The 57,671-nt window shown below is 50.6% G+C and carries 45 protein-coding genes and 1 tRNA gene (2 of these 46 cut by a window edge); 22 read left to right on the top strand and 24 right to left on the bottom strand.

The window, feature by feature from the left end; genetic code table 11:
- Both ACN0YN_RS16670 and ACN0YN_RS16665 read right to left on the bottom strand, forming a co-directional pair.
- Positions 1 to 1,131 carry the 5' portion of a FecR family protein gene (locus ACN0YN_RS16670; RefSeq protein WP_417386159.1) on the bottom strand. 171 nt of this gene lie to the left of the window's left edge, so the window shows 1,131 of its 1,302 coding nt (coding positions 1-1,131); its start codon is at positions 1,129 to 1,131; the stop codon falls past the left edge of the window.
- Positions 1,128 to 1,718: a sigma-70 family RNA polymerase sigma factor gene (locus ACN0YN_RS16665; protein ID WP_417386158.1), complete on the bottom strand. Its 591-nt coding sequence runs from the start codon at positions 1,716 to 1,718 to the stop codon at positions 1,128 to 1,130. The genes ACN0YN_RS16670 and ACN0YN_RS16665 overlap by 4 nt, the downstream gene beginning before the upstream one ends.
- 424 nt (positions 1,719 to 2,142) lie before the next feature.
- On the opposite strand from ACN0YN_RS16665, the gene ACN0YN_RS16660 reads away from it, so the two are divergent.
- The gene (locus tag ACN0YN_RS16660; RefSeq protein WP_417386157.1) at positions 2,143 to 3,081 is read left to right on the top strand and encodes a tetratricopeptide repeat protein; all 939 of its coding nucleotides are present in this window, start codon (positions 2,143 to 2,145) and stop codon (positions 3,079 to 3,081) included.
- Between the two features lie 78 nt (positions 3,082 to 3,159).
- Here ACN0YN_RS16660 and ACN0YN_RS16655 read toward each other — a convergent pair.
- Positions 3,160 to 3,244, bottom strand: a tRNA-Leu gene (locus tag ACN0YN_RS16655).
- Between the two features lie 310 nt (positions 3,245 to 3,554).
- Between ACN0YN_RS16655 and ACN0YN_RS16650 the strand changes: the two genes are divergently transcribed.
- Positions 3,555 to 6,740, top strand: a complete 3,186-nt coding sequence (locus tag ACN0YN_RS16650; RefSeq protein ID WP_417386156.1) for a YCF48-related protein — start codon at positions 3,555 to 3,557, stop codon at positions 6,738 to 6,740.
- A gap of 149 nt (positions 6,741 to 6,889) precedes the next feature.
- On the top strand, positions 6,890 to 7,852 hold the full coding sequence (locus ACN0YN_RS16645) for a hypothetical protein (protein ID WP_417386155.1): 963 nt from the start codon (positions 6,890 to 6,892) through the stop codon (positions 7,850 to 7,852).
- An 11-nt stretch (positions 7,853 to 7,863) separates the two neighbouring features.
- On the opposite strand, the gene ACN0YN_RS16640 is transcribed toward ACN0YN_RS16645, so the two are convergent.
- On the bottom strand, positions 7,864 to 9,339 hold the full coding sequence (locus ACN0YN_RS16640; RefSeq protein WP_417386154.1) for a sodium:solute symporter: 1,476 nt from the start codon (positions 9,337 to 9,339) through the stop codon (positions 7,864 to 7,866).
- Positions 9,340 to 9,583: 244 nt separating this feature from the next.
- On the opposite strand from ACN0YN_RS16640, the gene murQ reads away from it, so the two are divergent.
- Both murQ and ACN0YN_RS16630 read left to right on the top strand, forming a co-directional pair.
- Positions 9,584 to 10,480 carry an N-acetylmuramic acid 6-phosphate etherase gene (gene murQ / locus ACN0YN_RS16635; protein WP_417386153.1) on the top strand — a complete coding sequence of 299 codons (897 nt, stop codon included), beginning with the start codon at positions 9,584 to 9,586 and terminating at the stop codon, positions 10,478 to 10,480.
- A 1-nt stretch (position 10,481) separates the two neighbouring features.
- Entirely contained in the window at positions 10,482 to 11,435 is a 954-nt protein-coding gene (locus ACN0YN_RS16630; RefSeq protein WP_417386152.1) for a BadF/BadG/BcrA/BcrD ATPase family protein, read from the top strand.
- A gap of 11 nt (positions 11,436 to 11,446) precedes the next feature.
- On the opposite strand, the gene ACN0YN_RS16625 is transcribed toward ACN0YN_RS16630, so the two are convergent.
- Genes ACN0YN_RS16625 through ACN0YN_RS16615 form a run of 3 tightly spaced genes read right to left on the bottom strand, consistent with a single transcriptional unit; the run spans position 11,447 to position 14,243 of the window.
- Positions 11,447 to 12,265, bottom strand: a complete 819-nt coding sequence (locus tag ACN0YN_RS16625; RefSeq protein WP_417386151.1) for an SDR family NAD(P)-dependent oxidoreductase — start codon at positions 12,263 to 12,265, stop codon at positions 11,447 to 11,449.
- 52 nt (positions 12,266 to 12,317) lie between these two features.
- Positions 12,318 to 13,226, bottom strand: coding sequence for a succinylglutamate desuccinylase/aspartoacylase family protein (locus tag ACN0YN_RS16620; RefSeq protein WP_417386150.1), 909 nt, complete (start codon positions 13,224 to 13,226; stop codon positions 12,318 to 12,320).
- Positions 13,227 to 13,262: 36 nt separating this feature from the next.
- Positions 13,263 to 14,243, bottom strand: coding sequence for a peptidylprolyl isomerase (locus ACN0YN_RS16615; RefSeq protein ID WP_417386267.1), 981 nt, complete (start codon positions 14,241 to 14,243; stop codon positions 13,263 to 13,265).
- Between the two features lie 236 nt (positions 14,244 to 14,479).
- Here ACN0YN_RS16615 and ACN0YN_RS16610 point away from each other — a divergent pair, with 236 nt between their 5' ends.
- The 5 genes from ACN0YN_RS16610 to ACN0YN_RS16590 all read left to right on the top strand — a co-directional run bounded on the left by ACN0YN_RS16610 (position 14,480) and on the right by ACN0YN_RS16590 (position 21,466).
- Positions 14,480 to 15,376: a mechanosensitive ion channel family protein gene (locus tag ACN0YN_RS16610; protein WP_417386149.1), complete on the top strand. Its 897-nt coding sequence runs from the start codon at positions 14,480 to 14,482 to the stop codon at positions 15,374 to 15,376.
- Positions 15,377 to 16,169: 793 nt separating this feature from the next.
- Positions 16,170 to 17,333 (top strand): ROK family transcriptional regulator, encoded by a 1,164-nt coding sequence (locus tag ACN0YN_RS16605; RefSeq protein ID WP_417386148.1) that lies wholly within the window; start codon positions 16,170 to 16,172, stop codon positions 17,331 to 17,333.
- Between the two features lie 52 nt (positions 17,334 to 17,385).
- A complete protein-coding gene (locus tag ACN0YN_RS16600; protein WP_417386147.1) occupies positions 17,386 to 17,910 on the top strand; it encodes a DUF1572 family protein in 525 nt (174 codons plus the stop codon).
- Positions 17,911 to 18,094: 184 nt separating this feature from the next.
- A complete protein-coding gene (locus tag ACN0YN_RS16595) occupies positions 18,095 to 19,891 on the top strand; it encodes a hypothetical protein (protein ID WP_417386146.1) in 1,797 nt (598 codons plus the stop codon).
- Positions 19,892 to 20,074: 183 nt separating this feature from the next.
- Positions 20,075 to 21,466 carry an SGNH/GDSL hydrolase family protein gene (locus ACN0YN_RS16590; RefSeq protein WP_417386145.1) on the top strand — a complete coding sequence of 464 codons (1,392 nt, stop codon included), beginning with the start codon at positions 20,075 to 20,077 and terminating at the stop codon, positions 21,464 to 21,466.
- Between the two features lie 97 nt (positions 21,467 to 21,563).
- Here the strand turns inward: ACN0YN_RS16590 and ACN0YN_RS16585 are convergent, their stop codons facing one another.
- From ACN0YN_RS16585 to ACN0YN_RS16570, 4 genes are all read right to left on the bottom strand, one after another.
- Positions 21,564 to 23,003 carry a sodium:proton antiporter gene (locus ACN0YN_RS16585; protein ID WP_417386144.1) on the bottom strand — a complete coding sequence of 480 codons (1,440 nt, stop codon included), beginning with the start codon at positions 23,001 to 23,003 and terminating at the stop codon, positions 21,564 to 21,566.
- 181 nt (positions 23,004 to 23,184) lie between these two features.
- On the bottom strand, positions 23,185 to 25,158 hold the full coding sequence (locus tag ACN0YN_RS16580; protein ID WP_417386143.1) for an HDOD domain-containing protein: 1,974 nt from the start codon (positions 25,156 to 25,158) through the stop codon (positions 23,185 to 23,187).
- 139 nt (positions 25,159 to 25,297) lie between these two features.
- Positions 25,298 to 25,663: a response regulator gene (locus ACN0YN_RS16575; protein WP_417386142.1), complete on the bottom strand. Its 366-nt coding sequence runs from the start codon at positions 25,661 to 25,663 to the stop codon at positions 25,298 to 25,300.
- A gap of 65 nt (positions 25,664 to 25,728) precedes the next feature.
- Complete coding sequence (locus tag ACN0YN_RS16570; RefSeq protein ID WP_417386141.1) at positions 25,729 to 26,220, bottom strand: chemotaxis protein CheX; 492 nt, start codon at positions 26,218 to 26,220, stop codon at positions 25,729 to 25,731.
- A 1,098-nt stretch (positions 26,221 to 27,318) separates the two neighbouring features.
- Between ACN0YN_RS16570 and ACN0YN_RS16565 the strand changes: the two genes are divergently transcribed.
- Positions 27,319 to 27,984 carry a LuxR C-terminal-related transcriptional regulator gene (locus ACN0YN_RS16565; RefSeq protein WP_417386140.1) on the top strand — a complete coding sequence of 222 codons (666 nt, stop codon included), beginning with the start codon at positions 27,319 to 27,321 and terminating at the stop codon, positions 27,982 to 27,984.
- A gap of 17 nt (positions 27,985 to 28,001) precedes the next feature.
- Here the strand turns inward: ACN0YN_RS16565 and ACN0YN_RS16560 are convergent, their stop codons facing one another.
- Positions 28,002 to 28,955 (bottom strand): aldo/keto reductase, encoded by a 954-nt coding sequence (locus ACN0YN_RS16560; protein WP_417386139.1) that lies wholly within the window; start codon positions 28,953 to 28,955, stop codon positions 28,002 to 28,004.
- Positions 28,956 to 29,108: 153 nt separating this feature from the next.
- On the opposite strand from ACN0YN_RS16560, the gene ACN0YN_RS16555 reads away from it, so the two are divergent.
- Positions 29,109 to 29,795 carry an SOS response-associated peptidase gene (locus ACN0YN_RS16555; protein ID WP_417386138.1) on the top strand — a complete coding sequence of 229 codons (687 nt, stop codon included), beginning with the start codon at positions 29,109 to 29,111 and terminating at the stop codon, positions 29,793 to 29,795.
- A gap of 19 nt (positions 29,796 to 29,814) precedes the next feature.
- Here ACN0YN_RS16555 and ACN0YN_RS16550 read toward each other — a convergent pair whose 3' ends face one another.
- Together ACN0YN_RS16550 and ACN0YN_RS16545 are read right to left on the bottom strand one after the other, a co-directional pair.
- Entirely contained in the window at positions 29,815 to 30,510 is a 696-nt protein-coding gene (locus ACN0YN_RS16550; RefSeq protein ID WP_417386137.1) for an HAD family hydrolase, read from the bottom strand.
- Positions 30,511 to 30,560: 50 nt separating this feature from the next.
- Positions 30,561 to 31,397, bottom strand: a complete 837-nt coding sequence (locus ACN0YN_RS16545; RefSeq protein ID WP_417386136.1) for an ExeA family protein — start codon at positions 31,395 to 31,397, stop codon at positions 30,561 to 30,563.
- 375 nt (positions 31,398 to 31,772) lie between these two features.
- Between ACN0YN_RS16545 and ACN0YN_RS16540 the strand changes: the two genes are divergently transcribed.
- A complete protein-coding gene (locus ACN0YN_RS16540) occupies positions 31,773 to 32,516 on the top strand; it encodes an RsmE family RNA methyltransferase (protein WP_417386135.1) in 744 nt (247 codons plus the stop codon).
- 12 nt (positions 32,517 to 32,528) lie between these two features.
- Here the strand turns inward: ACN0YN_RS16540 and ACN0YN_RS16535 are convergent, their stop codons facing one another.
- Positions 32,529 to 32,909: a DUF5658 family protein gene (locus ACN0YN_RS16535; RefSeq protein ID WP_417386134.1), complete on the bottom strand. Its 381-nt coding sequence runs from the start codon at positions 32,907 to 32,909 to the stop codon at positions 32,529 to 32,531.
- Between the two features lie 46 nt (positions 32,910 to 32,955).
- On the bottom strand, positions 32,956 to 33,921 hold the full coding sequence (locus tag ACN0YN_RS16530; protein WP_417386133.1) for a TIM barrel protein: 966 nt from the start codon (positions 33,919 to 33,921) through the stop codon (positions 32,956 to 32,958).
- Positions 33,922 to 34,223: 302 nt separating this feature from the next.
- Between ACN0YN_RS16530 and leuS the strand changes: the two genes are divergently transcribed.
- On the top strand, positions 34,224 to 37,148 hold the full coding sequence (leuS, locus tag ACN0YN_RS16525) for a leucine--tRNA ligase (RefSeq protein ID WP_417386132.1): 2,925 nt from the start codon (positions 34,224 to 34,226) through the stop codon (positions 37,146 to 37,148).
- A gap of 60 nt (positions 37,149 to 37,208) precedes the next feature.
- On the opposite strand, the gene ACN0YN_RS16520 is transcribed toward leuS, so the two are convergent.
- Complete coding sequence (locus ACN0YN_RS16520; protein ID WP_417386131.1) at positions 37,209 to 39,662, bottom strand: ATP-binding protein; 2,454 nt, start codon at positions 39,660 to 39,662, stop codon at positions 37,209 to 37,211.
- A 163-nt stretch (positions 39,663 to 39,825) separates the two neighbouring features.
- Complete coding sequence (locus ACN0YN_RS16515; RefSeq protein ID WP_417386130.1) at positions 39,826 to 40,257, bottom strand: acyl-CoA thioesterase; 432 nt, start codon at positions 40,255 to 40,257, stop codon at positions 39,826 to 39,828.
- 133 nt (positions 40,258 to 40,390) lie between these two features.
- On the opposite strand from ACN0YN_RS16515, the gene ACN0YN_RS16510 reads away from it, so the two are divergent.
- Together ACN0YN_RS16510 and ACN0YN_RS16505 are read left to right on the top strand one after the other, a co-directional pair.
- Entirely contained in the window at positions 40,391 to 41,308 is a 918-nt protein-coding gene (locus ACN0YN_RS16510) for a carbohydrate kinase family protein (protein WP_417386129.1), read from the top strand.
- A gap of 55 nt (positions 41,309 to 41,363) precedes the next feature.
- Positions 41,364 to 42,149 carry a peptidylprolyl isomerase gene (locus ACN0YN_RS16505; RefSeq protein WP_417386128.1) on the top strand — a complete coding sequence of 262 codons (786 nt, stop codon included), beginning with the start codon at positions 41,364 to 41,366 and terminating at the stop codon, positions 42,147 to 42,149.
- A 9-nt stretch (positions 42,150 to 42,158) separates the two neighbouring features.
- On the opposite strand, the gene ACN0YN_RS16500 is transcribed toward ACN0YN_RS16505, so the two are convergent.
- The 3 genes from ACN0YN_RS16500 to serA all read right to left on the bottom strand — a co-directional run bounded on the left by ACN0YN_RS16500 (position 42,159) and on the right by serA (position 46,283).
- Positions 42,159 to 43,472, bottom strand: coding sequence for a homoserine dehydrogenase (locus tag ACN0YN_RS16500; RefSeq protein ID WP_417386127.1), 1,314 nt, complete (start codon positions 43,470 to 43,472; stop codon positions 42,159 to 42,161).
- A gap of 224 nt (positions 43,473 to 43,696) precedes the next feature.
- On the bottom strand, positions 43,697 to 44,347 hold the full coding sequence (locus tag ACN0YN_RS16495) for an HNH endonuclease (protein WP_417386126.1): 651 nt from the start codon (positions 44,345 to 44,347) through the stop codon (positions 43,697 to 43,699).
- Positions 44,348 to 44,657: 310 nt separating this feature from the next.
- Entirely contained in the window at positions 44,658 to 46,283 is a 1,626-nt protein-coding gene (serA, locus tag ACN0YN_RS16490) for a phosphoglycerate dehydrogenase (RefSeq protein WP_417386125.1), read from the bottom strand.
- A 308-nt stretch (positions 46,284 to 46,591) separates the two neighbouring features.
- Between serA and ACN0YN_RS16485 the strand changes: the two genes are divergently transcribed.
- The gene (locus tag ACN0YN_RS16485; RefSeq protein ID WP_417386124.1) at positions 46,592 to 47,995 is read left to right on the top strand and encodes a TAXI family TRAP transporter solute-binding subunit; all 1,404 of its coding nucleotides are present in this window, start codon (positions 46,592 to 46,594) and stop codon (positions 47,993 to 47,995) included.
- Between the two features lie 33 nt (positions 47,996 to 48,028).
- Complete coding sequence (locus ACN0YN_RS16480; protein ID WP_417386123.1) at positions 48,029 to 48,703, top strand: hypothetical protein; 675 nt, start codon at positions 48,029 to 48,031, stop codon at positions 48,701 to 48,703.
- Between the two features lie 3 nt (positions 48,704 to 48,706).
- Here ACN0YN_RS16480 and trmB read toward each other — a convergent pair whose 3' ends face one another.
- Positions 48,707 to 49,348 (bottom strand): tRNA (guanosine(46)-N7)-methyltransferase TrmB, encoded by a 642-nt coding sequence (gene trmB, locus ACN0YN_RS16475; RefSeq protein ID WP_417386122.1) that lies wholly within the window; start codon positions 49,346 to 49,348, stop codon positions 48,707 to 48,709.
- A gap of 123 nt (positions 49,349 to 49,471) precedes the next feature.
- Here trmB and ACN0YN_RS16470 point away from each other — a divergent pair, with 123 nt between their 5' ends.
- Both ACN0YN_RS16470 and ACN0YN_RS16465 read left to right on the top strand, forming a co-directional pair.
- Positions 49,472 to 50,032, top strand: coding sequence for a CinA family protein (locus ACN0YN_RS16470; RefSeq protein WP_417386121.1), 561 nt, complete (start codon positions 49,472 to 49,474; stop codon positions 50,030 to 50,032).
- Positions 50,033 to 50,442: 410 nt separating this feature from the next.
- Positions 50,443 to 52,749 carry a HEAT repeat domain-containing protein gene (locus tag ACN0YN_RS16465; protein WP_417386120.1) on the top strand — a complete coding sequence of 769 codons (2,307 nt, stop codon included), beginning with the start codon at positions 50,443 to 50,445 and terminating at the stop codon, positions 52,747 to 52,749.
- Positions 52,750 to 52,828: 79 nt separating this feature from the next.
- Here ACN0YN_RS16465 and ACN0YN_RS16460 read toward each other — a convergent pair whose 3' ends face one another.
- Positions 52,829 to 53,218 (bottom strand): hypothetical protein, encoded by a 390-nt coding sequence (locus ACN0YN_RS16460; protein WP_417386119.1) that lies wholly within the window; start codon positions 53,216 to 53,218, stop codon positions 52,829 to 52,831.
- A 269-nt stretch (positions 53,219 to 53,487) separates the two neighbouring features.
- On the opposite strand from ACN0YN_RS16460, the gene ACN0YN_RS16455 reads away from it, so the two are divergent.
- Positions 53,488 to 55,164, top strand: a complete 1,677-nt coding sequence (locus ACN0YN_RS16455) for an NAD+ synthase (RefSeq protein ID WP_417386118.1) — start codon at positions 53,488 to 53,490, stop codon at positions 55,162 to 55,164.
- Between the two features lie 45 nt (positions 55,165 to 55,209).
- Positions 55,210 to 57,555 (top strand): exo-beta-N-acetylmuramidase NamZ domain-containing protein, encoded by a 2,346-nt coding sequence (locus tag ACN0YN_RS16450; protein ID WP_417386117.1) that lies wholly within the window; start codon positions 55,210 to 55,212, stop codon positions 57,553 to 57,555.
- 34 nt (positions 57,556 to 57,589) lie between these two features.
- Here the strand turns inward: ACN0YN_RS16450 and ppk2 are convergent, their stop codons facing one another.
- Positions 57,590 to 57,671 carry the end of a polyphosphate kinase 2 gene (gene ppk2, locus ACN0YN_RS16445; RefSeq protein ID WP_417386116.1) on the bottom strand. The gene runs 833 nt beyond the window's last position, so only the last 82 of its 915 coding nucleotides appear in the window; the start codon falls outside the window, past its right edge; its stop codon occupies positions 57,590 to 57,592.

Raw genomic sequence — 57,671 nt, 5'->3', positions numbered from 1 at the left:
ATTTTTCTCATGCGCTTCCGCCTGGGCGATCAACACATCCGATTTCACAGGTGTGAAGTTGAAATATTGATTATTGAAGTGCAACTGCCATGCACTGCTGGATTGATTGAATTTCACTTCCACAAAATGTGCAGCCTGACTGTTCCAATGCTGCGGATCGGGAACGAGATCCCGGAAGCGGTCTGCAGCCGGTGTTTCTGAATACATGATGTAGGAGGGACTTTGAACGGGAGGATTCGGTAACTCACCGTCAGTCGCCTGATAAATAAACGTGACCTTCGTGCGACGGAGATAGGACATCCCCGGAAAAAACGTGTCGTTTAACTTCTGGACGGCAGTCAGAAACCGGGGGGAGACGTTCTCGGAAGGTTGCCACTGATTTTCAGAGGCTTCCGCAAACATGGTTTCACCCTCGGTCAGTGGAATTTTCTCGCCAGTGGGGCCTGCCAGTTCCACTTCTCCTTTGAAGACCTGGACGGCTGCAGTTTTCTTTTCATCCACTTCAACCCCGAATACGGTCCCCAGATCAACAATTGCGCCACGGGGAGTGTCTACGGTAAATCCTTTTCCCGCGGGAGTCGTCACTTTGGCAAACAGCATCCCCCGTGTCAGGTGAAGCCCGTTATTGCCAGTAACCTGAAACGCGGAATTCGGAGAGATCAGAACTTTAACGCCAGTCGGAAAACTCAGTTGCAGACTTCCATCGTCCAGCATTCGCTGCTCAACCTGGAGACGGGATTTGTCCTCAGCAGCAATTCGGTTCTGTTCTACTTCAGTCGATTTTGAAGTGACAAGGTAGCCGATATAAAACAGTGTACTGCACGTCAGTAGCAGAGAGGCTGTCACCAGCAACATCTTTTTTTTGTTGATCTCTTTTTTTGCCAGTTCCTTCCGTCGATTTTGGTTCGCGCGCGTCGACGATAAGGCATCTGAGGGGGTTGCAGGTATGGGAGAAGCGCTGAGGATCAGATTGGAATGGATATCGATCAACTGCAGATAAACAGTTTGTGCCTCCGGGTCTTTACGAATCAGGTCGGCCAGTTCCTGCTCCTGCGCAGCGGTTGCTGTTTCGTCTAATACCTGAAAGACCAGTTTCACAAGCCGGGCGTGTTTTTTGAGTAAGCGACTCATGCTTCACGATCCTCCGACATCTTGCGTTCAATGCACTGGAATAACAGTTTGCGAATCCTGCCTAACTGCTGATAGATATTCCTGCGCGAACAGCCTTTCTTCTCTGCGGCATCCTGGGCACTTTCAGGAGAGTTGTAATACAGGTCGAGCAGGTTCAGGTCCTGCTGATCCAGTTGCCCCTTGCATTCCTCCAGGAATTCCTGCCGTAACTCCAGAAGTTCATAGCGCTCTTCTCTGCGAATTGAGAGTTCTTTAATTAACTGTTCATCAAAGCCGACAATGAAACGCCGCTGCTTTCGCAGTACTTCCAGCACCACCAGGCGTGCAATACCACAGGCCCAGCGAGTGAAATCGCGATCGGGCTGAAATTCATCAAATTTCTGCCACAGAACGACGGATGTTTCCTGCATGACTTCATCCGCATCTGATTTTCTGGGAACCAGGGAATAGATATATCTGTATACATGCGGGTAGGCGGCTGAGTAATACCGCATGAACGGACGATGGTCGAGCGGAGGCATTAGCTCTTTATCATCGGGAAATTGAGTCGAAGCATATTTCTGACGAGTGATACTGCGTGTATACATAGTTGCGCACCTGAAGCCGTGGTCAAAAAAGACGGAGCTATCTGTATTGCTGTTTCAGAGGGGAAATGGAAATACAAATCGCCTGGATTTCGCAAATTAACGTAATCTGAACAGTTTTGAATTTCCCAATCAATAACAGTCTAAAAGATGCTGATGCTGTCACCCGCAGATTGTGCCGTCTTCAAAATGTTCGAGAGAACCTGCGAAGAGCGTATCTCACAAACTCCTTAAACTGAGGCTGTGAGTCGTATTGCAGAAAACATTTTTGAGGATTATTTCGATTTGAGTTGATATGCCGAGAACGTGACTACTTTTCTGATCATTTCCATCCTCATTTTTTTATCTGATTGACAGCTGTAACAGGGGGTTGGAGGATTAATTCTGTTACCTGTTTTCGACTCTTTCTGGCTGGGATAAAAAAGTGATGTCACAAGCACGATACTTCAGGAATTTTGGCCCTTCTCTCAGAGTGCTCACTTCTGTTGTCTGCTGTCTGATTCTGTCGAGTGGCTGTCAGGAGAATCCGAGCGCCGATCCATTCCAGGCTGCAGAACAGGGGGATGCCAGGGCCCAAAATAATCTGGGAATCAGGTATACAGCGGGAGATGGGGTCAAACAGGATCTGGCTCAGGCTGTGAAGTGGTTTAGAAAAGCAGCCGAACAGGGATTTTCCGAAGCACAAAATAATCTGGGAATTAGTTATCGTGATGGAAAGGGAGTTCAGCAGGATTATGCGCAGGCACTGGAGTGGCTTGAGAAAGCTGCAAAACAGAATCTGGCTATCGCACAATACAATTTAGGGCTCATGTATGCCAAAGGAAACGGCGTCGAACGTGATTATACTGCTGCAGTGCAGTGGTATCGCAAAGCTGCCGAACAGGGATGTGCGGAAGCAGAAACCAGCTTAGGGATCTGTTTCCGTGACGCGAAGGGAGTTCAGAAAGATGATGCCCAGGCTTCAGAGTGGATTCGCAAAGCTGCCAGGCAGAATCTGCCTATTGCGCAACACAATTTAGGATACATGTACGCGACCGGAAACGGTGTCGCGCAGGATGATGCAGAGGCGGTGGAGTGGTATCGCAAAGCCGCCGTGCAGGGATTTGCGGAAGCACAAAATAATTTAGGAATGAGCTACCGTAACGGAAAGGGTGTTCAGAAAGATGATGCTCAGGCGGCAGAGTGGTTTCGCAAAGCGGCAAAGCAGGGTCTGGCCATATCCCAATACAATCTGGCATTTATGTATGCAGAGGGCGCAGGGGTTAAGCAGGATCTCACCGAGGCTGCAGAGTGGTACCGTAAAGCAGCTGAACAGGGCCATAAAGCTTCCATTCAAGCTTTAGAGCAGCTGGAAAAACTTCCATAGGCTATCTGAATCTGAATTCCTGGACGGCGCACAAAAAAAGGACTCAGAGCTGAATGCCCTAAGTCCTTTAATATTTAGTGCCCAAGAGAGGACTCGAACCTCCACGGGGATTACCCCCACTAGCCCCTCAAGCTAGCGCGTCTGCCAATTCCGCCACTTGGGCTCATTTGTGACTCAAATCAGACTACCTGTACGGATGACTGAAAATGGTCTCCATGAAGAGGATTTCCCAGTATAACAATCCGGGTAGGGCCATCAAGGGAAGCGGATGGCAATCTGGGAATGAAATGACCGGGATTTCAGGAAAATGCTCCTGTAATGCGTTTAAACTTCCTCTCCCTTAAAATCTGCATTTTTTGTAAACTGTACAGTCCTGAATTCAAGAGCAACGGAGGCCCGGCAGTGGAACTGCTCTGGTCTGCAGCTTTGGCCCGCTGCTCTGTGACGTGTTTTTATTCGAACAAGGATGTCCGATGCTGTTTCAAACCCGAAAGAATGAAAAACTCCTCGTGCACTGTCTGCTGTGGGGATTGCTCTTCCTGTCCGGTTTCTTGCTGAATCAGTCGTCTCTGTCTGCTGACACACGCTCCCCGTCTGCAGGTTCGCCTCTGCTGGACGATGCGAATCTGCATGCCGTCCAGTTTCTGGGGAAAAATACTGGCTGGGCTGTGGGGGATCGGGGCGTGATTCGCAAAACCGAGGATGGGGGCCGCACCTGGCAGTTTGTAGCCAGTCCCGTGGATTGTCCGTTGAGGCACATCTGCTTTCTGACGAACCAGATTGGCTGGATCGCAGGTGGGGGGACCGCTGCATACGGACATCTGAATCAGGGCGTGCTGCTGTACACAAAAGATGGCGGCCAGACGTGGCAGGAACTCGTTCAGCAACGGTTGCCTCGGCTGCATTACGTGCGTTTTTTCGGGATGAATGAAGGCGTGGTGATCGGAGACAGTTCGGTGCAGCATGCGTCAGGAGTTTTCAAAACGACAGACGGCGGACAGACGTGGCAGGATGTGACCGGTTACGAGTCGGCCGGTTACCGCAGTGCCGCGTTTTTTGATGTGGGAACAGGACTCGTCGCAGGTTCACAGGGACGGCTGACACTGGTGGGGGGCGGCTCGGTGCTGCCTCCCCGATTTCCGCCACAGGGGTTACGTGGACTGCAGGATGTCCAGGTGCCGATGACCGGAGCTGGCTGGATGGTCGGCGACGGGGCGCTGCTGAGAAAAACGGAGAACCGGGGGATCGTCTGGGAGATGCCGGAAACGGCGCTGCCCGATCAACTGAAAGATTTTACTGATTTCAAAACGGTCGAAGTGCGCGGCGAGCGGATCTGGGTTGCCGGTGATCCGGGTTCGGTGATCTGGCATTCGGATGATCGCGGGCGATCATGGCGACAGCAGTGGACCGGCCAGGGTGCACCGCTGGCGTCGATTGATTTTGTCGACGATCAGAACGGGTACGCCGTCGGTGCACTGGGAACGATCCTATCAACCGATGATGGCGGGCGGACGTGGCGTTCGAACCATGCGGCTCCGCGACGTGTGGCTTTCATGTGTGTGCATGCTCAGCCGCAGCAGGTTTCGTTTGATCTGTTAAGTAAGTATGCCGGCGATCAGGGGTATCGCAGTCTGGTGGTGTTGCCGATTCGTCGCGATCTGGGTTCGGAAGGACAGAAGAATGCCGATCTGGATTTACGCCTGAATGAAGCGGTCACCAGTGTAGGGGGCGGTGTGGGAAGCATGGACTGGCGTTTTCCGGTACAGATTCCGGAACTCGAACAGAATGCAGATCGCCTGATTGAGGAATGGAACCGTCATACGGAAGGGCGGCTGGCGTCGGTCACTTTGAGTCGCTTTGTGGCGCAGCTGCGGACGTGGCGTCCGGAAGTTCTGATTCTGGATCAGCCGGTTGGAAAGGATGCGGCTTCGACATTGATGAAAGATGCGATGCTGCAGGCCGTGCGTTATGCCGCCGATCCAACGCGTTATATCGAGCATCGCGAACAGGCGGGCCTGGGGCCGTGGAAGGTCAAGAAAGTCTATCTGCGATTGCCAGCAGGGAGTTCAGGAAATGTGTCTGTGGAAGCGGACGAATATCTGCCGCGACTGGGAACAACGGCATCAACGGTGTCTGCGACCGGGAAACAGATCCTGGGGAAAGAACTGAGTTCCGATGCTGCCCGGAGCGTCTATCGACTGGTTGAGGTTGAGCAGGGTGAAAAACCTGCGATTACGGGGGGAAGCCTGTTTGCCGGGATCGGCCTCGCGCCGGGATCGGATGCCCGCCGCATGCTGAATGAAATCAATGCGGACGATGAAGAACGCAACCGCCAGCTGGCAGAGCGTCAGCGGAATATCAGAGCGATGGCGGCGAAGCTGATTGACGACCCGCTGTTTTCTGCACAGCTGATGTCACATTTGAAAACAATTACGCAGGGCCTCTCCCGTCGCCAGGCGGCGTTGCAGCTGGAACAACTGGCGCAGCAGTATGTGGCCAGTTATGATCTGGAAAAAGCAGAAGCGACCTACCAGGAACTGGTGGAACAGTTTCCGCGCGAGCCGGAAGCAGTGCAGGGCATGTTGTGGCTGTTCCAGCTCTGGTCGAGTGAAGAAATCGCGTGGCAGCGCAATCGAGGTGTATCTGTGGAACGGACGCGTTCGACGAATAATCCCACACAGGCTGGAAGTCCGGTACGCAATGCGTTTCAGTTTTCCGAGCAGTTGCCGTCCCCGGCTCTGGAGACGGTAAGGCAGGTGGGCCAGATCAATACCGGTGCGCCCGAAAACTGGAGTACGCAGAATGCAGAGAGCTGGAAGAAGCAGGCACTGTCCGCTGTCAAATGGTTTCAGAAGTATGCACCGGCGTTTTTAGAAACACCCGAAGTACAGATTCCGCTGGCCTCGCTGTATCGGCTGATCGGTTCCCACGGCAAAGCGGATGACATCTTTTATAATTACCATAAACCGGAGGCGAATGAAGCGTGGCGGAACATTGCCAAAGCGGAGAACTGGTTGCTGCATCCGGCGAGTACGCCGCCACGCCCTGTGTATCTGTGTCGCTTTACGAAAACGAGACCAGTGTTAGATGGTCTGCTGTCGGATGAATGCTGGCAGGCCGCTGATGAATTGACGCTGACAGAGAAACCGGCAGCCGGGAAGGTGAATCAAGCGGATGCTGGAGCTGACGTACTGGACCGGGCATTTGTGCTGCTCTCATATGACAATGAAAATCTTTATATCGCGGCGAGTATTCCGATCAAAGCGGGACTGGATTATCCGGCGGCTCCCGATACCGGTCGGACGTATGATGCAGATCTGAAGCTGCAGGATCGGCTGTCGCTGGCATTTGACATCGACCGGGATTACACCACGTATTACCAGATGGAAATCGACCATCGGGGCTGGACCAGTGATCGCTGCTGGATCGATCGCAGCTGGAATCCACGCTGGTATGTGGCCCGGGAAAAGGATCAACAGGCGTGGCGGACCGAGATCGCGATTCCCCTGTCTGAGCTGGCACCTTCGACCCGTTTGAAGCGGAGCACCTGGGGTCTGTCTGTCGTACGAATTCTGCCTGCAATCGGACTGGAAGGCTGGAATCATCCACTGACGGTCGAACCGCGGCCCGATACATTCGGTCTGATTCGTTTTGAATAAACGGTCGCTGGCCGGGAATTAATGCGATTTCATTTTTGGCGGGCGGTCATCGTTTCGCTGACGGGGTGAATGACCTATTATGCTCAAAGATGTTATTCGGCGGAGACAAGTGCTCTGCAACGCGTTCCTTGAGCAGACAGTGGTTGAAAATGGGTTTGATTATCGGCATGGATGAAGCTGGCTACGGTCCCAATCTAGGGCCACTGGTTATCACTGCCAGCTTGTGGAAAGTCCCCGATGATCCCCGGCAGTTTGATTTCTGGCCGGCGCTGGAGTCAGTGGTTTCGCAAAAGAAACCTCGCAAGAATTCCCAACATCTGCATGTAGCGGATTCCAAGCAGGTACACTCCGCCACTGCAGGACTGGGACCGCTCGAACGTTCGACGCTACCGTTTCTGCAACTGCACAACCAGGCGGATCGGCTGGCATCGCTGGGAGAATTATGGCGGTTGCTGATCGCATCTCCCGAACATCTGGAAGAAATCCAGAGTGAACCGTGGAACGGGGAGCGTCGCTATGAACTGCCTGCAGTTGTTGATGTGGACGAAGTTGAGGATTCTCGACAAAGTCTGCAGCAGGCGCTGGAGTCAGCGGGCATCGAATTGCGGGGGATCTGTTCGGAAATCGTATTGCCCGAGCGGTTCAATCGTTTATGCAGCGAGTATGGCAGCAAGGGGGTGATGCTGACGCGACTGTGTATGAATCTGCTGACGCGGGTCTGGGACCGGGAAAGTGCTGAGCCGACATTGATCATTGGCGACAAGCATGGCGGGCGAAACCGCTATGATGAATTCCTGGATGAAATTCTGGACGGGGAGATGATTTTTCGCGTCGAAGAATCGACCCAGAGAAGCGTCTATAAAATCGGTAATACAGAGATTCGTTTTCAGACCAGGGCTGAGGAACACTTTCCGGTGGCGGTTTCTTCGATGGTGTGCAAGTACACGCGGGAAGTGATGATGGAGCAGTTCAATCAGTACTGGTGTGAGCATGTGGCGGATCTGAAGCCAACGAAAGGTTATCCCGTTGATGCGCGGCGTTTTAAAAATGAGATTGCCGTCGCACAGGAGCGGCTGGAGATTTCCGACCAGATACTGTGGCGCGGACAATAGAAGATTCCCGATTACTCTGCGACCGGTGGTTGCTGGTTCTGCGGCAGAAATCGGCTGCTGAGAATGCCGACGACGAATACGGTGGTCGCGCCGATTAACGTGTACCAGGGCCAGGCGACTTCCTGTTTCATGGCGAAGGCCACATATAAAACGACTGTGAGACCGATGACAAAGCCCAGCAGGGCGGACGCCTGTGAAGCCTGCCTGCTGAAGGTTGCCAGGAAGAAGATGCCCAGAATCAGCCCGGTGGATATACCGGCAATCGCCAGAACACTGCCGACCACGCTGCTGGAAATGGACTGACTGGCGATGCCAACCGCAATCTGGGCACAGCCAAACAGGGCGGTGAAAATGCGGCTGAGGCTGACCAGTTCAGACTGCTGTTTATGGGTAGAAGTCAGGGGCAGGTAAAAATCATTTACGAGAGCGCTCGTAGTGGAACTGAGTGAGCTGGAGAGTGTCGACATGGCGGCAGCGAAGACGGCAGCCAGGGTGAGCCCTTTTACTCCGACGGGCAGGTGGTCGATAATGAAAGAGGCGAAGACTTCGTCCGGTTTTTCGAACGGAGTCGCGGGGGGAAACGTCGCGTAGAACGCGGCGAGTGCGACGCCCAGCAGCAGAAAGAGTGCGAACTGAGCCAGGACGAGAAAGCCACTGCAGCCCAGTGCTCTGGCGGCGTCTCTCTGATTCTTTGCACCGAGGTATCGTTGGATCATGAGCTGGTCGGCTCCGTGTGTCGCCATGGAGAGGAACATGCCCCCCACCAGGCCGGCCCAGAAGGTGTAGCTTTTCGCCAGGTTCCAGTGGAAGTCGAACATCGTGAATTTCTGGTTGGCAGCCGCGAACTCTTGATAACTGTTCCAGCCGTCCGGCAGGTCATTGATAATCACAGCGAAGGCAAACACCGCACCGGCGATATAAATGACGAACTGCAGACAGTCGTTCCAGACGACCGACTTCATACCGCCCAGGCAGGTGTAAATGATGGTGCCAATTCCGATGACGACCACACAGAGGGGGAGTGGGATGCCAACCACTTTTTCGAGTACGAGGGCGGTCAGATAAAGTCTGAGACCGTCAGCGAGTGTCCGCATGACGATGAACGTGAGCGAGGAGACCCGTTCGGTTGTCCCCCCGAATCGATTTTTGAAGACTTCGTACGCCGAGTAGATTTCGCCACGAAAATAGAGGGGGAGCAGAAACAGAATGACGAGGAAGCGACCCACAATATAGCCGAGGGGGAGTTGCAGGAACTGCAGGTTACCACCCGGCGCAAACGCGATGCCCGGCACACTGAGGAAGGTAACGGTACTGGTTTCGGTGGCGACGATGGAACCCAGAATGGTCCACCAGGGGAGCGTTTTTCCGCCGAGCAGGTAATCGGAGAGATCTTTCTGGCGGCCACCAATCCAGGAACCGAACAGGACGACCGCCAGCAGGTACAGGACCAGAATCATGATATCGGTCGTTCCGATGGCGATATTCACTGCGGCGACTCCTGTATCTATGGAAAATCAATTGGGTTGTGGGAGTGAGACGACCAATACAGACGGGGACCTGATCAGAAGCGAGCGAGACTGACTCAGAATCGTGGGTTCTATCCTTTCAGGATTCAGGAACCCGGTTATCATAGTAGCTGGCTGATTTTATTTTTGACAGTCCGAGATGAGTTCAAAGGTTTGAATGCATCTGGGGTGCGACAATTCATTCACAGCGGATTCCGACGAAAATATGTTAGAGCATTTGACCACCGAGCAGCGTAATCCGGCATCAGATCAGATTGATTCGATGAACAGTCTGGAAATTGTCCAGCTGATGAACGCCGAAGATGCAAAGATCACTGCGGCAGTGGAGAAGGAAGCGACGACGATCGCTGCTGCCATCGACGTGATTACCGAAGCATTTCTGCAGGGAGGTCGTCTGATTTATATGGGGGCGGGAACATCGGGACGGCTGGGCGTGCTGGATGCCAGCGAGTGCCCTCCCACGTTTAACAGTCCGCCGGAACTGGTGGTGGGCCTGATTGCGGGGGGACAGGCGGCGCTGACGAATGCGATTGAAGGGGCCGAAGATCATGGCGAATCTGCAGTCGCTGATTTACAGAGGTTGAACTTCGGGAAAAAAGACGTGCTGGTAGGAATCGCGACCAGCGGTCGGACGCCTTATGTGATCGCCGGTCTGGAGTATGCACGAGAGCAGGGGGCGCAGACGATTGCGTTGACCTGTAATCAGGAGAACCAGTTATCCGCAGTGGCGGCGTTGACGATCTGCCCCGTGGTAGGGCCGGAAGTCGTCACCGGTTCAACGCGTCTGAAAGCAGGGACCGCTACGAAAATGGTGTTGAACATGCTGACGACCGGGGCGATGGTGCGCGTGGGTAAAACGTATGGCAATCTGATGGTGGATTTGCGGGCCACGAATCAGAAGCTGGTGGACCGTTCGATTCGGATCCTGATGGCATTTACTGACCTGTCCCGCGATGCAGCGGCGACTGTGCTCAAGGATTGTGGCGGCAAATTGAAAACGGCGATCGTGCATGTGAAACGGAATGTTTCTCCTGAAGCGGCTGATGAACTGTTGAGCCAGGCAGAGGGGCATCTGCGACGGGTTCTGGAAAAGTCTGAGTGATATGAATCTGCAGTCGAAACAACTGGTGCTGGGAATTGATGGGGGAGGCTCTACTACCCGGGCTGCGCTGGCGGTGGTATCGGATTCAGCGGACTTTCCTATTGTCGGTCGGGGAAACGCGGGGGCTTCGAATTTCAATTCCTGTGGCTGGGATGTGGCGACGCGAGAGGTCCAGCTGGCAATTCAAAGCGCGTTTGAGTCTGCAGGGACCGAAGTGCATCGTGTGGCTGCGATCTGTCTGGGGATGTCAGGAGCGGGCCGCAGTGCCGAGCAGCAGGCGTGGAAACACTGGGCTGAGGATAGCGGCGTTGCAGAACAGGTGAGTGTCGTGACAGACGCGGAGACCGTGCTGGCAGCCGGGACGCCGGACGGAACAGGGGTGGCGCTGATTGCCGGAACTGGTTCACTGGCGTTCGGGAAGAACGCAGCAGGAGCAGTCGCACGCGCCGGAGGCTGGGGTTATCTGCTGGGTGATGAAGGGAGCGGGTATCAGATTGCACTGGCGGCGCTGCAGGGCATCGCGCGCGCCGTTGATGGACGTGGTCCCGAAACCGGTCTGCAGGCTTTGTTTCAGAAATCGCTTTCGTTGAATGATCCGCGAGAACTGATTGGTTATCTGTATCAGGCTGACAGAGAGCGGAGTGAAATTGCGGGTTTGTCGCGACTGGTGTTTGAGGCAGCGGATCAGGGGGATGCAGTGGCGCGGACTGTTCTGCAGCAGGCCGTTTCTGATCTGGCGGAGCTGGTGCAGTCGGTTGTGGTGAAGTTGTCTTTTTCCGGTGGTGGTTATGGGCTGGCGTTGACGGGGGGAATCCTGCTGCATCAGCGGGATTTTCGCGTTTCTCTGCTGGAGCGATTACGGGAGCAGGAACTGGAACCCGCGACGATTGAATGCGTGGATGATGCGAGTCTGGGGGCGGTTCGACTGGCGATCAATGGTTTGAAACACGCATGAGTCAGAGTCATTTAGTCTGCGGGAAACTCTGAGGGGAGTTGCTGGTGCTTGATCGAGTAGGGGCTGCATTGCTGTTTCCAGCCGCCGTCGACGGTAATCGTCGTGCCTGTGAGATAGCTGGCATCTTCACTGGCGAGCATGGCGATGACACGCGCGATTTCCTCAGGCTGTGCCCAGCGGCGGAGGGGGATCATGTCTTCTGAACTTTGCCGAACCGGGTCTGTGCCTGACTCCTGTTTTTGAGTGGTGTCATATTTTCCCATGGCGGTGTCAATGGCACCGGGATTGACGCAGAGGACGCGAATGCCGGCGGGGCCGTACAAGGTCGCGAGTTCATAAGTGAGTGAGTCGAGGCCGCCTTTCGCAGCGACATAGCCGGGACTGATGCCGGCCGCCATCTGTGACTGGATACTGGAGACGTTGATAATGACTCCCTGTTTTTGCTTTTCCATCTGTTCGGCACACCAGCGTGAAAGAAAGGCGGGCGCTGTCAGGCAGACGCGGAGTGTTTTTTCCCAGCTGGCGAGATCGATTTTCCGCATGGTGGTAATCTCGCGCCAGGCCGCGTTGTTGACGAGGACATCAATGCGACCCCAGTTTGAGATACATTGTTTGACGGCGGACTGCGCGTATTCCAGATCGGAAAGGTCGCCGAGACAGGTCAGGAATTGTGCCCCGGCCTGATCGATACGGCTGGTGACGGGCTGCAGGTCTTCTCCCGGGAGTGCCAGCAGCACGCAGTCATAACCCTGTTCCGCGAATCGAACCGCGGTTTCGCCGCCGATACCTCCTGCGGCACCGGTGATCATTGCTACGGGACGCTGATTCATCATTTCATCCTTTATATTTAAAGCTGCCGGAATTCATACAAGCGGGGAGCGATTAAGAGTGTTCTGTTTCCAGAAGCACTGCCAGCCATTCGTTTTGTTCGACATAAGGTAAGGTGCGGAGGCCGAGGATGACGCCGGTCTGTTTTGCTGTGACTGTGGTGATCTGATCTCCGGTGACAGACGAGATGGTTCCCAGGGAATCGCCGGCCTGAACGTGATCCATCAGTTTGACAGCCGGTTCGAAGAAACCGGATACCGGAGCGTTGTTATGCAGTTGCAGATGTCCGCTCTCGCTGCGGTCGTCTTCGATATGATACAGAGGCGATTTCCGCTCGATGGAGATTTCCAGCATCTCCAGTTCTTCCATCACAGAGAGGCAGCCGGACGTGTAACCGGCGACGGCTTCCTGATTACAGCCACTGCCGCCCCCCCATTCGGCATAGATGGCGGGGACACCCAGATCACGGGCTGCGGAGAGTGAGCGACCATCCAGGTGAGCTGAAGTTCCCCAGACGACGGGGAGGTTGATCGCGAGTGCCATCCTGCGCTGCATGTCCAGAATCTCCGGATTGGGATGCAGGGTGTAACCGGAGAAGGGGGCCAGATTGGAGATCACGCCTCCGGTATGCAGGTCGATCAGGTAGTCGGCGGACTGAATGAGTTGAGTCGCCTGGCTGGCAATCTGCTGGGTAATGGTTCCTTCGGGAGAACCGGGAAAGGTGCGGGCCAGGTCCAGATTGTCTGGTCCGGTCCGGCTGGTTCGTTCGTAGGCGGGCTCATTCACGACGGGAACGAGGGTGACTTTGCCGGTTAATTTTGTGTTGTCGATGCTGGTGATCAGCTTGCGGACGGCCGCCATTGGTTCATATTCATCGCCGTGTATGCCTCCAAAAATCAGCAGGTGAGGACCGGACTGAGTACCTTCAATGACCACGGTTTGAAACAGACTCGGTTCAGACATGGAATGATTCCAGACAGGAAGGATGTAAATGCGGGATCAGCTGGGACGATCAATTTTCCAGTCGATTTTAGCAGTACTGCGTAATGACTGAATGGTTTTGTCCCAGAGGGAGCGCGAGAGGCTGCGATAGATTTCGCCGCGGACATCTTCGAGACTGAACTGTCCGGGGTGTTTTTTATTGAGTTGGGCGATGTGAATGCCAAACGGGGTTTGAAACGGATTGCTGATGGTACCTTCCTGGAGCGGAAAAATATTCTGAGTTAAGACCAGAGGCATTTTACCGCGATAGGCTGAGGGTACGAGTTTCCCGCCATCCTGTTTGCTGGGAGCAGCCGAGTATTTGGCGGCTGCTTCTGCGAAGGTGAGCTTGCCGTCGAGGATCTGCTGGCGGATGTCTGTCAGCTGTGCCTTGGTTTTGTCGACGGATTCCTGGTTCGAGGGATCTTCCGGTTTTAATAAAATATGGCTGGCTTCAATGCGGGTGCCGTCTAATTCTTCATGATGTTCTTTGAAGTAGGCCTGAATATTTTCCGTTGTGATCTGGCTGCCGGCATAGATGTTCCAGGCGAGGGGCAGTTCGATGGCGGCGCGCAGTTTTTCCGGGGGGAAGCCCATTTGTGAAAGCGTCTGATCGGGATCACCGACTGATTTCTGAATGATCGCTCGGATTCGGGTTACGCCTTGATCGAGCACTTTCGCGGGGACCGTGATTTTCTTATCCGCCAGGAACTCCTGGATCAGTTTCTGGTTGATCAGGCTTTCGAGAAGTTGTGCAGGGGACGGTTTCTGATCACCGGCCATTTTGCGGGTGAGTGTTGCGAAATCCAGGTCAGCCTGAGTGATCGGTTGGCCGTTTACCGTGAGCAGAACTTTGGTTGTGTCTTTTGCTGCGGGTGCTTTATCGGGGGCTGAAAGGGCACCTGATACAGGGAAGAAGAGAAAGAGAGCCAGCGAACTGACGATGAGAACGGCGCGGAGATAGATAAACATTCCAGGTTGCTTCCTGCGAAAAATCAATTCGAAATCAAAACCGGCTACACTGGTATATGATTGCCGATTGTAGTATGTCGAAGGTGAATTGTCAGTCTGAATCCGGTTCGCAAAATAATGAAATTCGAAGTTGGACTCAATCTCCAAACATCCTAGAATCAGGCCAGTCAGAGACGTTTGATCCGAGCGTGCTAAGGTTTTTGCCTGCGGACAGCGGTTTCTGGAGCAGATCCATTTTCATTTCTAACAGAGGAGACCAGGCGATGTGGTCGATTATCTTTGCACAGGAGAAGCCTGCTACGACAGTAGATCCAATGCATGCTGTCAACGGAATCTGGAATACCGTCAGAGAATACCTGGCGACGCAGGGGGTGCATTTAGTCATCAATCTATTGCTGGCACTGCTGATTTTTCTGGTAGGTAAGTGGGTTACCAATATTCTCAGCCGATTCTGTAACCGGTTGATGAAACAGGCCAAGGTCGATGACACGCTGGCGCGGTTCCTGGCAAATATCGTTTATGCTGTTTTGATGGTGATGGTAATTCTGGCAACGCTTTCCAGGTTGGGAATCAATACGACTTCGATGGCTGCCGTTGTCGCAGCTGCCGGTTTTGCGGTTGGCATGGCTTTCCAGGGGACGCTGGGCAATTTTGCCTCGGGGGTGATGCTGATTCTGTTCAAGCCTTTTCGTGTGGGGGATTATATCGAAGCAGGCGGGACGGCAGGGATTGTAGAAGAAATTCAGATCTTCTCTACATTCCTGCGCACGGGTGACAATATTGCGATTGTGGTTCCCAACGGTCATATTGCCAGTGGAACGATTCGTAATTTCTCCAAGAAGCCGACCCGGAGGATTGATCTGGTCATTGGCTGTGGATATGACGATGACCTGAAAGCCGTCAAATCGTTTCTGGAAGAAGTGGTACAGGGAGATGAGAGGGTATTGTCCGATCCTGCTCCCGTTGTGGCTGTCAGTGAGTTGGGTGACAGCAGTGTGAACTTTGTGGTGCGTCCCTGGGTCAACAATGCTGATTACTGGACGACACGCTGGGATCTGACAGAGCGGATCAAACTGGGCTTTGATGAGCGCGGATTCAACATCCCTTATCCAACACGCGATTTGCATGTTTACAATGAGTCGTCTGTTGCGGGTGACTGACAGGCAATTGATATTCCGTCTTTTCTCAATCAAAAGTCTCGTGGCAGAAAACTGTCACGAGACTTTTGGCTTTCAATTCAGTCGTTCAGCCGGACTGTTTTTTTCGAAATCCGAGCCCACTTATGACCCACAGATTTCGTACTAATAAGGTCACAAGGTTCCATTGCTGTCATTCGAACTCTCTGTTGTTGAGTCGCTCGTCTGCTTTTATTTACTGTTAAAATTAACAGTAGATGGAATAATCGGAACGGAATTATTTTTAATCGATCTGTTTGTCCGATATGCAGGGAGTTACCTCCACACATTCACTTCCACCGTAGTTTATACTTTATCCAGAAATCGTCGGGAAGAATGCGTATCTCGATCGATCTCAGCCTGTAATTACAGGCTTTCTTGCAAATTCAACGACATAAGTAACCCGGTTGATCAAACCTGGTAGATTTCAACTCAAGCAGGCCCGAGTTGACTTCTGTTTGGTCAATCGGGTCTTTTCACGTCCAGATTCAGCGAAGTGATCATTATGGTTTCATATCTGAGACCGGGGCAGGAAAAGGCCGGAGATGAAAAAATGAATACCATTGTATAACGGGGCGTTTGTAATTATGTGAAGATTCCGTATTATATTAAGTTACAGTGACAGGACGTTTCACATTTCTGCAGCTTTCGCTCGCCAAGTTGCGCCAGTCTGATGAGGGCCTGTTCTCACTTTTTAATGATGATCAAGTGATTTGTTGAATTTATCTGGCAACCTGTCGTTGTTTTCTTCATTTCTTTCTATATACGTAGAGTGACTATGCAATCCCCACACCGACCGAGCTTACTGCGAAAAATGAACGTTCGTAAGGTTTTGGAAGTGATCCAGAGCCAGGGAACATTAACACGTGCTGATGTCATGCGTTGCTCAGGAATCAGCGCTCCCACAGTATCGAAAGCCGTTAGTGCCCTGCTGGACGCGGGACTGCTTGAAGAACGGGAGACGGCTGAGTTTTCTGTCGGGCGGCCGGGTAAATTGTTGCAACTTCCCCGCTTCAGTGCTCAGGTGATTGGAGTCGTTCTGGAATGGGATTACTGCTCGATTGTGGCATCCGGCCTGGATGGGCATTTGCACGAAGACAAACTGGATCGTTTTAAAACACCGCAGACTTATTCAGAACTGATTGAAATCATCTCCGGAAAGATTTTGAATCTGGTGGAGAAAGAAGAGATTCCTGCTTTGGGTGTCGGAATTACGGTACCCGGTCTGGTGAACAGTAACGATGGACGCATTTTCCTGGCTTCGAACCTGCATATTGTCGATGGTCAGGCTCCTGCCGTCGATATTGCCAGTCGCACCGATCTGGAATGTGTGCTCGTTCAGAAATCGACCTCATTGTGTCTGTCAGAGAAGACCTACGGGGCAGGTCAGTCCGTAGAAGATTTTATCAACCTGGATGTCACATCAGGATTTGGTATGGGCGTTTTCACTGGTGGTCAGTTGCTGGATGGCCAGCATGGTCTGGCTGGTGAAATTGCACATATCACTGTCGAACCCGAAGGGGGACGCATGTGTGGCTGTGGAAATCCGGGCTGCCTGGAAACCGTTGCCACCGATCTGGCATTAACTCACTATGTTTCAAAGCGACTTGGTAAGGAACTCGATTTCGAAGCGATTGCAGAACTTGTCAAGCAGGGTGAACTTGATATCACACCTGAATTAGATCGCACGATTGAATTCCTGGCGATTGGTGTTGCTGCGGCCATCAATATTTTCAATCCGGCAAACATCTTTATCACCGCACGATTGTTCGATCTGCGTGACGATGTGTTTGACAAGATGTGTGAGATTGCGAAGAGTCGTGCATTGCAGCCGTCTGCCAGTTCCTGTGAAATTGAACGTTCCAAAGGGAATAAATATCTGGGTGCCGTTGCCGGTATTATTAACCACCTGGCAAATTCCTTAGGCCCCCGTTTGACATAGCCTGCAGCAGGCTGCTGATGCAGGGGTTCACAGAGATAGAGATCACCAGAAGATGCCATCTGCTGCCGATCAGATTACCCGCGAATACATTCTGGAATCCCTGCATTTGCTGGAGCAGTCTGTTCACAAAATAAAGCACTGCCTGCAGCAACTGGATCTCAATCAGGTCTGGTGGCGACCGGAACCCGAACTCAACAGTATCGGGAATCTGATCCTGCATATTTGCGGCAACCTGAATCAGTGGGCTGTCAATGGAATCCCTGATCAGAAGGATGAGCGGCAGCGTGAGCTGGAATTCAGCGCAGATGTCAGACTCTCCGTGGATGAGTTAACAGAATTGATGACTCAGACCGTCGCAGAGGCAGGTTCTGTCCTGCATTCGCTTTCTCCAGAGGCGTTACTGGAAACACGTCAGATTCAGGGTTTCACGGTGACTGTGCTGGGGGCCATTTCTCATACAGCTCCGCATTTTGTCGGCCACACTCACCAGATTATTTACCTGACACGCCTGCAGTTGGGAAAGGCATACCAGTTTGACTGGTCCCCGAATTCACAACAGAAGCGGGTGCCGATTTAGTCAGGATTCGGTTGTCTCGCTGTTCATCACTTCGCAGCATTTCCAAAATAGAATACGAAATCACTCTGTCAAGAATCTCGTCATCAGGCGGATGCTGTTTATTTTTATGAGGACGGACCTGCGTTACAATAGCAACTGAGAGTCTCACTTTCTTTCTGATGAGGTCGGTAAAGGCGATAGCAATATGTCCCGTAAAGGAAAAAAGTCTTCCAGTAAGACTGAGAAACGGGTTTCCAGAAAAACAGTTGAAGCAGTTCCCCCTGCAGCGGAACTGCCTGTGGAAGTGGGGCAACAAACCTCGCTGTTTCCGCATGCGAGTCGTCTGCCCGTCGAGCTTTTCTTTTTAGGCCTGCTGTTGACCTGGACATTTCTGGTTGCCTGCTTTCCGTTACGGAATATGGATATCTGGTGGCATCTGCGAACAGGGCAATTGATCCTGGAGCGTGGCACGGTCCCCTATTTCGACTGGTTTACTTTCATTGATTATGATCGCCCCTGGATTGATCTGCACTGGGGGTTTCAGATTCTCGTGACCTGGCTTTATCGTTGGGGAGGCGTGGATTTACTGATTCTGGCCAAGTCACTCTGTCTGGCTCTGACGATTGGTGTCGCCTGGTATGCGTCCGGTAGATCATTGCCGGCCTGCTGGAAAGCGTTGTGCTGGATCTTACCGGTAATCTGTCTGTCAGGTCGCTCTGTCGTTCGACCTGAGATGTTATCACTGCTGTACCTTGCGATCTGGATGTATGTCATCAGTCAGCTTTCTACTCATCCCAGGCTGATCTATCTGATTCCCCTCATCGCATTACTGTGGGTCAACAGCCATGCCTTATTCGTGCTGGGCCTGGTAGTTAGTGGAATATTTGTGCTGGACTATCTGATTCGACATTGGGCACAGGGGCGATTTGGTATCGATGCGCCTGACAATTCGCTGTCTGTCGTTACATTGGTCAGAGCGGGTGTAGTGACGGTGATTGCCTGTTTTCTGAATCCCTATTTCGAGCAGGGTTTCCTGTTCCCATTGACGCTGTATGAAAAGTTCTCCGTTGATCAGGCTTTTTATTCCGTGAGAGTCGGTGAATTTCAACGGCCGCTGGATTTTATCAGACAGCATGGCCTGTGGAATCTGTTTCTGTTCTCACAGGTCCTGCTGGCGATACTGACTTTTTGCAGTTTTATTCCTCTGTTGATCTCAAAACGTGTGAACCCGTTTCGGATTCTGCTCTTCATAGCATTTACTCATCTGGCAATAAAGGCTTCGCGCAATACGGCCATCTTCGCTCTGATCTCGGGAATCATCTTAAGCGATAATTTATCGGACTGGTTACGGATGGTTGCGTTACGGAAAGAGCCCTCTCAGGGGGAAACCGCCGCCAGGAGTTCACTTCGATTACTGGATGAATCGTTACTTAAAAACGGGAGCTGCGCTATCCTGTTGCTGTTTCTGATGGTCAGTCTGTTGACCGGTTACTGGCATCAGTGGGGAGGAGAGGGAAAAGTTCTGGGGCTGGGAGAGCAGGAAGCATGGTATGCGCATGCGGCTTCCGAATTTGCGGGACAGCCAGGAATGCCAGATCGTGCCTTTGTCTCAAACAATGGGCAGGCAGCGGTTTATATTTTTCATAATGGGCCGGAAAAGAAAGTGTTTTTCGACGGCCGACTGGAAGTCAATTCCAAAGAGACGTTTCAGTTATATGAACAGTTTCAACAGCAGATGGCCTATAACATGGCTAACACGCCTGATTGGGCTTCTCTACTGGAAGATGAAAACGGCCAACTTCCCGCGATCATTCTGGACAGTCGATTTTCGCGAAACGAAATCAATGGTCTGTTAAACAATCCCCAGTGGCAACTGGTATTTGCTGATCAGACTGCCGCCGTATTTCTCGATCAAAAGACGGTAGATCGTCTGGAGTTGCCGGTGGCAGATCCCACTCCCCTCATGCACCCGCCTGGGATGACAGTTCGTGAAAATCAATGATCTGCTGAAGGTCTGTCGGTCAGTAAATCGACCGAAATTCAGCGGGCAGGAGACATGACGCTTGCAAAACAGATAAATTCAAAGGACATTAGCTTTTACATGAATAGTCAAACGGCTTACATGAATTTGCATGCAGGCCATCTTTTTTATAATTGAAGCAGGGGAAACATCATGAGAATTTCGATGATCAGAACAAATCTGGTCTATGCTATCACCGTTTGTACGCTCATTATGACAGCGGGTCTGTTACAGGCTCAGGAAGCACAACAGCAGGCTCATAAAGCACCATTGTCAAAGATGGAACTGGAATCGGGAGATTCCATTGTATTTCTGGGGGACAGCATCACGCATCAGTGTCTGTATACGCAATATGTGGAAGACTTCTTTTATACCCGCTATCCCAAGATGCGATTGAAGTTCCATAATGCAGGCGTTGGTGGAGCCAAGGCCTGGGATGCTCTGGCCCGTTTTGATCGGGATGTGGCTGCTTACAAACCCAAGTATGTCACCATTCTGCTGGGCATGAATGACGGACAGTATCAGCCATTCAATGAACAGATCTTCCAGACTTATTATAAAGATATGACAGAGCTGATCTCAAAAATTGAAGCGATTCATGCAAAACCCATCTTAATGACGCCGACCATGTTCGACGCGCGGGCAGCAAGAATGGGAACGCGGAAGCGGGATCCCAGTGCGGTCGAGTTGTACAACTCGGTCCTCGCGTATTACGGAACCTGGTTGCGTGAAGTGGCTGCAGAATCCGGATTCGGTTTTGTCGATATGTATGCTCCCTTGAATAACATCACGATTACCGCCCGTCAGAAAGATCCCAAGTTCACTCTGATTCGTGATGCCATTCACCCCGATGCTCCAGGTCAGGTGGTAATGGCGTATGCTTTGCTTTCTGACATGAATGTACAACGTCAGGTTTCCCGCATCACGATCAGTGAAAAAGCCAATGGAGAGCCGACATCAACCGCACGAGGCGGAAAACTGACGGATCTGGTTTATAGTGATGACGGTGTCTCTTTCACCTGGCTGGCAGACAGCCTGCCGTGGGTTGTACCGGAAGAAGCACAGCTGGGAGCTGAACTGACAAAGCTGGGCCATCGGATGAGCCAGGAAGCATTGTCGATTCACGGTCTGCCTGCTGGTCGTTATGAACTGACGATCGACGGCGAAGTGGCTGGTCAGTATTCTAATACCACGTTAGCCCAGCATATTGAATTACAGGGCAACGCGAAAACGCCTCAATATCAACAGGCGATGAAAGTGGCGTTGTTGAACAAAGAACGCAACGACGGTCCCGTGAAAAATAAACGGAACAGCTGGCGCGCGTTTCAGCAGTTTGCACGGATTAAACGGGAACTGGATGCCCAGACCGGCGAAAAAAATGCGAAACAGGTCGCACAACTGGAGCGTCTGGAAAAACAGCTGGCCAGCCAGGAAGAGGTGATCAAGGAGAGTGAAGCGGCTGCGATGGCATTGGAAGATAAGATTTACGAAGTGAATCAGCCAGTGGCACGGAAATATGTTTTAAAGAAAGTCGCCGGTGGTAAGAAGCAGAAATAAAACTGCAGCGAACCGGTTACATTAATCAAAAACAGGCAGCTCGAGAAAATATCTCTGGCTGCCTGTTTTGTTATATCTTGTTTAATTCTGTGACGGTCTAAAGCAGGAACACAAACGTCAACAGAACTGACAGTGGTAACAGTACCAGGCAGCTGTAAACCATGTACCCGAAAAAGCTGGGCATTCTGATGTTATTCTTTTCGGCGATGGCTTTCACCATGAAGTTAGGCCCGTTGCCGATATAAGTCATGGCACCCATGAAGACCGAGCCCAGACTGATCGCGATGAGGGCAAGTTCATTCACTTCTGCTATCTGTGGTCCAACTGACGGAGTCGATTTGGCGGTTTCAAAGAAGACGACATAAGTAGGCGCATTATCCAGGAAGCTGGAGAGTGAACCTGTGGCCCAGTAATACTTCCAGGGGGCATCAATGCCCAGTGATCCACCATACACATTCAGAATTTGGACGGGTGCCTGCATGCAGATAAAAATACCCACAAACAATGCAGCGACTTCCAGAATGGCTTCATAGTTAAAGGAGTTCTGCTCACGAATACTTTTGGAAGTGGTCAGTAGAGAGAGGCCTGCCAGACCAAACATACAGACTTCCCTGAAAAAGTGGGGAGCATGCCAGCCATTGGTGTAAGGAACCGGTTTGGACGGGTCGAGCAAGGCGACGCAGAAAATCACCAGCAGCAGCCACAGAAAATTCAGCCCGCCACGTAGTGCAAATGGTTCGATCGTTTCGGGAGGTGCTTCGACCTTTTCCCGGTTTTCTTTTTTATAGCGAATGGTGTCGTAGACGAAATAAATCGCCAGCAGGCAGAGGTTCATCGCCAGCCACATCGGCCACAGAGTCAGTGTCCAGGTGAAGGGAACGCCTCTCAGGAAGCCCAGGAAGAGCGGCGGGTCGCCAATCGGCAGCAGACATCCACCGGTATTACAGACAACAAATATGAAAAAGATGACAGTATGAGCGACATAATCGCGTTTTGCATTTGCTTTCAGCAGGGGACGAATCAGTAACATGGCCGCGCCGGTGGTTCCAATGAAACTGGAAATGGCGGCACCAATGGCGATGATGCCGGTGTTCAGACCGGGACGGCCTACCAGATTTCCATTGAAGGCAATGCCACCACTAATCACATACAGGCTGAAGAGCAGGGCAATAAACGGAATGTATTCCACCAGTAAGGCATTTTTAAGAACGACGATTGCTGCCGGAATTCCAGGGGCAGACATCTCATGTGTCCCGTGGTCGATTACTCCATGCCCATAAATGAATGTGTAATAGAGCAGTGTGACCAGGCCGAGGCTGACCGCAACCAGAAAGCGGTTTTTGTTGTGTTCCCACCACTCTTCGGTTTTATGAATCAGGGGCAGGAAAGCGATGCACAGTAACAGCAACGCAAAGGGTATGACACTATAGAAGGCAGGCGGCTCTGCATGAGCGTGCTGATCTGAGTGTGGCTGTTCTGTTGTGGATACTAAGTGTGTTGCATCCAGTTGCGTAGACGTATCAGCGATTAAGTTCATCTCAATCGCCCTCCGTAGTTTGGGGATTATTGTAAGTGGGTTAAATCTGGAAAATCCATTTTCCTATAGGACTGTGAAAACAAGAACTCTGCTTGTTGACTGGCGGTATGTAAAATCTGTGGATTATGGCATGATCGGAGTTTGTGTACAATGTCCAGATCAGCTTGAATTCAAATAGAATTTACGAATTTGCTAACTGATTCCGGCGTTCCTCTGCTGGTATTGAACAGGGTTTCATTTCTGCAAGATATTGCTTGATCAGTTCAGCAGCCTGCGTACTTTCCAGTAATTCCAGTGAAATTAAAGTTTTTCCGAGTACGATCGGCGGTTCAACCTGCAGAGCCAGCAGATAAGCCGTCTGTTCCTGAGTCATGAAATTCTGCTGAACTGCAATTTCGCCGAATCGCAGTCCCTTCAGCTCCTGAAGTTCCAGAATTTTGGAAACGTCATCTTCAGTGAGCATTTTTTCGGCAATCGCAATTTCGCCGATTCGTGGCTGATTTTGCTGTTTTGTGCATTTAAGCAGTGCTTTGGAGATGGTAGGAATATCAAAGACCTCCTTAGTTACCAGCCAGCGACTGAAGCGGCAACGCTTCACCAGTTTCTGAAGTTCCTGGTCTGCCTGGCTGATAATTGAACGGACATGTACCTGATTTCGACCGTTCTCTTTGGACTCATACATCGCTTCATCTGCTTCGGCAACCAGTCGTTCTGCGAATCCGGTTAAGTCTCTGGGAGGGATTCCCACGACGGCTCCCAGACTGGCAGTGACAGGGACACGAGTTCCTTCGAATTCGATGACTTCGTTTTCGATCAGTTTTCGGAGTCGTTCTGCCAGGTCGCGAATCCCGTTTTCAGAAGGATTGTTGACCATGATCACGAACTCTTCACCGCCGTATCGACAGAACACGTCCGAGCGTCTTGTCGATTCGCTGGCGACTTTGGCGACACGCTGTAATACCAGGTCGCCGAACTGATGTCCGTAAGTATCGTTCAGTTTTTTGAAGCGATCAATATCGGAAAAGATAATACCAATCGGTTGTGCAGCACGAGAGCAGGAATAGAGTTCCTTCTCAAAATTTTCGTTGAAGTAGCTGCGATTGTAGGTTTTCGTCAGCGGGTCGTGAATGGCTTTACTCTGGAGCTGTTTATTTTCTGATTCCAGTTTATTCTTCTGTTCTTCAATGACGGCCTGCCGGGCAAACGCCTGAGTTGTATCAACCTGGGCTTTCATGGTCATCTGAACCAGTTGCTCGTTGGCCTTCGCCATGATTTCAAACGGAGATTCGATATCATCCATGTTAACTGCGAAAATCTGAGCTGCTTCTTCGAAGCGTGACTGTACCTGTTCCAGAAATCCATGCAGATCATCGTGTGGCATGTTATAAAACTCAGAAGTTAAATCCTGGAGTCTCTGTAATGCCAGACCACTGTTCGCAGAGCAGAAGTAGTCGCCAATTGCTGCAGAAGTGGCGATAATGATAATCAGGTTGAAGTCAGGGTGTGATTCGAGAGATTTCAGCTGTGCTAATGAGTCATGGTGATGCTGGATAGCCGTCTGGAACTGTTCTGACAATTGCCAGCGTTCCATCATTTTAACACCGACTTCTGTGTGGTTGATTCCCAGTTCTGCTGTTTCGACTTCCGCTGTATCCCGTTGTTCTTTTTCTGCCTGTTCCAGAACGGATAGTAATTCCGTTGGAATCGATCTGAGCATGGCAAGGTGACCGATATCCTGCAGCAACCCGATCAGGAAGCTGTCATATTTCAGATCATTGCCGGATTTTGTCGCTAACAGTTCTGCCGCAGCCGACTGAATGATGGACTGTTTCCAGTAGGCGTCAAAGCGAGATTTGAGTGGGCCTTGTGTGATTGCTGATTCGGACAGTGAAAAGCTTAATGCCAGCGAAGTAACGACCATTGTTCCCAGCAGTGGGACAGCCCGTTCGATTCCTTTGCATTCCGATCTTAAACCAAAAAATGATGAATTGCTCGCTTTCAATATTTTCGCTGTGATCGCCGGGTCTGCTTTGATCGTATCAATTACTTCTTTGATATCTGTATCCGGATTTTTGGAAAGATCCAGCAATTTCACGGCGACAGCAGGCAAAGTTGGTAATTGATCAGAAGACCAGATTTTTTCAGGAGAAATCATTTTCTGTGACCTTTGTGGAGATGCAAATCAATATTCAAATAGCGGTATTTAAAGAAGCTGATATTCACCAACCGGTTATTCCCAGACTTCTACTGATTGGATTTCAGATAGAACGGAAGTATTGAATTACTGCTGTGATTTAAGCGTTGGATGTAACCCAGCGTTCCAGTTTGCTTTTCAAACTGTCGGGAGTAAATGGCTTGACCAGATAGTCGGAAACACCTGCCTGGATCGCCGTGACGACTCTGGCACGTTCTGCTTCTGTCGTAATCATGATGACCGGGATATCCTTGTTGCGCTGACGGATTTCTTTCAGCAGTTGCAGGCCGTCCATGTTTGGCATGTTCCAGTCACTTAACACGATGTCAAAATTCGAGGCGACAAACAATTCTAAAGCCTGAACGCCGTCTTCAGCTTCGGTCACATCTTCAATCCCCAGTTTCGATAAACATCGTTTCTGGATTGTCCGCATTGTGCCTGAATCATCTACAAGTAAAACTTTCATGGAATTAGCCTTTATGTACTTTAAATTCGATTGGTCGATTAAAAACACGTTTTTAAACAGGTCGTTTAGCGATCAGAAAATCCTGCTTCGATTGAGAAGGTTCCGATTTCTGAGTCAAAAGCGATACATATGGGAGAGACATTGGATGGATAATGAACCGTGTGTCCCTTGCCTGTAATAATATTGGGAATGCTGATAGAAGCTTCCAGATGTTCCAGCTGTGCCTTTGCCGATCCTGCAATCATGTTTGCTAATTCGCAGACTGCATCACAGACTTCGTCGTTGATTTCATTTGTGGTGATGCCGACCAGTCGATCCAGAACACCGATGCCGACGCTTTTGGAAAGGCTTAGTACTAACGTTCCTGCAGCTTTTCCAGAAATTCCAATGACGGCACTCAATTCGTGCTGGGGAATCAGGTCCTGTTTCAGGCTCAATCCGGTTCGTTTTGGCGTACAATCCAGCATCATTTCAAATACAGAAATCGTTGCGCTAATGATGGGATTCACAAATTCTGCGGTGAGTTCAGACTTACCGGCGATACTGGTTGACGTCATTATCCAATTCCTGTTTCCTGAGAATCATTCCACTTCAGTGATTCAGTTGTTCTGAGATTTTTTATAGAAGTCATGAGGTCGATGGAGTTTCATTTCTGCAGTTTGAAATGCACAACAGTAGTCAGACGACGAACGATGCTTCTAAATTAAATGTGCACTTAGAACATAGATCACGAAAAAATACATGTGCCAAAATATCAACACGATAATCCGAATAATAATTCTTCGGCTTGTTTGAGCTTGCTGAGGATTCCGGCTGTAGCGACTGTAGTGGAGGTGATTCACGCCAAATTAAGGGATATCCCTCCTTATAGAAATAGTGATTATTTTCTTTAAGGAACCACGGGTTTTCGAAAACATGGGAATTCCTCCTGACTGTCTTGAAGCAATCTAGCTGGTTTCCCCATAAGAGTTTATGGAAATGTGTACCGATATGGGATAAGGTAGTCCAGTATTGGGCCGTAGGAATCGATCACAAACTTGAGTGAAAAGGTCGATAAAAGTGTAGGTAAGATACTCTAAAAACTGACAATTAGAGTTGAGTAAACATTTTGTTTTTGCTTACCATAAGTTTTGATTTTGGCAGAGAGTGAGATTTTAGACCTGAGCTGATTCTATTTGTCAGTTACATACAGGTTTAGGTTAAGAAGTCCTTAAACATTATTTGTCATATCTATTAAGTGAAGTCCAAAAACAAATTCAGTCCAACATTGTTGTATGCTGATATAAAAATATAATTGCCCGTAACAAAAAGGCACAACTTGTCAATGGGTCAAATATCACATCAGGACTGTTTTGACTTTGCTCAAGACGTTCGTACTACATGTCACCGTTTAAATAATTTTCTAACGATATTACAGTGCCAGCATGACTATCTTCATGGATTGTCATCTAACGAAATTGAATCGGAACTAGCAGGCATCCTCCGGGATTTAGTTCCTCCGATTGAATCCGCAACCAGTGATGTGCTCGAGCTTTCCAAGAAATGCAGAAAAATTCTGGAGGAGCAGAAGTACAACGACTAACTGTAGAATTGAGATGGAACCGCTTAGTTAATTGATATCTTTAAATTCTCAAATTATCCGGGGGCCAGCCAAGATGCTAACTTCAACAGATCTGATTCGAGTCGTATTTGTCGACGATCACATGGTTCTGGTAGACGCGATTGTCTCCAGGTTTCAGCGGGATCCTGATATTGAGGTTGTCGGGACAGCCACAAATGCAGATGAAGGGCTGGCATTGATTCTGGAAACCGAGCCCGATGTCGTTGTATTAGACGTAGAACTGCCCGGACGTGGGTCATTTGATATTGCCGAAGAGATTTCCTCTCGTCTGAAAAATACGAAAATGATCTTTCTGACAGGTTATCTTTCCGATATTTTCATCGAGCTGGCTTTGCGGGTAAATGCCAAAGGTTATTTACTTAAAGGGGAGCCGGTCGAATCATTGATCCATGCCATCAAAAAGGCCTCTCGCGGAGAATATTGTTTTTCTCAATCGGTCCAGGAACGACTGATCTTTGACCACAAGAAAGACCGGTATTCCATTCAGTCAAAAAGCATGCTGACCTCTCTGACTTCCCGGCAGATTGAAGTGCTCAGACATCTGGCCAGAGGGAAGAGCGTGAAAGAAGTCGCCCGTTCCATGCATCTCTCGGAAAAATCGATTGACAGCCACAAATATCGGATCATGCATAAACTCGGAATTCATGACCGTGTCGAACTGGCTCGTTATTCGATTCGTGAAGGTTTGACTCTGCCTTAAAGCAGGGTGAGCACTTCTCACGAGAGAATGGTGCCTCGCTGCTCAATGGCACGATCAATGGATTCCAGTTGGGCTGCGGTCAGTTCAAATGTCAGAGCCTCCGCATTTTCTTCGATCTGTTCGGGGCGTTTTGCACCACATAAGGCACAGGTAATTCCAGACTGCTGAATGGTCCAGCGAACGACAATTTGAGCCACCGTTCGATTCATCTCGTTTGCCAGTTCCTTCAAGATATCGAGAAAGTCCTGATTTTTCTCCCACTCTTCGCCATGGAACATGGGATATTTCTGCCGTCCATCTTCCGGTGCGAATTGATGATCGCGCGGAAGTTTACCCGCCAGCAAACCTTTCATTAAAGGCCAGTAAGCCATGACCGAGACGTTGTTCTCAATGCACCACGGCAGCCGGTCTTTCTCGATGTCCCGCTGCAGCATATTGTAGCGGGGCTGGTATGCTGAAATGGGGCAGACGCTGGCAAATTCCTGGAGCTGTTCCAGAGTGAAATTGGAAACGCCTACAGACAGAATTTTTCCAGCGGTCATTAATTCCCGGAATGCTCCCGCTGATTCACTGACCGGAATCTCAGGGTCAGGACCATGCAGGTAGTACAGCTCAACACGATCGGTGTTCAGTCTCTGCAGGCTTTCATCGCACTCCTGCCTGATGCGGGACGGAGAGGCATCGCGCACCTGTTTTGTACCCTGCCAGTGAATACCGCCTTTGGTCGCAATCGCGATCTGATCTCTTCTGTCGCCTAATGCCTGTGCAATCAGTCGTTCACTTTCTCCTTCATAACCATAGCAATACGCGGTATCAAAAAAATTGATGCCGGATTCATATGCAGCGTTCAGAGTGGCCAGACTGGCCTGTTCCGTGACATCCACGCTGGTGACTCCTGAAATCGGCCAGCAACCCATTGCGATCGGCGTGATTTGGATTTCAGTGTTTCCGATTTTTCGTAACTCGCTCATGGTCTCTCTTCCTTACTGCACGGATCAGTGGGGGAACCGATATCACAGATAGATAGTATTTCTTTTTCTGATCTCTTAAAATGAAACTCAGCTCAGGCTCTCTGAAACAGTATCATATTATCCTCTTGAAACAAATGAAGGTTCATGTCGATTATGTGTGCCCGATTTTTTCTGTTTTCACCAGATGAAGAAATCTCGCGGCTGTTTCAGCTGGTGACGTTTCCACGGATGACGCCGCGATATAATATCGCTCCTTCACAGCCTGTCATGGCCGTCGTTCAAAATCAGCGCGAGTACCAGGTTCGGCATTTTCAATGGGGATTCATTCCCGGCTGGTTTAAAGACCCGGCTCCCGGTCAGGCGATGATCAATGCACGATCTGAAACCGCCTCTTCGAAACCGGCGTTCAAAAATGCATTTCGTTATCGGCGCTGTCTGATTCCTGCGAACGGATTTTATGAATGGAAGAGTACCGGAAACCGTTCCCGACAGGCAATGTGTGTGCGTCTACGCGAGGAACCCCTCTTTGCGATGGCGGGACTCTGGGAACAGTGGCAGAGCCCCGATGGGACAGAACTCGATACGTGTACCGTCTTAACCACCGCCGCCAATCCCCTGCTGGAACCAATCCATCCCCGGATGCCTGTCATTTTACAGCCTGAGCAGTATGCACGCTGGTTAGGTTCGGAAACGACGCCGATCCCTCAGCTGGAAAAGATACTGCAGACTTACCCTGCAGAGGAGATGCAGGTATATCCCGTAAGCTCACAGGTCAATAAGGTGGCTTATGATGCGCCGGACTGTCTCACACCAATTCAGGAACAGAAAACGTTATTTTAAATAACGATTGCATTCCGGATCAGGTCAGAGATTCGGGTGGTTCAAACAGAGTCAAGACTGCCTGCACGTCTTCAAAATGTTCGAACAGAAAATCGGGTTCACACTCGCGAAGTTCTTCCAGAGAGTAAACGCCCGTGGCAACCGCGATCACATTCGCACCGATAGCACGTGCGCACGTGATATCGTTGGGAGTATCACCTAAAACCCAGACCGAAGTTCGTTCCAGGATGTCGGCGGCATGTCGTTCCCGGATCTGTCTTAACGCTTCATGGGCGACATCATCCCGGTCGGCGTGATGGTCACCATAAGCACCGAAGTCGAAGTACTGGTCCAGCTCATAGTGTTCCAGTTTCTGCTTCGCACCCTGTTCGAAGTTTCCCGTCAGCAGACCCAGATCAACATGGGGCTGCCGGGAAAGAGATTCCAGGATTTCTCTGATGCCTGGCAGGACTCGCCCTTGATGCTCCTGTAATTTGTCGGCAAGCAGGTCGAGATACCCCTGTTCGAATCGCCGTCGGTTTTCACTGGTATTGGCAATATTAAAGTATTCGAACAGGTCGACCATGATCGAATGATCGGTCCGGCCCGCTGTGGGAATGCCTTCCACGGGGGCAGAAACCTGAAAGACTTCTTCGAGCATATGTAGAATGGAACGCTGACCTGCTCCACCAGTATCGATCAGCGTACCATCAATATCGAACAGACAGACATGCATTTGAGCCAACATTGAAAGAGTGTATGGAATGAATAAAACGTTTTAGTATTCTATACACGCTGGATGGCTTCGGAAATACGGTTTCTTGAAACAGATGTCCCTCTGATTTCATGGCAGACGCGATTAACGACGTCGGCATCAATTGTGGACAGGTTCTGTTCAAAGCCTGCCAGCAATGCCAGGTCACAGATCTGATTGATTTTTTCGGGAATACCCTGACTGACCGACTGGATCTCCTGGTATGCTGCATCAGAAAAGAGACTGGTCTGGCAACCCGACCAGTTTAATCGCGAGGTAATATAATCCTCAGTTGTTTCCTGCTCGAAGCGATCCAGTTCAATCGACAGATCGGAAAGACGGGCAAGAGTCTCTGCCTGCGATACGTTCAGCTTATCCAGGCTCAGCACCAGTGATAATGAAGGGAACTGTTGATTCCCGGTATGCAACAGTCGTTCAATCGCCGGGATGCATTCCGTCCGCGCCTGGTCTACATGGTCTAAGAGCAGTATCTGACGCCCCTGCGTAAGCTGCAGGCCGGTCAGATAATCAGTCAACTGTCGCCAGAGTTGTGGTAATTTCGTTTCGAAAGAGGGGCCCAGTCGTAAGCTGGCGCAAACCTGCCAGAGTAACTCTTCTTCACCCAGCCCGATCAGATCGATGATCTCACACTGATGAGGGGTTCGCTTCAGCAGTTGTTGAAAGACTTTCAGAGTCAGTGTCTTTCCCGTCCCCGCTGGCCCACTGAGAATACCGCATTTTTTCTGTTCATCGGCAATGAACAATAAGCGTGCTAATGCTTCTTCGTGGAGTTCACTTTCGAAGAAGAATTCCAGATCCAGCCGTTGATTGAAGGGAGCCTGTGTCAAATTCCAGAAATCGCAATACATGATTCTCTTTTGACCTGTTTGAATTTTGAGTTCGAACCTGCGTGTTCTGAATCCCTGCTCCTTGCAGAACACGCGGGGAGAGGGATACCATCCATATGTGAAGAGTGTGTCGTTTCAGAGGCAGCAAAGGATTGCACTGAACTTAAAACTCTTCTTATTGATAAAATCGGTCATTCGATGCTATCGGCATGACCGAACCCCGCCTGAGTTGTCTGATTTTTCTCAACTTACGTAATTTAAAGAGCTTAAAGTTTTTCTAGAGCGTAACACATTTAACCATGGCGTCTGTCAATCTAATATACTCGGTCCAAATGGACCTGGAGACGCTGCAGTAAAACCGGACACAGTCTGAGACGGTCGATTCCGAGAACATTTATGCCACATCGTTTTTTTTATGACGGTCCCTTTGATACAGATCAGCTTCTGCTGGATGGCAGTGAGGCGCATCATCTGTTGCATGTCCTTCGTATGCGAACTGGTGACACCATTCTGGTGTTTAATGGGACGGGAGCGGAAGCAGAAGGGGTAATTACCAATACGTCGCGGAAATCGGTCGAGATCCGGGTGACTGCGATCCATGCAGCTCAGGCCAGTTTACAGCGACCCCTCATTCTCGCAACCGCGGTTCCCAAAGGGGACCGCTTTCGCTGGCTGATCGAGAAGGCGGCGGAACTGGGGGTGACAAAACTGATTCCGCTCCTGACCGAACGCAGTAGCGTCGATCCGGGTGAGAATCGATTGAAAAAATTACAACAGACCATCGTCTCTGCTGCCAAGCAGTCCGGGCAGATTCAGCTCATGGAACTGGCTGAGGTGCAGAAGTGGGATGAGTTTCTGTCAGAGGTAAGTCAGACTGAGTCTCGCCTGTTGATTGCAGACCCGGCGGGCAAAGGTCTTGATTTCTTTGGATCTGACGAAAAATCCGAGGCACCGGTGGTCATTCTGATTGGTCCGGAAGGGGGATTCACACCTGAGGAACTCCAGTCTGCTCTGGACCAGGGGGCAGAATCCGTCAGGTTGAATGCAGGGATTTTAAGAATCGAGACAGCGGCCATCCTGTTTGCCGGCCTGATTCGCCTGCTGGAACCGGGGGTCGAAGCAGGGCAGGCGGGCAGCTGATTTCAAGAGCCGCTATTTAAACAGGTAGCCCGAACGCATGAAAAGGGCGAAGCTGTAGATGACCACGCCGGCGACAATCAGCGAACCAAAATTCAGCAGGTTGCGACCCGTCGACATTTTTTTCCGCGCGACGATCTGGGCAATCACGGTCACAACAGCGACCAGGGCAAACTTAAAATAGACCATGCCTTTGATGCCCCAGCCGGCGATAAAATAATTTGCCAGCTGATTGGATTCTCTGAAATTACCCGTCACCAGCAGCAGGTATGTCATGAAGACATCCAGCGCATTGACCAGAATAAAGATGCAGGTCTCACGTTCCAGTGGTAACTGATGATTCCAGAACGCGCGCCCTTTTTCCTTCTCCTCGGGCTCTGTTTCCGTTTCTTCCATGACAGTATCTCTTTTGATCAATAGCGGGACAGTGAAGTGCTTTACTTCAGATCAGTTTTCGCAGTTGCTTCAAATAGCCGGGAATCGCTTCTTTGGGCTCTTCCGCTGCTTCATATTCCAGGACCACGAAGTTTTTGTAATGCGCGTCTTTCAGAATTTTCACAATACGTGGAATATCTGCGGGAACTTCTTTGCCACGGGCTCCCATTTCCACCTTGATCTGAGCATTGATGGCCAGGGGCGCGATTTTTTCCAGATCTTCGTAGGGATGCTCTGTACGGAAATTGCCACTGTCAAAATTGATCCCGAAATTGGGGGCTTTATCAATTCCGTCAATGATCCGCATCATCTGCTCGGGAGTGGATGTGATTCCGCCATGATTTTCCAATGCGAGGCTTACACCTTTTTTCTCAGCGTACTTCAGTGACTCGTTAATGCCAGCCTGGCACATGCGAATCGCTTCGGCTTCATTTCCCCCTTTGGGAACTTTGCCGGCGAAAATTCGAATCACGGGAGCACTCAGAATCGCTGAATAATCGATCCATTTTCGTGTCATTTCCAGTTGTTCGTCTCGAGCAGTGCCTTTGGGTAGACAGAAGTCATTTCCGATGGCTGTCCCGGAAACCGCCATGCCCAGGGAAGCTGCCAGATCGCGTGTTTCTTTCAGGTAATCTTCGCTGACAGGATTAGGGAAATAGTAGCTGGTCAGTTCGCAGCCATCCAGTTTCTGTTCGCCGCAGTAACGGACGAAGTCCTGGATCGTCATGGTGGCTGGTGTTTTTCGTTCGCGGGGCTTGGGCCAGCTTTGCTGCATATAACGATGAAAAGAATAAGCAGCCAGACTCAGTTTGAGGTGTTCGGGAGCATCTTTTTTCTGAACACCTGCTGCAAAAGTGGTGTCTGAAATCAGAGAACCTGCTGTCAGGGCAGCGAATCCCCAGGCAGAGGAAGTCTTCAGAAAATCACGTCTGCTGGTTTCACCGTTAAATGGGGAATCGGAATGGGCTGCCATTATGTTTACTCCTGAGTTGAGTGCCGTTAAATCACGTTAAAATTCGAATCTGCTGTTCCAGGGAACAAGGCTTGTGTATTTTGACAAATCGAAGGTCGTAAAGAAACCCCCGACATCAAAAACAGGCAGAATTGCAAAGTTTCTACGGATGGCTAAACTTACTCTATATCTATAGATATCACTGACAGGATTACTGTCTGTTTGTTACGATGTCAGGTCGGGCCGTGCTGGCCTGCTGAGTCAATAAAATCATTTTCAGCCGGGTCAATCAGACCCTTGAACAATTAGGAAGACTGGACACAATGCCTCGTTACGACGCCAAGCGGATTGAAGCCAAATGGCAGACCTATTGGGATCAGCAGGAAACCTTCAAAGTCGGTGAGTTTGTTGAAGGGAAAGACAAGCTGTACGTTCTCGATATGTTTCCCTATCCGTCAGGTGAAGGTTTGCATGTCGGTCATCCGGAAGGATATACGGCCACGGACATCGTCTGTCGGCACGCCCGCATGCAGGGGAAACAGGTGTTGCATCCGATGGGTTGGGATGCGTTTGGCTTACCCGCCGAACAGCATGCGATCAAAACGGGAACTCCTCCCCGCATCACTACTCAGAAAAATATCGACACCTTCCGCCGCCAGTTAAAGATGTTGGGTTTCAGTTATGACTGGAGCCGTGAATTTTCGACGACGGATCCGGATTACTTTCGCTGGACGCAATGGATCTTTTTGCAGTTATTCGATTCCTGGTTCGATGCGGAATTCGAATGGACGGGACCCGATGGAAAGCAGCGTGTCGGTCGTGCCCGTCCCATCAGTGAATTGCCGATCCCCGAAAAAGTACAGGCTGCGGGTGAAGATGCCATCCGTCATTATCAGAATCGCCATCGATTGGCTTATCAGCATGAAGCCCCCGTCAACTGGTGTCCTGAGTTGGGAACCGTATTGGCCAATGAAGAGATTATTGATGGGAAAAGCGAGCGGGGCGGTCACCCGGTAGAGCGAATTCCATTGCGGCAGTGGATGTTGCGAATAACGAAGTACGGCGATCGCTTGATTGATGGTCTTGAAGGACTGGACTGGTCCGATTCCATCAAGTCATTGCAGAAAAACTGGATCGGCCGCAGTGAAGGCGCAGAAGTTGACTTCTATGTCGGTTCAGGAGAAGCAGACGCTGATCTGGATCAGGGATTTGCATCCTGGAAATCATCTCGCAGTGAAAGCGGATTCCCGGAAGACCCCGAAGCAGATGTATTACGCATCTATACCACACGTCCCGATACCTTGTTTGGTGCGACGTATATGGTGCTTGCGCCCGAACATCCATTCGTGGATCGTCTCACAACTGGTGACCAGAAGCAGGCCGTCGAAACGTATCGCAAACAGGCCGCTCTCAAGAGTGATTTGGATCGAACCGATCTCGCGAAAGAGAAAACGGGAGTGTTCACAGGCAGTTATGCGATTAACCCGGTTAACGGCGAAAAAATTCCGGTCTGGATTGCCGACTACGTGTTGATCAGCTACGGAACGGGAGCCATCATGGCGGTTCCCGCGCACGATTTGCGCGACTGGGAATTTGCCGTCGAGTTTGATTTGCCCATCATTCCGGTTGTCGAGCCACCTGCGAAATATGAGCCTTCAAAAGAGGAACAGGCTTTGGAAGCGGAAATCGCAGGGGAAAAAAGGACTCCTTTTTCCGGAATGGGAACCGCCATTCACTCGGGCGAATTTGATGGCATGAAAACGGCCGATTTCAAAATCGAGATCGCGAGTCGGTTAAGCGAGCAGGGTGTGGGAAAGACGGCTGTCAATTACCGCTTACGCGACTGGTTGTTCAGCCGCCAGCATTTCTGGGGCGAACCGTTTCCTATCTGGCACGAGTTGGATGAGGAAGGCAAGATTTCAGGCTTAATGCGACCTGACCCGGAAGAGAGTTTACCGGTCGAACTTCCCGAATTGAAAGAGTATAAGCCGGCAGGAACACCTGATCCGCCATTATCTTCCGCGCCGGACGAATGGTTATACAAAACGGACACGGACGGCAAGCGGTTGTTGCGCGAAGTGAACAGTATGCCTCAGTGGGCAGGTTCCTGCTGGTATTATTTACGATTCGCCGATCCCAAAAACAGCGAACGATTCCTTGATCCCGAATTGGAAAAGAACTGGTTGCCCGTTGATCTCTATATCGGTGGCGGCGAGCATGCGGTGCTGCATCTGCTCTACGCCCGTTTCTGGCATCAGGTCCTGTTCGACCGTGGGCATGTGACCTGTCCGGAACCGTTCCAGAAACTCGTCAACCAAGGCATGATTTTAGGTGATGTCGAATTGACCGGCTTCCAGCAGGCGGACGGCTCCTGGGTATCGGCAAAGGATGTTGCCGAATCTGATGAGTCTGAAACCAAATGGATTGAGGTCTCATCCGGCGCACCAGTTAAGATTGTCAGTCTGGAAACAGACCAGGTACAGAAACAGGGTGAGAATTTCGTACTCGTTGATCATCCTGAGATTGCCGTCAACAGCCGTGCTTATAAGATGTCGAAGTCTCGCGGTAATGTCATCAATCCGGACGTCGTTGTGGAACAGTATGGTGCAGACGCCTTGAGGATGTACGAGATGTTTATGGGACCATTGGAAGCGACTAAGCCCTGGAGCATGAGTGGCGTCGATGGCGTCAGTCGATTCCTGGGACGCGTCTGGCGATTAATCATCGATGAAAAACAGGAAGAAGTTGTTGTAAGCGAAGCGGTCACCGATGACGCGCCGGATGAAGATCAGTTGCGCATTTTACATAAGACCATCAAAGCCGTATCGGAAGATATCGAAAAGTTATCCTTCAATACCGCTATCAGCCGTATGATGGAATTTACGAATGCAATGGGCCCGTTGAAAACCAGATCCAAAGCGGTTCTGTCTGACTTTGTCTTGCTGCTTTCACCATTTGCACCGCATATTGCCGAAGAGCTGTGGAGTGTACTGGGGCATGCTGAGTCTCTGGCCTATCAGGATTGGCCACAATTTGATGAAGCATTGTTGCAGGAATCGGTCGTGGAAATCCCGGTGCAGGTGAACGGGAAATTACGATCGAAAGTCTCGGTTGCAGCAGACGCAGACCAGGCGACCATGCAGCAGACAGCCGAGCAGGATGAGACGATTGCCCAGCATCTGGAAGGGAAAACCATCGTGAAGGCGATTGTCATTCCCGGACGGTTGATTAACTTTGTGGTCAAGTAACAGAGAAAGCAGGGGAGGAGCGGACAATGCTTTTCCCCTGCTTTTATTTCGCTGAAGCTCTTATTCTTCTTCCAGTCGATAGAGGGGTTGGCTGATTCCTGTGGGATCAACGGACCAGGGGAGCCAGACGAACGAGACTTCATTCACCATGAGATCGGACTTTCGCGGCCGAACCGGGTAAGCTTCGATTTCGAGATCTTCCGGCCGAATGGGCTCTTCCAGTTGATCGATCTCCTGCTGAAACTCCTCTTCCAGTTCCGCATATTTTTGATGCTGGATTTCCAGAGCCTCTTTTGCCCGTCCAATGTCATCATGTTCTTTGGCGGCGCGGCCTACGCTGCGTGCAGCCGACGATGCTTTGCGGACGTTGGTGGCGCTGGCCACTTTTCTGCCCATAATCGCACCGAATATTGTTGTACCAATTGAGAGGAACGTGCTCAGCTTTTTATCACTGTATTGTGCCTCTTCCCGTGCCACGCGATCTTCGGCGGTACGAATTCGATTTTTTATGGTATCGAACTTGGATGCATATTTCGATCGGAGTTTTTCAATCTGTAGATCACGTTCTTCACGCATCAGCTGTTTGAGGCGTGCCCGAAAGGCGGCTTCCTTTTCATCGGGATCGGAATACAGTTTCGGGTCTGCGCTGAACCAGAGATTCAGCGGTCGTTCCTGATACAGGTACGTTTTCAATTCCTTTTCCCAGGACGGGTACTGCTTCGACTTGGTAAATAAACTGTCGACTTCTGCATATACTGCCTGGGAATCGGGCTCAGCATCATAGTCCAGGTTGCCTGGGGGAATCAGTGTGGCTGCTTCCCAGACGGATTCCGGGACTGAGCCGGTGACTGTCAGCAGCATCGCGACATCCTGCCAGATGTCGACTTTGGATTTGGCATCGGCGTAGCGCAGTTTTGCAAGACCGATCAGACCCGGGCGATAGACGAGTCGGCTACCCGTCGGGACGATTGTCGCAGCAGTGAAGATGCGCTGTTTGATTTCCGGCGGAATTAACGGTGGTTGTGAAACGTCTGGTCCTGCGGGTGTAGTGAGAGCTGTTTCCGATTTGACCGGCGTGGATTCGACAGCCGCTTGTTTCCGCGGTTCCATCAGCGTTTTGATCTGGTTTCGCGTCAGTGGTCCGCGCAGGTAGGACAGGGCCCATCTGGTCTGAAAGACGACGGGCGCGTCTTCATGCACATTGTGTAACAGAAAGACCCGGCTTCCCAGGTCGGACAGAATGGCTTCCATCTCCTGTCGATGGAACTGGCTGCCCGCGGTTCCCGAGGCACTTTCCAGTCCATCCAGTACGCGTGCTTTATCGCGTTCCGTCTGCAGGCGACCGATGAACCAGGTACCTGTGTTCGAGAGCCCTTTATAGTCCAGGTCAACCGGGTTCTGTGTTGAGAGCACCACACCCAGACCAAAGGCGCGTGCCTGTTTCAGCAACGTAAGCATCGGTGTTTTGGAAGGCGGATTGGCCGTCGGGGGGAAGTATCCATAAACCTCATCCATATACAGAATGGCTCGCAGGCTTGATGTTCCCGACTGGCTGCGGACCCAGGCCAGGACTTCGTTGAGCAGCACGGTGACAAAGAACATGCGTTCCGATTCTGACAGGTGTGCGATCGAAAGAATTGAGATGCGAGGCTTTCCCTCTCTGGTCATTAAGAGTCGCTCGATATTCAAGGCGTCACCCTGCATCCAGGATTCAAATCCTGGAGAAGCCAGCAGGTTATTGAGCTGCAGGGAGAGCTGCATGCGGTCTTTAGCCGGATAAAACATGTCCAGATTAAGAAAGCCGATTTTATCAAAAGGGGGCGCCTGGATTTCCTGGATCAGGCTGGCGATGGACAGATTCCGTTTCTCTTTCCAGGCATTGCTGAGAATATTGGAAAGCAGGATGTGTTCCCGACTGTTGATCGGATCGGCGTTGATTTTCAATAAAGCCAGCAGTCCTGAGACCGCGGACATGATGCGATCCCGCAGGGCATCGCTGTTATTTAAAACCGCTTCACTCGGGGCATCGAATGATTTCAGGACCGAAATCGGTAAGCCTGCATTACTGCCTGGTGTATAAATCGCCATGTCGACGGCATCGCGGAGTCGCGAGATACGGGCGCCATCCTGTTGCCAGTCAGCCAGTCCTTTCTTCCACAAGTCGGCAGTCCAGCTGGCATATTCGTCGGGTGTCTTCCCTTTGCGGACGGCTTCGCTTTCTTCAATCCAGGGACGAAAATCTGCTGGTTTTAACTCGGGGAAATTCAACAGCAGATTTCCCAGATCTCCCTTGGGATCGATGGCGATCACAGGAATATCGTCGATAGCCGCTTCTTCGAGCAGAGACAGACAGAGTCCGGTTTTTCCACTGCCTGTCATGCCGACACAGACTGCATGTGTTGTCAGGTCTTTGCTGTCGTATAGAACCAGATCTTCTTTCAGGTGATCTTGAGGCAGGTCATATTCTCGACCCAGATAGAATGCTCCCAGCTTTTCATAGGGTTGGTCAGTCATAGTTCACCGTGAATGGAGAGAAGAAATGAATTGATTTTCAGATGATCGTCCGTTGCAGTTCACAATCTGAATTGTAGATAGCGTACCATGCTGCCTGAACGATTTCACGTTTTGAGTCAGTTACTTCATGAAAATAAAGGGAAGCGAATTCCTGCCCGATCACTTACAGTCCGGGTTCTTCAGAGTCGGGAATGACAGAGAAGCAGGAAGCGACTTCAGGTGGAATACGGCGGGGAGTGAGGTTTTCATAATTCACAAACGCCCAGTTTGTTTCAGCCCGTACCAGGAGTTCGGAATCGGCAGGACGAATAATCCGGTATTTTCTCAGGGATTTGACCTTCTGAAGTGTGGAGATCCAGGTCTGGACCACGATTTCCTGATCCACAAACGCGGGTTGCAGATATTCGATAAAATGGCTGCGTGCGACCCAGCCGATTTTCAATTCGCGATAACGGCGCCCCGGCCAGCCATTTGCCGTCGAATGAGCGACTGCCGCGTCCTGTAGCCATTTCAGATAGACCACATTATTGACGTGTCCTAAGCCGTCAATTTCGTCTTCAGTCACTAAATGACGGTATTCATAAATGCGATGCATGGAATTTGTATCCCCGAATATGGTATGGTATCAGCTGTGAGACATCGTGCCCCGCATGACAGTGGCACTCCGTTTCTGAGCTGTGATCTCGGAACAGTGTAATAGAATCAAATCATAATTGAATCTGAGTTTCATGAATAACATAAAGTCGCTTCCACTGGTAATTGGTTTAGGTGAATTGCTGTGGGATTGTTTCGAAGATGAGAGACGACCCGGCGGGGCACCGGCAAATGTTGCCTTTCAGGCAAATCAACTGGGATGCCAGGGGACGGTCGTCACGCGTGTGGGGCAGGATGAACTCGGGACAGAACTGCGGGAATTTCTGAAACAGCAGGGGCTTTCTGTTGATTACGTACAGGTTGATGAATCGTTCCCCACTGGAACGGTTACAGTAGAGTATTCCGACGCGAACGATCCGCAGTATACGATCCATGAACACGTTGCCTGGGACCATCTGGAATTCAATGAGGATCTATCAGAATTAATGCAGCAGTCACAGGCAGTCTGCTTTGGAACGCTGGCACAGCGGGAACCAGATTCACGCGAGGCCATTCATCAATGTCTGGCCGCGACAGGTGAAAATTGCCTGGTTGTGTATGATGTGAATCTCCGCCAGAATTACTACGAACGTAGCTGGATCGAGCGTTCTCTGACAGCGGCAAAAATGGTCAAATTGAATCAGGACGAAGTGGAAAAACTGAGCAAAGTTCTTGGGTTATCCGCCGGCAACGTGAAGCAGTTTGCAAATCAGGTTCAGGAAGAGTATGGACTGGAAGCAGTCTGCATCACACGTGGTGCGGAAGGCTGCCTGATTTTTGCTGATGATCAGAAATATGATATCCCCGGCTCTCCGGTGGAAGTTGCTGATGCCGTCGGTGCCGGTGATGCGTTTACAGCAGCTCTCATCTCCAGGCGCCTGCTGGGTTGGGGCTGGGAACAGGCAGCGTTGTTCGCGAATCGAGTCGGAGGGCTGGTAGCAAGCCAGGCTGGCGCGATGCCTGTATTAAAAGAAGAGTTCGAACAGATCAGTCAGGAAATTCAGAAAGCTTAATTTTCAATCGAATCAATCAATTCTAATACTTTGAAGAAATATAAGGATCAAAGAGATGTTACGTTTTTGTCTGCTGGCATTGAGCCTGATGTTGTTGTGCTGTGTGGGCTGTTCTGGTGAAGTTCCCACTGCAGCTGAAAAAGAAGTACCCAGCGCTGAGGTTTATGACGTAGTCCTGGATACAACCAAGGGGAAGATCAAGCTGGAGGTTCATCCGGACTGGTCACCTAAGGGAGCGGAACGATTCAAAGAACTGGTTAAGAACGGTTTTTATAACGATACCGCTTTCTTCCGTGTGATCGATGGATTCATGGCGCAGATCGGCATCAATGGTGATCCGGAACTGCATGCCAAGTGGCGTGACAACAACATCATGGATGACCCTGTCAAACAATCTAACAAACGTGGCTATGTCTCCTTCGCTAAAACAGGAATGCCTCACTCACGGTCCACACAGTTTTTCATTAACTTTGGGGATAACTCCAATCTGGATCAAATGGGTTTTTCTCCGTTTGCCAGAGTGGTGGAAGGCATGGATGTTGTCGATTCACTTTATAATGGTTATGGAGAAGGTGCTCCCGGCGGACTTGGTCCAGAACAGGGCAGGATCGTCGAAGAGGGAAATGCTTATCTGAAAAAAGATTTTCCCAAACTGGACTACATCAAAACGGCAACTATCGTTGGTGAAGAACCAGCTGAGAAGAAAGAAAAGCCGGAAGCCAAACCTGATTCTGAAAAACCAGCTGAGAAAGAAGAGGAAAAGGCTGAAACACCTACCTCTGAAAAGAAGGAAGATGCGGCTGCAAAACCAGAGACAGAAAAGCCGGCTACGAAAGAGTAGTCGGCCAGATCAGTCGTTGACCGGCATGCGCACAAAGGGAGACCGGATGCAGACCAGCTCATCCAGCTCCCTGCTGGCGGCCTGAAAGCGACCTTCCGTTGTACGATGGGTCATAATCACCAGTGGGACGATCGAGAATTCTTCGGAAGGATCAACTTCCGGAGCTTCGTGTTGCACCAGGCTAGCGATGCTGATTTCATGATCGCCCAGCACATTTGTAATGTCGGCCAATACATGCGGGCGATCTTCCACGTTTAAACGCAGGAAGTAGCGACGGGAAATTTCCTCGCGCGGCATGATCTTGATTCCCTCACGGGGTTTCCAGAGGTCGAGCCGGGGAAATGTCAAAGCAGCCCTGCCGACAGCAACATCGACCACATTCGCGACCACGGCAGAAGCCGTCGCCATCTGACCTGCTCCCATGCCTGACAGCCAGACCTTGCCGACCGCATCCCCTTCGAGGGCAATTTTATTGTAAGCATCTTCCACATGGGCCAGCGGGTTGTCGTTACGGATCAACGTTGGTTGGGCATGCATTTCCAGCTGGCCATCCAGTAACTTGGCGACCGCCAGTAATTTGACGGTATAACCCAGTTCGGAGGCATACTGTAAGTCGGCCAGGGACAGACTGTCGATTCCCTGCCGCAGAAACTGATCAAGATTGACTTTGATGCCCAGCGCGAGTTGAACCAGGATTCCCAGTTTCTGAGCTGCGTCGGTTCCATCGACGTCCATTGCCGGATCGGCTTCCGCATATCCGATTTCCTGCGCGCTTTTTACAGCGTCGTCGTAACTGACGTTATGAGAGAACATTTCTGTCAGAATGTAGTTGCTGGTACCATTCAGGATGGCTTCGACGGAGGTGATCTGGTTGGCCGTCATTGCCTGGGTGACGGTTTCAATGAGCGGCACTCCACCGGCGACAGCTGCTTCGAAGCAGATGCAGCGTCCCAGCTCCCGCGCGCGTTGAAACAGGCTTTCTCCCTTCTCACAAAGGAGTGCTTTGTTGGCTGTCACCACGTCTTTACCACTCTCGAGGGCGCGTAGCATGATGTCGTAAGCCGGGTCGATTCCGCCGATCAGCTGTATGACAACGTCGATGGTTTCATCGTCGAGGACGGCATCGATACTGTCGGTCAGGACGTCGGCAGGTAAATCAACATTTCTGGGACGGGACAGGTCCCGGACAACCGCTTTTTTGAGATGAATGGGTCGTCCAGCCCGCGTCGTCATTTGTTCGGAACGCTCCAGCAGGATTTTTGCAACACCACTGCCTACGGTTCCCATACCGATAATCGCGACGTTTAACGGAGAAGACGACATTCCAGATTCCTGAGTGTGTAATAATAATGTTTGCAGCAAGAGGCCCTGTTTCAGGATCGTAATATAGACGGTTCAACAGGAGAGTGGAACCATGGCCTTAAAAAACAGCTGATTTCATCGATATAATATCGGGGGATTTAGCGATTTTAAGGGGCAACTCAGGCCAGAGAGAGCAATGCGGAGATCAAAAAGCGGGGGGCCGGAAGTGCGGGACTGGTAGATGATCAGTCACAGGTCAGGAGTTCTTTTGTGCCGACAAAATTTTTCCAGCATTCATATTTTGCATGTTTCACCTGCTGGAGTAAAACTGGGTTTCGGCTTGGTTTGGCGGGTTTCTGGAACAGCTTCATGCCAGCCTGCGAGGGAGTGCGTCCCCCCTTTTTCGTGTTGCAGCGCCTGCAGGCACTGACAATGTTTTCCCAGCTCATGCCTCCGCCATGCGAACGGGGAACTACATGGTCCAGACTCAGCTGTTTGACGCTGAATTTTTTCTGGCAGTACTGGCAGCGATAGCTGTCTCGAATGAAGATATTGCGTCGATTGAACTTAATGGTGTTGTTGGGGATTCGGTCGTAGCGGAGCAGGCGGACCACACGAGGCACCTGGATTTCAAAGTTGACTGACATGATCCAGTCTTCCAGCTCATTTCGCTCATTAAACTCGGATCGCAGTTCGCTGATTTCAATCCAGGAACTGAAGTCGTAATTCATGAAACTGCCGTCTTCCACGCTGATTACTTCTGCAATATCCTTACTCAGCAGGCAGAATGCCCTTTTTGCAGAGATCACGTGTACCGGCGAATAAGTCTTGTTCAGAGCCAAGACACTCGCCTGCATGGCACTGGACTGTGCTTTCCCGGTCGTTGCTGAAATCATATGCCGCCCACCCTCCAGAACTCTTAGCAAGGTTATGGCAATATTGAGGTACGTTTAAGACCCAAGCGACTTTACGCAGAAACAAAGTATAGGAATTGCCGGGAATGATACCTTAACTGTTTCACCAGTCAATTCAAATTTTCAGATTCCGTGTAATATTTTGGCGCGCACCTTCTCCGCAGATATTTTACCTTTGAGGGATCCCCTCAGGCAATAGCTTCCCCGGTATGTGAGAAATGTATACCAAAAAAACAGCCGCTTCCTCTGACAGTTGAAATCAGAATGAAGCGGCTGGGAAGCTCAAATCGGATTACTGCAACCAGGACAGGGGAGCAGTTGCCGGAGGCATCTTAATCAGCTTGACGCAGGAAACGTCTTTGTGGCTGGAGACTTCTTCGATGGCAGCTTCCGGGACTTCACCATCAACGTTCAAGACGGCAATGGCTTCGCCGCCTGGTTGATTCTGCAGGCGACCCAGGGCCATATGGGCGATATTGACATTGTGATTCCCCAGAACCGTGCCGATGTAACCGATCAGGCCGGGGACATCGTGGTGTCGGTAGATCAGCAGGTTGCCATCCAGGTAACCGTCCAGATAGAACTCGTCCAGTTTAGTCAGACGCAGGAAGTCCTGGCCGAAGATGGTTCCCGCAGCAGAGCATTTTCCATCTTCCGTTTCGACGGTTGCCGTAATCAATGTAGACAGTGTTCCGGCTTCGTTCGATTTTGATTCCGAAATTTCGATACCACGTTCTTTGGCAAAGACTGTTGCATTGACGATATTGATTTCTGCTTCAAAAGAATTGGAGAGCAGGCCGGCAGCAAAGCTGGAAGTAATCAGTTTCGTCTGCTTGTCAGCGACTTCACCCCGATATTGAATCTGGACGCTTTTCAGGCTGCCTTTCGTCTGCTGTGATAAGAACAGACCCAGGCGGTGTCCCAGTTCGATGTGCGGTTTCAGGTCAGCCATCTCGGCACCGGAAACCGGAATCATATTGATCGCATGACGAATTTCATTTTTGGTCAGGAAGTCCGAGATAATCTCAGCTGCTTCCAGTGCGACCATTTCCTGGGCTTCATCAGTCGAAGCACCCAGGTGAGGAGTGGCCAGCATGTTGGGAGCATCAATCAGGCGACGATTTTCGGGAGGTTCCTGGGTGAATACGTCACAGGCGGCACCTGCAACTTTTCCGGATTCCAGGGCATCCGCCAGATCGTCTTCATTGACGATGCCGCCGCGGGCACAGTTGATGATCCGCACTCCGGGTCGCATGGTTGCGATTCGTTCGGCGTTAATCAGGTCACGTGTTTCGTCGGTCAGCGGAGTATGAACGGTCAGGAAGTCACAATGTTTAACCAGCTCGTCGACTTCTTTGTATAATTCAATGCCATACTCGGCAGCACGTTCTGAAGACATGAACGGGTCGTAGCCGATGACTTTCATTTCCAGTCCCTGGGCACGTTGTGCTACGCAGAGACCGATACGTCCCAGACCGATGATCGCCAGTGTTTTGCCGGCCACCTGGGTCCCGGTCAGTTTCTTTCGCTCCCATTTTCCTTCCTTCATGGTGGCGTAAGCGGGGCCGATGTTACGGGCCAGTGCCATCATCAGGGCGATGGTCTGCTCGGCGGTACTGGTGGTATTCCCGGCCGGCGTGTTCATCACGATGATCCCTTCGCGGGTGGCGGCGGCACGGTCGATATTGTCGACGCCTACACCTGCGCGAACAATCGCTTTCAGGCGGGGCTGGTCTTTCAGGATTTCTTCAGTGAGTTTTGTCGCACTGCGGATGATAATACCATCTGCCGACTTCAGAGCTTCCCGTACTTCTTCTGGCGATAAGCCGGAACGAATATCCACTTCGATTTCCGGGTTTTCTTCTAGAATTTTAAGACCGGCTGGCGAAAGATTGTCCGTGATCAGGACTCGGTACATGGAACTCACTCACTTATTAAAATAAGGAAACGGGTCAGGGGAATCACAACGATTCCCTGATGATACAGAGGTATCGCCCTTTAGCATAGTTCGCCAAATAATCGCGCCAAGGCAAACGGCACCGCAAAGTCGGGAATTCCCGAAACAGGGTCTGGCTTGAGGGGCACGGTCTCAATTTCGGAGAGAGATCCTTCTATTTATGTCTCGAAAGGGGAAAACTTTATTTAAAAAGAGTATGATATTCTGTGCACATTCTCCCGAATTCAACAGGCATTACTATTTTTGAGAATTCATCGAAGAAGGTAGATATGAAGCGGTCTGTAATCAAAGTTCTGCTGGTCATTCTGTTGATCTTCCTGCCGGTGATCCTGCACCAGACTTATCGCTGGATGACCGCTTTACCGGATCAGATCACGATTGCCGCCGGTCATCCGGAAGGTCGCTATTACAGCATGGCCGTTCAACTGAAAGACCTGTTGGAAGAGCAGCTCGGGACAAAGGTTAAGATCATTCAGACGAAAGGCTCGCTGGAAAATCTTGCGTTATTAAGCAGTGGAAAAGCAGACCTGGGCTTCTATCAGCCAGGGGCAGAATATGTGCTCAAGGAATTCCAGGCGGAGCCGGACAATGTCCCAGTGCCAGAACAGGAGGAACCGGAGCAAATCTGTTTCATTGCCAATCTGTATTCACAGGTGGTGCATGTGATCGTGCCTGCTGATTCTGAGATCTTCAAACTGGCCGATCTGCAAGGGCATCGTGTTGCGCTGGGGGAACAGGGATCGGGGGACCTGGCTGCCAGTCTGCCTCTCCTGAAACACGCGCAGATCAGCGTGGAAGACATTCACCCCGTATATCTGTCCTATGAGGAAATTGAGAAACAGTTCGAAAATAATCAACTCGATGCGGCGATTATGACTGTCGGGATCGAGGCACCGGTTTTGCATGAACTGCTTGATACCGGTAAATATCGAATTCTGGAAATACCTTATATCGAGGCGCTGACACGGAAAGAATCACACTTTGATGAGTATGAAATTCCTGCCGGCATGTTTCGTCGTGCAGACCCGGTGGTGCCTCCTCAAGATCTGCCTACCGTGTCCTGTGATGCCCATCTTCTCGCCCGCGAATCGGTTTCCGAAGATCTGGTCTCAGGAGTGACTGCGATCATTTTACATCAGGACTTTTCCAGGCAGTTACAATTGAATGAATTGATCGAAGGCGGAAATTCCTTTGCCAGGGATGGCCAGGGTTTTCCTTTGCATGCTGGCGCAGATCATATTTATAACCCTGAACTGAAGCCCTTTCTCAATTCCGAATTTGTCGAAGTCACAGAAGGGATGCGATCATTTATCGTGTCGATGCTGATTGCAACATATCTGCTTTATCGGCAGATTCAGAAACGGCGTGAAAAAGCCAAGGAACACAAACTGGACCGCTACATCAGAGAACTGGTGGCGATTGAAAATAAACAGATGAAACTGGATGGGAACAACCCGTCAGATGGTCCGGCTTTAATGATACTTCTGGACGAAGTGACCAAATTAAGACAGGAGAATCTGACCCAGTTTTCTGCTCACGAATTGAATGAAGACCGTGCGACGGATGCGTTTCTGGAGATGTGTCATGCTTTAAGCGACAAAATTAATGCCAAGCTGCTGGGCTGGAAAATTGATCGGCTGGGTGAGAAAATACAGAAAAGCTCTGATTCTTAACCGCTGATACTCAAATACGTCCGGAACCGGAAAATGCTGGCAAACGCCAATCTGATAAATGGTCTGATACTTTTAGCAGCAATGATCTTCTGTTATCTGTTTGTGTTGATTCCTTTTTTGATCTACTACGCCATTCAGCATATGAGGTCACCCCAGTTGATTCTGTTGCCAGAAGCAGACTGGGATGATTATCTCTCGGGCAAGTGCAGGGCGGAATCAGACTGGTCACAATCGAATCAGTTTGAAACGGTTGGCATCTATCGCTGGCAGCAGAACTATATCCTGGTCTGGGAAAGTGAATCGCAGGCGACTTTTTTTCAGACAACTCTCTCACCTTACGGTCGCTTTCATAGTTTCACGACGATCTTCGAAGACGATTGCTCGCTCATTACGGCCAACGATCGAGAGGCGTTAATTTTTCCCGCGCCCCCCGGACGGTTCGTTCAGTCATTTGGCGTGGAACAGACGGGAGAGCTGCACGAAAAACATCAGGCAGCGATAGCAGACCTGCAGAGAGTCAAGCGGCTGGAACTGGCGGATGAATTCCCGGAATTTGAAGAAGCTTATCTGGCAAGTTTACGCCAGCAGCACGAGTTCGTCCGATCCGTGTTTTTCTACCCGATCAGAGGTATCTGGTGGTACCACGTGGGCCGTCGAGTCAAATTCAATCGGCCCATTGATTTACAACAGGTGATTCTGGAGAACTGATTTTCAGGACTCAGAGGGTTTCTGCAGTTCCCAGAGGCCGCGATGAATCTTCCAGCCTTCTCTGCGTTTTTTTCGTTCGAAGCTGGTCTGGAAGTCCATGTCATGCTCCGGCAGTTTTTCTTCAGGCGTTTCACGGCGGATAAACTGGCTGGCGTGATCCATGAGGTTCGTGACGCGTTCAAAGTACTCTTCCACATCAGTCCAGAAGTGGAGTTCGCCTCCATGCTTCAACGCTTTCGTGATACGGCTGACAAACACATCTGTAAAGATGCGTCGTTTGTGATGCCGCTTTTTCCACCAGGGGTCGGGAAAGTAGACATGGACTTCAGAGATTGACGAATCCGGAATGAATTTGTCAAAGGCAATTCTAGCATCGCCGCCCAGCATCCGGGCGTTGGGGCGTTCGGCTTTCAACAGTCGGGTTGCTGCCCGCCGACCTTCCCGGTAGTCGATTTCCATACCCAGGAAATTTTTTTCCGGGTGTTCTCCACTGGCATTGAACAGGAACAGACCCCGGCCCGCACCGACATCCAGGACCACTGGCTGGTCATTCCCAAAGAAACTTTCCCACTGGAACGGGCCTTCCAGATCTTCAAGCGTTTGAAAGTAGGGACGAAGGTCACGGGTAGGCTTGGAGCGCGACATGATTTAGAGAGTGATGCTTTCAATTGTTTAACATACAGATTATTCAATGCACACACTGTAGAATAGATGACCTGAAGTGTAAATTATCACGAGAGCCTCGAAGTTTGTTTTTTGGAGATCCGGATGTTACCCGAAAATTTGATGCAGGCGGCAATGCAGGTTAAGTCCGCATTGGTGGATCACGATCAGAAACTGGTCCTTGCAGAAAGCTGTACGGGGGGGCTGGTGGCCACGCTGATGACCAGCCTGCCTGGAATTTCAGAGTACTTTTGTGGTTCTGCCGTGGTCTACCGCTGGGATACAAAAATGAAATGGCTGGGAGTGCAGCAGGAGACGCTCGATCAATATACGGACGTGAGTATTGAAACTGCCCGCGAAATGGCATTGGGAGTGCTGCAGCAGACTCCCGAAGCAACTCTGTCCGCCTCCATTACGGGGCATCTGGGACCGGACGCTCCCGCACATCAGGATGGAATCGTCTGTATCGGCCTGGCGCGAATCAATCGCTCGGGACCTCAAATCGAGTCGGAACTGATCTTCGCTGAAAGCTTTCAAACCGATGAACTTTCAGCCCAAATGGAGCTGAGTGCGCCTGACAATTGCCTGCTGACGCTCAGGCAAAAACGGCAGATCGCCGCTGCACACAGGCTTTTAGGGTTAATTACGACGTATTCCAGGCGGTAAATTCGGAACAATCGTCAAAGTTTAACTCTTCCGAAAATGCCCCCCGTTTTTGCCACGTGTTGCAACCAGTTCGTCCGTCACGATCTTCGTTATGGACACGATATTCTGCACTTCCCTTTGCATCGGCACAACGTGAATAACCGAACTATTCATTAAGCCGTGAGTGGTCGTTCAATGCAATTCATCCGGTACGATCGTTCCAGCCAGTACACAGGCTGGTAGCAGATCGTGATGAAATTGCTGAAGAGAGCCTCTCTCAAAGTTCTCCCATCATTGAATTCACAAATCGGCAATAGCAAATTTATCGCTCTCGACTCTACTTTTTAGAGGATATCAAAATGAAGCGCTGCAGTATTTGGGCCGCAGTTCTTTCAGCGTCTGTCGCTGTTCCATTCGCAGGTTGTTCTCATATGCCCACAGCCATGCTCCCTTCCTCCGCCAGGGAAAAAGTTCTGGACAGCAAAATGGCCGTTGCTCAGGATCTGGAAAACAAAAAAGAATTGGAAAAGGCTAAGAAGGCCTATGAATCCATTCATAAAGCTGATCCGAATCGGGCACTTGCCTGCCATCGGCTGGCGATCGTCAGCTACCGGCTGGGTGAGCGTGAAGAATCCCTGAAGTACTTCGAGAAAGCAAAAGAGCTGACTCCCGAAAACGCGAACATGTTGAGCGATTACGGGTATGCACTTTACAAAATGAAGAAGTACCCTCAAGCCGAAGAGGTATTGAGAAAATCGGTTTCATTAAATCCTGAGAGCGAACGTGCCACAACGCGCCTGGCAACTGTACTGGGCAGTCAGGGAAAAATGCAGGAGAGTTATGCTCAACTCTGCAAAATCAGTTCGCCTGCCGAAGCACACGAAATTATTGCTCACCTGCACGCAGAGCGTGGAGAGAAGCAACAGGCTTTGACCGAATATCAGAAATCTCTGGCTTTGAGCCAACGGGATGCCCGCGGGCAGGGATCGATCAAGAAAGGTTCGAAAGAATTTGAACAGAACGAGAAGTTGTTAAAGCGTGTTGAACAGAACATCGCGCAACTGTCTACAGATCCTGCTCTGAGAGCTTCCCTGTCCGATACGCGAATGGTGAGCCATTCTAAAACACCACAGACCAAACCGGAGATGAAGACTGCTGGTCTGGAAAAGGATATGTTCCGAAAAGTGGACCCAGCTTCTGTAAAGAAGCCGGAAATAAAAACACAGCAGCCTCAGGCTGAAACGGAAGTTGCGGATACCAAAGACTCTCCTTTCCGTGTGATCCGGGACCGAATCCTCAAAGACAACAAAGACAAGACTGCTGAAAATCCATTCCTGGCTGACCCGATGCTGGCCGAGCCCGCATTCGATGAACCGCAGGTTGAAGTCGCTGAGAAGCAGCCGGAACAAAAGCAGGTCGTCGAAGTTGAAAAACTGATCGCTGAGGTAAGAACTCAGCCCGCAACACAGGAGCAGGTCAGTTTCAGAAAGCTGACGGATGAAGACGTCAACCGGATGGAAGCCGCTGCTGCGACTGAGAAAAAGACCGTTGCTGTCGCTGCGGTTCAAAAACAGGTTACTCAAGTCCCTGCAGCTTCAGAACAGAGTCAGTCTAAAAAGAAACGATCTGCATTTGAACTGATGCGTGAACTGCAGAACGAACTGATTTCTGACTTCACTCCGCCTCAGCAGGAATCGCCTGCTCCACAGCCGGAATTCCGTCTGGTGCAGCAGACAGAAACAGAACCTCAATTCGATAAACGAAATCCTTTTGAAAATGCCAATCATGTGGCGACTGTCGACTCCCCGTTTGAGGGATCTGCGATCACACGCATCGGCAAATGGAATCCCGTCGATCCGGATATGATCAAGAGTGTTGAGACTGATAACATCAAAACGGTATCACAGCAGGTCGAAATTCAGCCGGAAACACAAAATCGGAAGCTGCTTGTCCAGACTGCCAGTGTCAGTCAGCCAAAGCGGGAACTGATTCAACCCAACACAGCGGAATCGTTGTGTCCTGATGCTCAAGGGGAAGTGTTAAGCCTGGTCCGAGAATTGAATTCGATTCAGATTCCCGAATTGAAACAGGCGATTCAGAGACTGGGAGCAATGGAATCTGAAGCTGCTGCTGCAGTGCCTGCTCTGCGATCTTTGTCTCTCCATGACAATATGGGCGTACGGATTCAGTGTGCATTCTCATTATGGAAGATCGAAGGCAATACAGATGACTCTGTTCCAACTTTGATTGACGCCATGAATTCCTCAGTCGAGAGCGATCGCTCCTTTGCTGCGGCAGTCCTGGCTCAGATCGGGTTCCATTCACAGGAATTGACTCCGATTCTGGTTCGGTCACTGTCAGACAATAATGAATACGTTCGTCTGCATACGGCAGAATTACTGGCCCGGGATTCAGACTGGAAGTACCAGGCAAACAAAACCCTTGCTGATTGCCTGCTCTCGAAAGATGTGAATATCCGCTGGCTTGCCTGTTACAGTCTGGCAGACCTCAAACCGGAAGATGATCATGTGATTGCCGCTCTGAGCATTGCCTTGCAGGATAAAGCCAGCCAGGTGCGTGCCGGTGCTGCTTACGCTCTGGGAGAGATCGGGCCCTACGCTCACAAATCGATTCCAGAACTGCAGAAAGCTCGCTTCGATACGAATTCTGAAGTCCGAACTGCGGCTAAGAATGCTTTGAGCCGTGTTCGCCGGGTGACACCACCGTCTGCTAACTGATACTCATTTTTGTTCGTTACTCGAAGGCTTCAATCCGGAATTTCCAGGGTTGAAGCCTTTTTTTGTGACGAGACTAATATCAATAGCGATTTCGTAAAATGCCCGCTGTGGTATTTACCGTCTGATACTGACTGCTCTGATCAACGCCGTTGACAGCCACACGCTGGGGAGTATTGGTTTGGGTGTCCTTTGAAAGGTGGCGTTCCAGTCGACCTTCCAGGGCTTCTTCTTTCTGTTCCAGTTCCTGCTTTCGCAACTTTCGTTCACGGGTGGCAGCCAGTGCGCCCAGTCCAAAGTAAGAAATCAGGCCAAAGACCCCCATCATCAGGTAGGTGCTGTCTGCTGGAAGAGTAGTAGTCGTTCCCGTTGCCATTCCGAGTATAAAGATACTGATAATCAGGATCGAAGTGTGGCTCAATAATGGGCGTGCGCCTGTTTCTGCTAATGATCTTTTTCTAGAATGCGTCATAAGAGAAGTCAGTCCCGGGATGATTCGAAGTGAGGAATCGATACAAATTGGGCCTTAACGACTAGCCCGGTTCCCTTGAGCGATGTGGATATGCTCATCTAAACTTAGTTCGTTTCTGAGAGCGGGGCAAAAAAAAGTAGGCATTTCATCCCTTTTTTAATAAATGTTGTTGATCGTTGGCTGGTTTTCAGCGAGTTTTGATTGCACATTCAGTTCAGTCATTAAAATCGCTACCTAAATAAGATCTGTTTCAGGAGTTGAGAGCGTCTGTGAAAATTGCTTTGGCACAATTAAACCCGACTGTCGGCGATCTGTCCGGCAACTGTCGTAAAATTCTGGAAACAGTGAATCGTGCAGAGAAATCCGGTGCTGATCTGGTGCTTTTTCCGGAACTGATTCTCTGCGGCTACCCACCCAAGGACATTCTGCTCAGAGAAGGTTTCATCGAAGCCTGTGATCACGCAGTAGACCGACTGGCAGCAAAGTTAAATCCTGAGATCGGCGTGGTGATTGGTCATCCTACGGGGCGCGATCTTCCCAAGGGACGCATCGCCAATGCGGCCAGCCTGCTGTATCAGGGAAAAATCGATTCTCAAATTCATAAATTACTGCTGCCCAATTATGATGTCTTCGATGAGCAGCGCTATTTTCGTCATGCAGATCTGAAACAGATCAAACCAGTATCTTTCCAGGGGCTGAAGCTGGGTTTGCATATTTGTGAGGATGCCTGGTGGGGGCAGGCGGATACCTTCTATCACAATCAGCCTTTTGAACTCCCGGATCCGGTCAGGATTCTTGCAGATGCCGGCTCGGACCTGCTGATTAATATCTCTGCCAGTCCCTTCGAGATTGATAAACGAAAGCGTCGACAGCAGATCGTCGGTGCACACCGGGAACGCTACTCGATTCCCTACCTGTTTGTGAATCAGGTCGGAGGGAATGACGATCTCGTATTTGACGGTCATAGTTTTGTGATGGACGCTTCCGGCGGTCTGGTATTGCAGATGCCAGGCTTTAAAGAAGACCTCCAGTACTTTGAGACAGACTCGACCGTCGAACAGGGAATCACGGAAGTCGAAGCTTTATCTCGTGAAGAACAGCTTTTTGAAGCGCTTGTCTTAGGGCTGCGAGACTATATGCAGAAGTGCGGGTTTACAGACTGTGTGCTGGGGCTGTCTGGTGGGATCGACAGTGCTCTGGCTTGTGCGATTGCAGCAGAGGCAATCGGACCAGAGCGGGTGCACGCGCTGTTGCTGCCCAGTCGTTACAGCAGCGATCACAGTGTGGCTGACTCGCTGGCGCTGGCAGAAAATCTGGGACTCGACTATGAGACGATCCCCATTGATTCGATCCATCTGGCCTTTGAAAATCTACCCGTGATCGGCGAGGATTTAAAGCTTGATCCGGCCGGACTGGCGGACCAGAATTTACAGGCTCGCATCAGAGGTGCGAATGTGATGGTCCGCAGTAATCAGCATGGCTGGATGGCCTTGGCGACAGGAAATAAGAGCGAACTGGCGATGGGCTATTGCACCCTGTATGGAGACATGGCGGGTGGTTTTGCGGTTCTGTGTGATGTATTTAAGTGTGATGTCTATCGCGTGTCACACTATGTGAATCAACGAGCCGGAAAAATTGTGATTCCGGAAAACATACTCAAGAAAGCGCCCAGTGCCGAGCTGGCACCGAATCAGGTCGACCAGGATTCACTCCCTCCCTACGACTTACTGGACGGAATCCTCAAAGGACTGATCGAAGACGAACGCTCGGTGAAGAGTCTGTCGAAGGAGTATCCTCCAGAAACCGTGCGCTGGGTGGCTGGTCGACTGGATCGCAATGAATTCAAGCGACGACAGATGCCTCCGGGGATCAAGCTCTCTGCCCGTGCGTTTGGTTCCGGACGTCGCATGCCGATGGCGGCCCGTTTCCAATGGGATGAAGATTAATTTGTTTGATAGATATGCCCCTGACTCCTGCTGCAGGAAAAAACGATGAAAAACTATCTCTGGATTGTGACTACGGTTCTGTTATTCGTCTGCTGCGGACATCAAGGAGAGGCGGCCAATTCTGTACGCCTGCCTTTCGCATCACCCGAATCGGTGGGGATGGATCCGGGGCGGCTGGCGACCATTGACTATGTTGTTCAACGGGGACTGGAAAGAGATTCCATGCCCGGCGCTGTTGTACTGGTGGGTTATCAGGGAAAAGTGGTCTTCCTCAAAGCATACGGAAATCGTCAGGTTAAGCCGGAAAAAGTGGCGATGACGACCGATACCGTGTTCGATCTGGCATCACTTACTAAACCCATTGCGACGGCAACCAGTATCATGCAGCTGGTTGAACAAGGCAAAGTACAACTCAGCGACCCTGTTGCGAAATATATTCCGGAGTTTGCCGTCAACGGAAAGCAGGACATCACTGTCTATCAGCTGTTAACACACCAGGGGGGATTGATCCCCGATAATTCGATCAAGGATTATCAGGATGGCCCGGAAAAAGCGATGCAGCGTGTATATGATTTGAAGTTGTACTACGAACCGGGAACCCGCTTCGCGTACACGGATGTTGGATTTATTCTACTGGGTGAAATTGTAAAGCGGGTGACGGGGAAGTCGGTACATGAATACTCGCAGGCTAATATTTTTCAGCCACTGGGAATGACCGAAACGGGGTACCTTCCGGCATCGGAATTGAGGAAACGTGCTGCAACCACCCAACAGCGCGAAGGACGCTGGATGCAGGGAGAAGTCCATGATCCACGGGCCTACAAGTTGGACGGAGTTGCCGGGCATGCCGGCCTGTTTTCCACCGCGGAAGATCTGGCTGTTTACGCTCAGGCTCTCTTGAACAAAGGACGTTCCGGAGAAACACAGTTCATGAAGCCAGAGACCATCGATTTGATGACCCGGGGTTATCAGGTGGTTGACATTAACCGGGGGCTGGGCTGGGATGTGCTGTCGGGTTACTCTTCAAATCGTGGAGACCTCTTTTCCAGTCAGGCATTCGGGCATGGCGGTTTTACGGGAACCTCGCTCTGGATCGACCCGGCTCAGGATCTGTTTGTGATTTTCCTGAGTAACCGGGTTCACCCCGATGGCAAAGGGTCCGTCAACTCGCTGGCAGGACGCATCGGTACTATCGCAGCCGCCGCCATTAATGCTGACACCGTTTCGCAGTCTGTACCTGCCACATCCTCGAGTGACAGTTTGAATGTTCTCACGGGAATTGATGTATTGCAGGCAGAGCAGTTCAAATCACTGAAAGGCCTGCGGATCGGATTAATTACAAATCACACAGGGTTGACCAGGGATGGGAAAAGTACGGTGCAGGTTCTCAATGATGCACCACAAGTTCAGTTGAAAACCCTGTTCAGCCCAGAACATGGTTTCGCGGGTAAACTGGATGTGTCGAAGATTGGAGACAGCACGGATGAAAAAACGGGCTTGAAGATATTCAGCCTGTATGGAAAGACGCGCACTCCGACGCCGGAAAGTCTCCAGGATCTGGATGTGCTGGTCTTTGACATTCAGGATATCGGCGCCCGGTTTTATACCTATATCTCGACGATGGGAAATGCCATGCAGGCTGCACAGCAGCAGGGGATTCGCTTTGTGGTGCTCGATCGCCCGAATCCGATCAATGGAGTCATCTTTTCCGGACCGATTCTGGATGAAGGTTCGCAGTCTTTTGTGGGCTATCATCGTATTCCCGTTCGGCATGGCATGACTGCGGGAGAACTGGCGCAGATGTTTAATGCGGAAATGAAAATCGGTGCCGACCTGCAGGTAATTCCCATGCAGAACTGGAAACGCGAAATGTACTTTGATGAAACCGGTTTGACCTGGGTGAACCCCTCGCCCAATATGCGGAATCTGAACGAAGCGATTCTCTACCCGGGTGTGGGGTTGCTTGAAACGACGAATCTTTCAGTCGGGCGTGGGACCGATACTCCCTTTGAATGGATTGGTGCTCCCTGGCTCGACGGAATGAAACTGGCGCGGGAATTGAATCGCTCGGGACTGCCGGGAGTACGATTCGTACCCGTTCAATTCACTCCCTCATCCAGTAAGTTTGCGAATGAATTATGTGGTGGCGTGAATTTCGTTGTGACGGAGCGGAGAAAGTTTCAGTCAGTAAAAACCGGACTGGAAATCGCCTGTCAGTTGCGCAAACTGTTTCCTGAACAATGGGAAACAAAATCGTATAACCGTCTGCTCGGAAACCAGAGTGTTTTTGATGCGGTTGTCGCCGGAAAATCAGTGATGCAAATTCAGGCGCTCTATCAACAGGACCTGGCCGAATTCGGTTTTCACCGGGCAAAATATCTGTTGTACTGAGAGGAAGTTCTTTAATCTGGAGTAACGTGGAAGATTACCACTCGCTGGTTTCAAAGATGACTTCTTTGGAACCGATGATCTGCGGGTCAATATCTTCCACCAGAGAATGATCCTTA

Source organism: Gimesia sp., from assembly GCF_048260065.1.
Taxonomy (GTDB): domain Bacteria; phylum Planctomycetota; class Planctomycetia; order Planctomycetales; family Planctomycetaceae; genus Gimesia.
This window is presented reverse-complemented; position numbering and strand designations above follow the sequence as displayed.

Coding starts and splice junctions, on each gene's coding strand:
- ACN0YN_RS16665 (WP_417386158.1), bottom strand. CDS start 1,718: ATGTATACACGCAGTATCACTCGTCAGAAATATGCTTCGACTCAATTT.
- ACN0YN_RS16660 (WP_417386157.1), top strand. CDS start 2,143: ATGTCACAAGCACGATACTTCAGGAATTTTGGCCCTTCTCTCAGAGTG.
- ACN0YN_RS16650 (WP_417386156.1), top strand. CDS start 3,555: ATGCTGTTTCAAACCCGAAAGAATGAAAAACTCCTCGTGCACTGTCTG.
- ACN0YN_RS16645 (WP_417386155.1), top strand. CDS start 6,890: ATGGGTTTGATTATCGGCATGGATGAAGCTGGCTACGGTCCCAATCTA.
- murQ (WP_417386153.1), top strand. CDS start 9,584: ATGTTAGAGCATTTGACCACCGAGCAGCGTAATCCGGCATCAGATCAG.
- ACN0YN_RS16630 (WP_417386152.1), top strand. CDS start 10,482: ATGAATCTGCAGTCGAAACAACTGGTGCTGGGAATTGATGGGGGAGGC.
- ACN0YN_RS16625 (WP_417386151.1), bottom strand. CDS start 12,265: ATGAATCAGCGTCCCGTAGCAATGATCACCGGTGCCGCAGGAGGTATC.
- ACN0YN_RS16620 (WP_417386150.1), bottom strand. CDS start 13,226: ATGTCTGAACCGAGTCTGTTTCAAACCGTGGTCATTGAAGGTACTCAG.
- ACN0YN_RS16610 (WP_417386149.1), top strand. CDS start 14,480: ATGTGGTCGATTATCTTTGCACAGGAGAAGCCTGCTACGACAGTAGAT.
- ACN0YN_RS16605 (WP_417386148.1), top strand. CDS start 16,170: ATGCAATCCCCACACCGACCGAGCTTACTGCGAAAAATGAACGTTCGT.
- ACN0YN_RS16600 (WP_417386147.1), top strand. CDS start 17,386: ATGCCATCTGCTGCCGATCAGATTACCCGCGAATACATTCTGGAATCC.
- ACN0YN_RS16595 (WP_417386146.1), top strand. CDS start 18,095: ATGTCCCGTAAAGGAAAAAAGTCTTCCAGTAAGACTGAGAAACGGGTT.
- ACN0YN_RS16590 (WP_417386145.1), top strand. CDS start 20,075: ATGATCAGAACAAATCTGGTCTATGCTATCACCGTTTGTACGCTCATT.
- ACN0YN_RS16585 (WP_417386144.1), bottom strand. CDS start 23,003: ATGAACTTAATCGCTGATACGTCTACGCAACTGGATGCAACACACTTA.
- ACN0YN_RS16580 (WP_417386143.1), bottom strand. CDS start 25,158: ATGATTTCTCCTGAAAAAATCTGGTCTTCTGATCAATTACCAACTTTG.
- ACN0YN_RS16575 (WP_417386142.1), bottom strand. CDS start 25,663: ATGAAAGTTTTACTTGTAGATGATTCAGGCACAATGCGGACAATCCAG.
- ACN0YN_RS16570 (WP_417386141.1), bottom strand. CDS start 26,220: ATGACGTCAACCAGTATCGCCGGTAAGTCTGAACTCACCGCAGAATTT.
- ACN0YN_RS16565 (WP_417386140.1), top strand. CDS start 27,319: ATGCTAACTTCAACAGATCTGATTCGAGTCGTATTTGTCGACGATCAC.
- ACN0YN_RS16560 (WP_417386139.1), bottom strand. CDS start 28,955: ATGAGCGAGTTACGAAAAATCGGAAACACTGAAATCCAAATCACGCCG.
- ACN0YN_RS16555 (WP_417386138.1), top strand. CDS start 29,109: ATGTGTGCCCGATTTTTTCTGTTTTCACCAGATGAAGAAATCTCGCGG.
- ACN0YN_RS16550 (WP_417386137.1), bottom strand. CDS start 30,510: ATGCATGTCTGTCTGTTCGATATTGATGGTACGCTGATCGATACTGGT.
- ACN0YN_RS16545 (WP_417386136.1), bottom strand. CDS start 31,397: ATGTATTGCGATTTCTGGAATTTGACACAGGCTCCCTTCAATCAACGG.
- ACN0YN_RS16540 (WP_417386135.1), top strand. CDS start 31,773: ATGCCACATCGTTTTTTTTATGACGGTCCCTTTGATACAGATCAGCTT.
- ACN0YN_RS16535 (WP_417386134.1), bottom strand. CDS start 32,909: ATGGAAGAAACGGAAACAGAGCCCGAGGAGAAGGAAAAAGGGCGCGCG.
- ACN0YN_RS16530 (WP_417386133.1), bottom strand. CDS start 33,921: ATGGCAGCCCATTCCGATTCCCCATTTAACGGTGAAACCAGCAGACGT.
- leuS (WP_417386132.1), top strand. CDS start 34,224: ATGCCTCGTTACGACGCCAAGCGGATTGAAGCCAAATGGCAGACCTAT.
- ACN0YN_RS16520 (WP_417386131.1), bottom strand. CDS start 39,662: ATGACTGACCAACCCTATGAAAAGCTGGGAGCATTCTATCTGGGTCGA.
- ACN0YN_RS16515 (WP_417386130.1), bottom strand. CDS start 40,257: ATGCATCGCATTTATGAATACCGTCATTTAGTGACTGAAGACGAAATT.
- ACN0YN_RS16510 (WP_417386129.1), top strand. CDS start 40,391: ATGAATAACATAAAGTCGCTTCCACTGGTAATTGGTTTAGGTGAATTG.
- ACN0YN_RS16505 (WP_417386128.1), top strand. CDS start 41,364: ATGTTACGTTTTTGTCTGCTGGCATTGAGCCTGATGTTGTTGTGCTGT.
- ACN0YN_RS16500 (WP_417386127.1), bottom strand. CDS start 43,472: ATGTCGTCTTCTCCGTTAAACGTCGCGATTATCGGTATGGGAACCGTA.
- ACN0YN_RS16495 (WP_417386126.1), bottom strand. CDS start 44,347: ATGATTTCAGCAACGACCGGGAAAGCACAGTCCAGTGCCATGCAGGCG.
- serA (WP_417386125.1), bottom strand. CDS start 46,283: ATGTACCGAGTCCTGATCACGGACAATCTTTCGCCAGCCGGTCTTAAA.
- ACN0YN_RS16485 (WP_417386124.1), top strand. CDS start 46,592: ATGAAGCGGTCTGTAATCAAAGTTCTGCTGGTCATTCTGTTGATCTTC.
- ACN0YN_RS16480 (WP_417386123.1), top strand. CDS start 48,029: ATGCTGGCAAACGCCAATCTGATAAATGGTCTGATACTTTTAGCAGCA.
- trmB (WP_417386122.1), bottom strand. CDS start 49,348: ATGTCGCGCTCCAAGCCTACCCGTGACCTTCGTCCCTACTTTCAAACG.
- ACN0YN_RS16470 (WP_417386121.1), top strand. CDS start 49,472: ATGTTACCCGAAAATTTGATGCAGGCGGCAATGCAGGTTAAGTCCGCA.
- ACN0YN_RS16465 (WP_417386120.1), top strand. CDS start 50,443: ATGCCCACAGCCATGCTCCCTTCCTCCGCCAGGGAAAAAGTTCTGGAC.
- ACN0YN_RS16460 (WP_417386119.1), bottom strand. CDS start 53,218: ATGACGCATTCTAGAAAAAGATCATTAGCAGAAACAGGCGCACGCCCA.
- ACN0YN_RS16450 (WP_417386117.1), top strand. CDS start 55,210: ATGAAAAACTATCTCTGGATTGTGACTACGGTTCTGTTATTCGTCTGC.